This window comes from Pseudoalteromonas fuliginea (assembly GCF_000690055.1).
Taxonomy (GTDB): domain Bacteria; phylum Pseudomonadota; class Gammaproteobacteria; order Enterobacterales; family Alteromonadaceae; genus Pseudoalteromonas; species Pseudoalteromonas fuliginea.
In genome coordinates this window covers 1-55706 of sequence record NZ_JJNZ01000061.1, presented here as the reverse complement: position 1 = coordinate 55706, position 55706 = coordinate 1, and the positions used below count along the sequence as shown (strand labels likewise).

53 protein-coding genes are annotated in these 55706 nt (G+C 39.3%); 29 read left to right on the top strand and 24 right to left on the bottom strand.

Annotated features, from left to right (window positions below):
• The first annotated feature begins 393 nt into the window (after positions 1 to 393).
• Positions 394 to 939 (top strand): gamma carbonic anhydrase family protein, encoded by a 546-nt coding sequence (locus DC53_RS04900; RefSeq protein WP_007377621.1) that lies wholly within the window; start codon positions 394 to 396, stop codon positions 937 to 939.
• Here DC53_RS04900 and DC53_RS04905 read toward each other — a convergent pair.
• Complete coding sequence (locus DC53_RS04905) at positions 931 to 1185, bottom strand: DUF1488 family protein (protein WP_007377622.1); 255 nt, start codon at positions 1183 to 1185, stop codon at positions 931 to 933. The genes DC53_RS04900 and DC53_RS04905 overlap by 9 nt on opposite strands.
• Positions 1182 to 2006 (bottom strand): shikimate dehydrogenase, encoded by an 825-nt coding sequence (gene aroE, locus DC53_RS04910; RefSeq protein WP_007377623.1) that lies wholly within the window; start codon positions 2004 to 2006, stop codon positions 1182 to 1184. The genes DC53_RS04905 and aroE overlap by 4 nt, the downstream gene beginning before the upstream one ends.
• Before the next feature lie 53 nt (positions 2007 to 2059).
• Here aroE and DC53_RS04915 point away from each other — a divergent pair, with 53 nt between their 5' ends.
• Entirely contained in the window at positions 2060 to 2497 is a 438-nt protein-coding gene (locus DC53_RS04915) for a group II truncated hemoglobin (RefSeq protein ID WP_004335148.1), read from the top strand.
• A 62-nt stretch (positions 2498 to 2559) separates the two neighbouring features.
• Here the strand turns inward: DC53_RS04915 and hemF are convergent, their stop codons facing one another.
• The 6 genes from hemF to DC53_RS04945 all read right to left on the bottom strand — a co-directional run bounded on the left by hemF (position 2560) and on the right by DC53_RS04945 (position 7510).
• Positions 2560 to 3510: an oxygen-dependent coproporphyrinogen oxidase gene (hemF, locus tag DC53_RS04920; RefSeq protein ID WP_007377624.1), complete on the bottom strand. Its 951-nt coding sequence runs from the start codon at positions 3508 to 3510 to the stop codon at positions 2560 to 2562.
• Between the two features lies 1 nt (position 3511).
• Positions 3512 to 4075 carry an L-threonylcarbamoyladenylate synthase type 1 TsaC gene (gene tsaC, locus DC53_RS04925; RefSeq protein ID WP_007377625.1) on the bottom strand — a complete coding sequence of 188 codons (564 nt, stop codon included), beginning with the start codon at positions 4073 to 4075 and terminating at the stop codon, positions 3512 to 3514.
• 25 nt (positions 4076 to 4100) lie between these two features.
• A complete protein-coding gene (locus DC53_RS04930) occupies positions 4101 to 4676 on the bottom strand; it encodes a DNA topoisomerase family protein (protein ID WP_007377626.1) in 576 nt (191 codons plus the stop codon).
• 114 nt (positions 4677 to 4790) lie between these two features.
• Positions 4791 to 5264 (bottom strand): DUF494 family protein, encoded by a 474-nt coding sequence (locus DC53_RS04935; protein WP_033031146.1) that lies wholly within the window; start codon positions 5262 to 5264, stop codon positions 4791 to 4793.
• A gap of 1 nt (position 5265) precedes the next feature.
• Positions 5266 to 6357 carry a DNA-processing protein DprA gene (gene dprA, locus DC53_RS04940; protein ID WP_007377628.1) on the bottom strand — a complete coding sequence of 364 codons (1092 nt, stop codon included), beginning with the start codon at positions 6355 to 6357 and terminating at the stop codon, positions 5266 to 5268.
• Between the two features lie 31 nt (positions 6358 to 6388).
• On the bottom strand, positions 6389 to 7510 hold the full coding sequence (locus DC53_RS04945) for a LysM peptidoglycan-binding domain-containing protein (RefSeq protein WP_033031144.1): 1122 nt from the start codon (positions 7508 to 7510) through the stop codon (positions 6389 to 6391).
• Positions 7511 to 7628: 118 nt separating this feature from the next.
• On the opposite strand from DC53_RS04945, the gene def reads away from it, so the two are divergent.
• The 4 genes from def (at position 7629) to trkA (ending at position 11851) form a co-directional block, all read left to right on the top strand.
• Entirely contained in the window at positions 7629 to 8135 is a 507-nt protein-coding gene (def, locus tag DC53_RS04950; RefSeq protein WP_007377631.1) for a peptide deformylase, read from the top strand.
• Positions 8136 to 8156: 21 nt separating this feature from the next.
• Entirely contained in the window at positions 8157 to 9110 is a 954-nt protein-coding gene (gene fmt / locus DC53_RS04955) for a methionyl-tRNA formyltransferase (protein ID WP_007377632.1), read from the top strand.
• Positions 9103 to 10398, top strand: coding sequence for a 16S rRNA (cytosine(967)-C(5))-methyltransferase RsmB (gene rsmB / locus DC53_RS04960; protein ID WP_007377633.1), 1296 nt, complete (start codon positions 9103 to 9105; stop codon positions 10396 to 10398). Before fmt ends, rsmB begins: the two co-directional genes overlap by 8 nt.
• Before the next feature lie 76 nt (positions 10399 to 10474).
• On the top strand, positions 10475 to 11851 hold the full coding sequence (gene trkA, locus DC53_RS04965) for a Trk system potassium transporter TrkA (RefSeq protein WP_007377634.1): 1377 nt from the start codon (positions 10475 to 10477) through the stop codon (positions 11849 to 11851).
• A 76-nt stretch (positions 11852 to 11927) separates the two neighbouring features.
• Here trkA and DC53_RS04970 read toward each other — a convergent pair whose 3' ends face one another.
• The 8 genes from DC53_RS04970 to DC53_RS05005 all read right to left on the bottom strand — a co-directional run bounded on the left by DC53_RS04970 (position 11928) and on the right by DC53_RS05005 (position 19705).
• Positions 11928 to 12143 (bottom strand): EF-hand domain-containing protein, encoded by a 216-nt coding sequence (locus DC53_RS04970; RefSeq protein WP_007377635.1) that lies wholly within the window; start codon positions 12141 to 12143, stop codon positions 11928 to 11930.
• A gap of 100 nt (positions 12144 to 12243) precedes the next feature.
• A complete protein-coding gene (locus DC53_RS04975; RefSeq protein ID WP_007377636.1) occupies positions 12244 to 12456 on the bottom strand; it encodes an EF-hand domain-containing protein in 213 nt (70 codons plus the stop codon).
• 138 nt (positions 12457 to 12594) lie between these two features.
• The gene (locus tag DC53_RS04980) at positions 12595 to 12807 is read right to left on the bottom strand and encodes an EF-hand domain-containing protein (protein WP_008138052.1); all 213 of its coding nucleotides are present in this window, start codon (positions 12805 to 12807) and stop codon (positions 12595 to 12597) included.
• A gap of 466 nt (positions 12808 to 13273) precedes the next feature.
• On the bottom strand, positions 13274 to 13927 hold the full coding sequence (locus DC53_RS04985) for a flagellar brake domain-containing protein (RefSeq protein ID WP_033031142.1): 654 nt from the start codon (positions 13925 to 13927) through the stop codon (positions 13274 to 13276).
• Between the two features lie 43 nt (positions 13928 to 13970).
• Complete coding sequence (locus DC53_RS04990) at positions 13971 to 15422, bottom strand: TrkH family potassium uptake protein (RefSeq protein WP_007377639.1); 1452 nt, start codon at positions 15420 to 15422, stop codon at positions 13971 to 13973.
• A 96-nt stretch (positions 15423 to 15518) separates the two neighbouring features.
• Complete coding sequence (locus DC53_RS04995; protein ID WP_007377640.1) at positions 15519 to 16133, bottom strand: YigZ family protein; 615 nt, start codon at positions 16131 to 16133, stop codon at positions 15519 to 15521.
• Between the two features lie 88 nt (positions 16134 to 16221).
• Complete coding sequence (pepQ, locus tag DC53_RS05000) at positions 16222 to 17544, bottom strand: Xaa-Pro dipeptidase (protein ID WP_033031139.1); 1323 nt, start codon at positions 17542 to 17544, stop codon at positions 16222 to 16224.
• A gap of 274 nt (positions 17545 to 17818) precedes the next feature.
• Positions 17819 to 19705 (bottom strand): transglycosylase SLT domain-containing protein, encoded by a 1887-nt coding sequence (locus tag DC53_RS05005; RefSeq protein WP_033031136.1) that lies wholly within the window; start codon positions 19703 to 19705, stop codon positions 17819 to 17821.
• A 193-nt stretch (positions 19706 to 19898) separates the two neighbouring features.
• Here DC53_RS05005 and fadB point away from each other — a divergent pair, with 193 nt between their 5' ends.
• From fadB to tusA, 3 genes are all read left to right on the top strand, one after another.
• Entirely contained in the window at positions 19899 to 22058 is a 2160-nt protein-coding gene (gene fadB, locus DC53_RS05010; protein ID WP_033031133.1) for a fatty acid oxidation complex subunit alpha FadB, read from the top strand.
• Between the two features lie 4 nt (positions 22059 to 22062).
• Entirely contained in the window at positions 22063 to 23232 is a 1170-nt protein-coding gene (fadA, locus tag DC53_RS05015; protein ID WP_024597185.1) for an acetyl-CoA C-acyltransferase FadA, read from the top strand.
• Positions 23233 to 23525: 293 nt separating this feature from the next.
• Entirely contained in the window at positions 23526 to 23765 is a 240-nt protein-coding gene (gene tusA, locus DC53_RS05020; RefSeq protein WP_004335190.1) for a sulfurtransferase TusA, read from the top strand.
• On the opposite strand, the gene DC53_RS05025 is transcribed toward tusA, so the two are convergent.
• From DC53_RS05025 to dnaA, 8 genes are all read right to left on the bottom strand, one after another.
• Positions 23766 to 25370, bottom strand: a complete 1605-nt coding sequence (locus DC53_RS05025; protein ID WP_007377645.1) for a KAP family P-loop NTPase fold protein — start codon at positions 25368 to 25370, stop codon at positions 23766 to 23768.
• Between the two features lie 67 nt (positions 25371 to 25437).
• On the bottom strand, positions 25438 to 25887 hold the full coding sequence (locus tag DC53_RS05030) for an early set domain-containing protein (RefSeq protein WP_007377646.1): 450 nt from the start codon (positions 25885 to 25887) through the stop codon (positions 25438 to 25440).
• A gap of 74 nt (positions 25888 to 25961) precedes the next feature.
• Positions 25962 to 28031, bottom strand: a complete 2070-nt coding sequence (gene glyS / locus DC53_RS05035; protein WP_033031131.1) for a glycine--tRNA ligase subunit beta — start codon at positions 28029 to 28031, stop codon at positions 25962 to 25964.
• Between the two features lie 2 nt (positions 28032 to 28033).
• A complete protein-coding gene (gene glyQ, locus DC53_RS05040; RefSeq protein WP_007377648.1) occupies positions 28034 to 28936 on the bottom strand; it encodes a glycine--tRNA ligase subunit alpha in 903 nt (300 codons plus the stop codon).
• Positions 28937 to 29077: 141 nt separating this feature from the next.
• Positions 29078 to 31504, bottom strand: a complete 2427-nt coding sequence (gene gyrB / locus DC53_RS05045) for a DNA topoisomerase (ATP-hydrolyzing) subunit B (RefSeq protein WP_033016208.1) — start codon at positions 31502 to 31504, stop codon at positions 29078 to 29080.
• A gap of 12 nt (positions 31505 to 31516) precedes the next feature.
• Complete coding sequence (gene recF, locus DC53_RS05050) at positions 31517 to 32611, bottom strand: DNA replication/repair protein RecF (RefSeq protein ID WP_033031129.1); 1095 nt, start codon at positions 32609 to 32611, stop codon at positions 31517 to 31519.
• Between the two features lie 15 nt (positions 32612 to 32626).
• Positions 32627 to 33730 (bottom strand): DNA polymerase III subunit beta, encoded by a 1104-nt coding sequence (dnaN, locus tag DC53_RS05055; RefSeq protein ID WP_033031126.1) that lies wholly within the window; start codon positions 33728 to 33730, stop codon positions 32627 to 32629.
• 13 nt (positions 33731 to 33743) lie between these two features.
• On the bottom strand, positions 33744 to 35132 hold the full coding sequence (gene dnaA / locus DC53_RS05060; protein WP_007377652.1) for a chromosomal replication initiator protein DnaA: 1389 nt from the start codon (positions 35130 to 35132) through the stop codon (positions 33744 to 33746).
• A 517-nt stretch (positions 35133 to 35649) separates the two neighbouring features.
• On the opposite strand from dnaA, the gene rpmH reads away from it, so the two are divergent.
• The 20 genes from rpmH (at position 35650) to DC53_RS05160 (ending at position 55651) form a co-directional block, all read left to right on the top strand.
• Positions 35650 to 35784, top strand: coding sequence for a 50S ribosomal protein L34 (gene rpmH / locus DC53_RS05065; protein WP_004335215.1), 135 nt, complete (start codon positions 35650 to 35652; stop codon positions 35782 to 35784).
• Positions 35785 to 35791: 7 nt separating this feature from the next.
• The gene (gene rnpA, locus DC53_RS05070; RefSeq protein WP_033031124.1) at positions 35792 to 36214 is read left to right on the top strand and encodes a ribonuclease P protein component; all 423 of its coding nucleotides are present in this window, start codon (positions 35792 to 35794) and stop codon (positions 36212 to 36214) included.
• A gap of 129 nt (positions 36215 to 36343) precedes the next feature.
• The gene (yidD, locus tag DC53_RS05075; RefSeq protein ID WP_008138026.1) at positions 36344 to 36619 is read left to right on the top strand and encodes a membrane protein insertion efficiency factor YidD; all 276 of its coding nucleotides are present in this window, start codon (positions 36344 to 36346) and stop codon (positions 36617 to 36619) included.
• Between the two features lie 8 nt (positions 36620 to 36627).
• On the top strand, positions 36628 to 38262 hold the full coding sequence (yidC, locus tag DC53_RS05080) for a membrane protein insertase YidC (RefSeq protein ID WP_033031122.1): 1635 nt from the start codon (positions 36628 to 36630) through the stop codon (positions 38260 to 38262).
• 394 nt (positions 38263 to 38656) lie between these two features.
• Positions 38657 to 40021 (top strand): tRNA uridine-5-carboxymethylaminomethyl(34) synthesis GTPase MnmE, encoded by a 1365-nt coding sequence (gene mnmE / locus DC53_RS05085; protein ID WP_033031120.1) that lies wholly within the window; start codon positions 38657 to 38659, stop codon positions 40019 to 40021.
• A gap of 1104 nt (positions 40022 to 41125) precedes the next feature.
• The gene (gene mioC / locus DC53_RS05090; RefSeq protein WP_007377656.1) at positions 41126 to 41575 is read left to right on the top strand and encodes an FMN-binding protein MioC; all 450 of its coding nucleotides are present in this window, start codon (positions 41126 to 41128) and stop codon (positions 41573 to 41575) included.
• Positions 41576 to 42003: 428 nt separating this feature from the next.
• Positions 42004 to 43893, top strand: a complete 1890-nt coding sequence (gene mnmG / locus DC53_RS05095; RefSeq protein WP_007377657.1) for a tRNA uridine-5-carboxymethylaminomethyl(34) synthesis enzyme MnmG — start codon at positions 42004 to 42006, stop codon at positions 43891 to 43893.
• Between the two features lie 15 nt (positions 43894 to 43908).
• Positions 43909 to 44529: a 16S rRNA (guanine(527)-N(7))-methyltransferase RsmG gene (gene rsmG, locus DC53_RS05100; RefSeq protein ID WP_007377658.1), complete on the top strand. Its 621-nt coding sequence runs from the start codon at positions 43909 to 43911 to the stop codon at positions 44527 to 44529.
• A gap of 14 nt (positions 44530 to 44543) precedes the next feature.
• On the top strand, positions 44544 to 45329 hold the full coding sequence (locus tag DC53_RS05105; protein WP_007377659.1) for a ParA family protein: 786 nt from the start codon (positions 44544 to 44546) through the stop codon (positions 45327 to 45329).
• A gap of 20 nt (positions 45330 to 45349) precedes the next feature.
• Positions 45350 to 46276: a ParB/RepB/Spo0J family partition protein gene (locus DC53_RS05110; protein WP_007377660.1), complete on the top strand. Its 927-nt coding sequence runs from the start codon at positions 45350 to 45352 to the stop codon at positions 46274 to 46276.
• 142 nt (positions 46277 to 46418) lie between these two features.
• A complete protein-coding gene (locus DC53_RS05115) occupies positions 46419 to 46799 on the top strand; it encodes an ATP synthase subunit I (RefSeq protein ID WP_007377661.1) in 381 nt (126 codons plus the stop codon).
• Positions 46800 to 46814: 15 nt separating this feature from the next.
• Complete coding sequence (gene atpB, locus DC53_RS05120; RefSeq protein ID WP_024597178.1) at positions 46815 to 47672, top strand: F0F1 ATP synthase subunit A; 858 nt, start codon at positions 46815 to 46817, stop codon at positions 47670 to 47672.
• Positions 47673 to 47728: 56 nt separating this feature from the next.
• A complete protein-coding gene (gene atpE / locus DC53_RS05125; protein WP_004335261.1) occupies positions 47729 to 47962 on the top strand; it encodes a F0F1 ATP synthase subunit C in 234 nt (77 codons plus the stop codon).
• A 41-nt stretch (positions 47963 to 48003) separates the two neighbouring features.
• On the top strand, positions 48004 to 48474 hold the full coding sequence (gene atpF / locus DC53_RS05130; protein ID WP_004335264.1) for a F0F1 ATP synthase subunit B: 471 nt from the start codon (positions 48004 to 48006) through the stop codon (positions 48472 to 48474).
• A 16-nt stretch (positions 48475 to 48490) separates the two neighbouring features.
• Positions 48491 to 49024 carry a F0F1 ATP synthase subunit delta gene (gene atpH / locus DC53_RS05135; RefSeq protein WP_007377663.1) on the top strand — a complete coding sequence of 178 codons (534 nt, stop codon included), beginning with the start codon at positions 48491 to 48493 and terminating at the stop codon, positions 49022 to 49024.
• A 14-nt stretch (positions 49025 to 49038) separates the two neighbouring features.
• The gene (atpA, locus tag DC53_RS05140; protein WP_004335270.1) at positions 49039 to 50580 is read left to right on the top strand and encodes a F0F1 ATP synthase subunit alpha; all 1542 of its coding nucleotides are present in this window, start codon (positions 49039 to 49041) and stop codon (positions 50578 to 50580) included.
• Between the two features lie 60 nt (positions 50581 to 50640).
• Complete coding sequence (atpG, locus tag DC53_RS05145) at positions 50641 to 51501, top strand: F0F1 ATP synthase subunit gamma (protein ID WP_033031118.1); 861 nt, start codon at positions 50641 to 50643, stop codon at positions 51499 to 51501.
• Between the two features lie 33 nt (positions 51502 to 51534).
• Positions 51535 to 52920, top strand: a complete 1386-nt coding sequence (atpD, locus tag DC53_RS05150) for a F0F1 ATP synthase subunit beta (RefSeq protein ID WP_007377665.1) — start codon at positions 51535 to 51537, stop codon at positions 52918 to 52920.
• 13 nt (positions 52921 to 52933) lie between these two features.
• Complete coding sequence (locus tag DC53_RS05155) at positions 52934 to 53356, top strand: F0F1 ATP synthase subunit epsilon (RefSeq protein WP_007377666.1); 423 nt, start codon at positions 52934 to 52936, stop codon at positions 53354 to 53356.
• A gap of 159 nt (positions 53357 to 53515) precedes the next feature.
• Entirely contained in the window at positions 53516 to 55651 is a 2136-nt protein-coding gene (locus DC53_RS05160) for a winged helix-turn-helix domain-containing protein (RefSeq protein ID WP_033031116.1), read from the top strand.
• Positions 55652 to 55706 lie beyond the last annotated feature (55 nt).

Here is a 55706-nt window from a genome sequence, read left to right as displayed (position 1 = left end):
CAGATGATTGCTTTATATTGTTAAAGAACGTTTTGAGTCGCTTTAGCGTCTCAAGGGATGCGAATAATACACCCTTTATTTTTCGAGTCAACACTTAGTTTTAAACTTTCTTTTTAGAAGATTTAAAACCAAAGTTTTATTTAACTCTCTGAGTAGTTTATGCCTTGCTATGCTTCGGCGTTTCCCGTCTCAGTGGGGTCGCATTATAGGGAGAACAGATTTTTACGCAAGCACTTTTTTAAAGAAAAAGTAAAAAAAGATGCTGTTCGGTCAGTATCTGAACTAAACACCCTGAAACTGATAGTTTTGTAACCAAACAGTGCACTGTATGGTACAAAAATCACCTTGCTGATACACTCAAAGCTAATAACTATTATCTAAAAGGTACTAAATATGGCAATCCGTTCTTATAAAGGTATAACACCTTCGTTTAATTCGTCTGTTTATATTGATGAGTCTTCAGTTTTGGTTGGTGATATTACTTTAGGTGATAATAGTAGTGTTTGGCCTTTAGTAGCTGCACGTGGTGATGTTAACTATATACGTATTGGTAAGCGCTCCAATATACAAGATGGCAGTGTATTGCATTTATCTCGTGCAACTAAAAGCAACCCTGATGGTTATCCACTTATTATAGGTGACGATGTAACTGTTGGTCATAAGGTAATGCTGCACGGATGTGTATTAGGAAACCGTATACTAGTAGGTATGGGCGCTATTATTATGGATAACGTGGTTGTTGAAGACGATGTAATTATAGGTGGCGGCTCTTTAGTACCACCAAACAAACGTTTAGAGTCTGGTTACTTATATGTAGGAAGTCCGGCTAAGCAAGCCCGCCCTCTTACAGAGCAAGAACTTGCCTTTTTAAAAATATCTGCCGATAACTATGTGTCACTTAAAGATGAATACTTAGCTGAAATAGCTAACTTAAGTTAATAAACTTACTTCAATTTGGCCTGCCGAGTTATAGCTTTCTTCTTCGATAAGCTCCTCGGCACGTTCTTCATAATCAAAACGATACTGTTCAAAATATTCTGTTGCGTGACTTTCGTCTGTTAATTTAAGTGTATTTACTTCTATTATGCATTCCACCAGCATGCCACTAACTTGTGCAAAAAAGACTAGCTGATGATCGGGCTCTCTAAATTCGAGCCTATCTATAAACTGTATTGCCTGATTCATTTAAGCGTTCCTTGTTTGAGCGCATCCACTACGGGAAGTATTTCTGGCATTTTATTACGCCATACATAATATGCTTGAGCAGCTTGACCAACTAACATACCGCTGCCATCTAAAAGCTTAGCGTTAATATTATGCTGTGCAATCCAATTCATAAAAATGGTATTTTGCAGTGAATAAAACATGTCATAAGCGACTTCACAGTTAGTTATGTGTTTTTCATCAAGAGCTGGAAGTTCGTTATTCATACTGCTAGAGGTAGAGTTTATAATTAGTGAGTAATCGCTTACTGGTAAATCATCAAAACCAAAACCAGATACAGCTCCATATTGAATAAACAGTTTTGCGAGTTCTTTGGCTTTTTGTGCTGTGCGATTAACGATTATTATTTCCTGAGGGTTATGCTCTAGCAAAGGTAAAATAACGCCTCGAGCTGCACCGCCCGCGCCAATAATTAAAATACGTTTATCAGTTATGGCTACTTTATTAGCAAGTAAATCATTTACAAAGCCCACACCATCGGTGTTATCTCCGAGTAATGTGCCATCATCTCGTTTTTTTAATGTATTAACAGCCCCTGCAATTTTAGCTAATGGCGTAAGCTCATCGGCCATTGCATAGGCTTGCTCTTTAAATGGCATTGTAACGTTAGCACCCACACCACCTTGCTCAAAAAAAGACAATACTGTTTTTTCAAAGTTATCGATAGGTGCTAATATTGCGCGATAGTCGATTTGCTCACCCAGTGATACAGCAAATTGTTTATGTATCGTGGGGGATTTTGAATGTTTAATTGGATTTCCAAAAACCGCATATTTGTCCATTTTAAAGCAACCTCTTTGCAGTTATATACTGCCTATTAACGATGATAAGTAATATGATTAAACGACTTTTTTCTAAATCTAAGCCAGCTCCTGAGCAACAGGCTCCTACTCCTGAAAAAACACCGTATGAAATAATAGGTGGAGAGAAAGGTGCGCGTGCTATTTCTAATCGATTCTACGACATAATGGAGTCAGATGAATACGCTAAACCGTTATATGATATGCATCCTCTGCCATTAGATCGAATTCGCCAAGTATTTTTTGAATTTTTATCTGGTTGGTTAGGCGGGCCAAACCTATTTACAGAAAAACATGGTCAGCCAATGCTACGTAAACGCCATATGCCTTTTACTGTAGACAAAGCATTGCGCGATCAGTGGATGTACTGCATGAATAAAACGTTGGATATAGAAATAGACAATCCGTTGTTACGTGAAGGATTAAAACAATCATTCTCTCAACTAGCAACGCACATGATCAATCAGCATTAAATTTATATTTAGCATAATGCAAAAAGGCGCTAATTAGCGCCTTTTTGATTACTGTGTAATTGTTATAATTGCCATTCTCTGGCGATTAATTCATTAGACTGGCTAGTTAACCACTCTTGCGGGCGTAAGTAATACTGATATAGGTTAGCTTCTGGGCTACTTGGTTCTGGTTTATAATTATATTCCCAGCGTGCAAGTGGTGGCATAGACATTAATATAGATTCTGTACGCCCGCCACTTTGTAGCCCAAACAACGTACCTCTATCCCATACTAAATTAAACTCTACATAACGTCCGCGACGATAAAGCTGAAAATCACGTTGTTGCTCTGTGTATTCGTCATTTTTACGACGTTCAATAATAGGTAAATAGGCATCTAAAAAGCCATTACCAACCGATTGCATAAACGCAAAACTCTTTTCAAAACCAAGTTCGTTTAAATCGTCAAAAAACAAACCGCCTACTCCGCGCGTCTCGTCTCTGTGCTTTAAATAAAAATACTCGTCGCACCATGTTTTATATTTTGGATAAACTTCACTACCAAATGGCGCACAAATGTCGTGAGCAACTTGATGCCAATGCTGTACGTCTTCTAATACTGGATAAAAAGGAGTGAGATCAAACCCGCCACCAAACCACCATATTGGCTCTTCGCCTTCTTTTTCGGCTATAAAAAAGCGCACATTGGCATGACTTGTTGGTACATGAGGGTTTTTAGGGTGAATAACTAACGACACACCACACGCATGAAAGCTACGCCCTGCAAGCTCTGGTCTGTGTGCTGTTGCTGAACCAGGCATTGAGGCGCCAAATACATGAGAGTAATTAACTCCACCTTGCTCTATTACAGTACCATTTGTGGTTACACGTGTGCGACCACCACCGCCTTCTGCTCGCTGCCAGTTATCTTCTATAAATTTAGCACTGCCATCTGCAGCCTCCAAACCTTTGCAAATAGTGTCTTGCAAAGCCATAAAGTATGCTTTTACTTGATCTAATAATTCGCTTTGCATATTAACCTCTAAATATTTTGCCCGTCATGGCGTCTTTTATTGTGCTTGGTTGAGTATTGCCACCTAACGCCTCGTCAACGTAAAAGCCAACTTGTTCTGTAAATTGCGCTTTGGCTTGATCAATACTAATTACCGTTTCTTGACCGGTTAAGTTTGCACTGGTTGATACTAGTGGCTTACCAAACTCTTGGCACAAGCGTTTTACTGTTGGATGGTTTGTTACTCTTACTGCAATGGTATCAAACTGCCCTGTGAGCCATTTAGGCGTATTTTTAGATGCAGGCATAACCCATGTAATTGCAGCAGGCCAACTCGAAAAAATATCAGCGCGTTTATCCATTGGTATTTTTGCATCATCTACGTATTTTAATAATTGTCCGTAGTTATCAGCGATTAAAATTAGCCCTTTTTCAACCGGGCGCTGCTTAATAGCTAATAGTGCTTCAACGGCTTGTTGATTATCTGGATCACAACCTAAACCATATACAGCTTCTGTTGGGTATAAAATAACTTCGCCTTGCGTTAAGCATGTTATTGCAGTGGGCGTATTTGAAAGGTCTGACAAAGTAGTCTCCAGATATAATTAAACGTTATTCAGTTGAGGTGAGCTTATGCATGCAGCTTTTTTGTGGGCATTGCAATAATATGCCGTTTGCCATATTTCTTTCTATGACGATAGGCCAATCACATTCAGGACACGGATGTTCAACCGGTTTATTATTAAGCGTGTATTTACAACTTGGGTAGCAATCACAAGAATAAAATACTTTACCAAACTTATTACTGCGCGCGACTAAATGACCTTTTTTGCATTTAGGGCAACTAGGCAAAGTATCTTCGCTTTGCTTTTCTTCATTTTCGTTAGCAATGTAATGACACTCTGGATAACCCGTACACCCAATAAACATACCATAGCGGCCATTTTTAACCACCAACGGTTTGCTACACTCAGGACATGCTGAATCTTCTAATATTTTTATTTCGTTGCTGTCGTGATGTGCCAATGGCCTAATAAAGTCGCATTTGGGATAACTTGCGCATCCTAAAAAAGGGCCTGATTTACTATTGCGGATCACTAACTCTGAACCACACTGTGGGCATATCTCGTATTCTTTTTCGAGGGCGTGCTTGTTCGCCGAGAAAAGCGAATGGTCGATTTTACTCATGGTGATCCTAATAGGTTGGTGAATTTTCGCCTAATATACCCAAACCACTTAAAGATACAAGCAATGCCGTGCTTATCCGTTTAAGTAATTTGAGTACAATCAAGATAATTATCTCTAATGAAGAAGTTCGCTGGGTTCATCAAAAATCAAATCTTCCATTTGCTCATATGCCTTTTCAGAGCCAGGAACATTAAATAAGATCATAAGTACAATCCATTTTAAATCCTCTAAGCTTATAGTTGCTTTATCGAGAGAGGCTAAACAGTCCATTACCATTTCACGAGTTACATTATTGATTACGCCTATTTGCTCAATAAACATTAAAAAGCCACGACATTCAGCACTGAGCCTTTGGCATTCACTATCGGTAAATATACGCACAGCATCTTTAGGGTTAGTAATAAGATAAGGAGACTCGTCGCTGTGTTGTAAATCGGCTAATTGCTCTAACCAATCGAGTGCTTTAAATATCTCGGGCTTATGAAAGCCCGCACGCAGTAGCTCATCGGTTAACTCATTTTGCTCGGCAAATATATCCGCTTCGCTATGAATGTAATTTTCAAAAAGATACAAAAGAATATCAAACATATTACCTTCCTGCGCTTAACTTAATATAACCATCTAGTACGCGCTCAATCTGATCGTCTAGCTCTAAATCGAGCAACCTACTAAGTACTTTATCTATTGGCCACTGCGCACGACGCACAATGTCATCTACACTGGTTACTTCAAAGCCAATACTATTTAAAACCTCACATTGAGAATTGGCTTGAATCGGCTGCTCTTTATTACATACATTATTGTCGTAAGTGAAACTCACCTCATCAAGAATGTCAGCCACGTTTTCTACCAGCTTAGCACCTTGCTTTATTAAAAAGTGACTTGCCTGCGCTAACGGGTTTTTAATAGACCCCGGTACTGCAAATACCTCTTTATTTTGTTCAAGCGCATAGCGTACTGTAATTAACGAACCACTTTTAATTTCAGCCTCAACAATAAGCACTCCTAACGATAACCCAGAAATAATACGATTACGACGCGGAAAGTTATGCGCATGAGCAGCTGTGCCTGGTAAAAACTCACTCACCAGCAAACCGCTTTCTAAAACTTGGTCTGTTAATAGTTTATGGCGTTTGGGATAGTAAATATCAACCCCAGTACCAAGCACCGCTATGGTTTTCCCCGTACCAGCAAGAGAGCCTTTATGTGCGGCACCATCTATTCCCCGCGCCATACCTGAAGTAACTGTAATACCCGCCAAAGTTAACTCGTATGCAAATTCTGAGGCTATTTCAAGCCCGGTAGGGGTAGCATTACGGCTGCCAACAATTGCAATTTGTGGCGTTGATAATAACGAGACATCTCCCCTGCAAAAGAGTAATAAAGGCGCACTGGCAATCTGCCGGAGATCTTCTGGGTAAAGCGCATCAAAAATACAGACAACAGTAATGTTGTTCAGCGCTATTAATTGCTCATAATGACTGACTTGTTGCCAATTGGTGTTGAGTAAATTACTCGCTTGATTAGCGCTTAGCCCAAGCTGTAAAAGCTTGTCATGAGATAAGTCAAATAACGACCCAAGGGAATAGTTTGTAGATAGTGCTAAAAGGGTTTTTATACCCAACCCTTTACACATATAAAAGGCAAGCCAGTGGGCTAGCTTGCCAGATGACTGATCCATGCTCTCTCCTAGAGCACCGACTCGCTACTTCTTAATGAATAACTGCAATATCTCCAATGCGAATTGGGTGCTGGTTTTTAGTTATTAATGCATAACTTACTTTGTCATACACTTTAAAGACAATTAGCTCACCAACTTTTTCTTTAGGCATAGTCCAAACGGTACTGTTTTCGTCTGCTTCTAAGCCTAAAAACTCACTGGTGTCTGATACCAGTTTTTCAAAGCTACTGGAGTCTTCAGGATAACGAGGCCCTCGCCGTCCATCAATTACACCTGGTGATTGACGTTCAATATCTAATATGTGACCTGGTTCTACTTGTTGTTCTGAACCTAAGTTTAGCACCACAATGTCCATCGTGCTGAATTCCCGACTGTGATTAGCAGAAGCAATGACCGCACCTTCAACAGGCTGTTTAGGTCGGTGCATATTAAAGTATGCTGGCAACATTTGTCCCTGCATTAGAGGTAATAAAAAATCGCCTTGTTTAATTTCACGCTTAACCGACTCAACCCTTACTGAAGCTGGCACACCGTTGGTGATATCCCCTCGCCTAAATACACGTACCACCCCAACAAAGCTTGCTTTATTAGCTAGTGCAGTATTTGTTTTAGGATCAACATAAGGTTCGCCTTTATGGTAAATGGCGTAAGCCTGATTTAATTTTAAATCACCATTTATATATAAAATATGACCCAGTGTCTGTGTTTTAGTATTTTGATTTGCGCCCAAAACATATGGCTTATTATCTATCTCGTCGCTATTAATTGCTTGCTCATACGTCAAGTAAGGTTTAATTAGTTCAAGTGGCAATGTTGTAACTGCATTTTTACCTTTAGGGGTAATACGCCCCTGCGGAGAAAGCTTTCTGTATGCTTTATTTATCACTAAACGAGGTTTTCCGTCTGCATCGTAAACTAATGTTAGCGCATCCCCTGGGTAAATAAGATTTGGGTTGTTTATTTGAGGATTCATTTGCCATAATTCTGGCCATAGCCAAGGTTTATTTAAATAAATACCAGAGATATCCCAGAGCGTGTCTCCTTTTTTTACAACATACTGTTTTGGCGCGTCTTTTTTTATTTCCAACACATCTGCAACTGCCGGAAAAGCAGCACTTAATGCAAGCATGATTGCAACTAACGGGGATCTCATTGAGCTTCCTTGTATTGTTTTTTCATTATTATTGCCCAAAACCTGTTAAAGGTGAACGTGAATGGCTAAAATAAGAGCATACAATACCCTAAATTAAGCACAAGTGAAAAAGGTAACTATGGCTAGGTTAGAAGTTTTAAGATTTCCAGATGAACGTTTACGTACAATAGCAAAAGAAGTTGCTCAAGTTGACGATACAGTACGCCAAATTGTTAAAGATATGCTGGAAACTATGTATGATGAAAATGGTATAGGGCTTGCTGCTACACAAGTAGATATTCATCAACGAATTGTTGTTATTGACGTATCAGAAGAGCGTGATGAACCACTGGTATTAATTAATCCACAAATCATCAAAAAAGATGGCTCAACTATTAGCGAAGAAGGCTGTTTATCAGTACCTAACTCGTATGCAAAAGTTGACCGCGCAGAAACAGTAACAGTCTCTGCACTTAACGAAAACGGTGAAGAGTTTGTACTAGATGCAGACGAACTGCTGGCCATTTGTATTCAACATGAACTAGATCACCTTCAAGGTAAGCTATTCATTGATTACTTATCTCCATTAAAGCGCCAACGTATTCGTAAAAAGCTTGAAAAAGAAGCCAAGTTTGCAGAACAGTAATAAGCACCTTAGGAAAACTCAGTGACTCAACCATTACGCATTATATTTGCCGGTACGCCGGATTTTGCCGCACGTCATTTACAAGCGCTAATACAAAGCGAACATCAAATAGTGGGTGTATATAGCCAGCCAGACCGCCCTGCCGGTCGTGGTAAAAAATTAAAAGCCAGTGAAGTAAAAGCGCTAGCGCTTGAGCACAACTTACCGGTTTTTCAGCCACAGTCATTAAAAAATGATGAAGCACTAGCAGAGCTAACAAGCTTAAATGCCGACATTATGATTGTTGTAGCGTATGGCTTAATTTTACCTAAAGCTATTTTAGAAGCTCCACGTTTAGGTTGTTTAAATGTGCATGGTTCTATATTACCGCGCTGGCGCGGTGCTGCACCTATTCAACGCGCAATTTGGGCAGGTGATGAACAAACCGGCGTAACAATAATGCAAATGGATGAAGGGCTAGATACCGGCGATATGCTACATATAAGCCGCTGCCCTATTAGCACGACAGAAACTAGCGCTAGTTTATATACCAAGCTTGCTGAGCTAGGTCCAGATGCGTTAATTGAAACCATTAATAAATTAGCTAATGGTGAGATCACGCCTGAACCTCAAAACGATGAACTTGCTAACTACGCTAAAAAGCTTTCTAAAGAGGAAGCTAATATAGACTGGTCCATGAGTGCGCTGCAAATTGAGCGAAACATTCGCTCTTTTAACCCATGGCCTGTGTGCTTTACTCAAATGAGTGGGCAAACAGTAAAGATTTATCAAGCGCAGGTTACCTCGCAATCAGGTAATCCTGGGCAAATTTTATCAAGCGACAAAAATGGCGTAATAGTGGCGTGTGGTGAACATGCTTTATGTATTACGCAATTACAACCGCAAGGTAAAAAACCAATGGCAATTAACGATTTTTTAAATGGTCGTAGTGACTGGGTTACCCCTGGCACAGTATTAGGCGAAAACAATGAGTAATGTTCAAAACGTACGAGCGCTTGCCGCTGAAACTTTATATAACGTAGTTGATAAAGGCGCTTCGCTTAATCAAGAACTGCCATTTGCTAGCCAAGGCTTACCACCAAAAGACAAAGCGCTACTACAACAAATTTGTTATGGCGTTTTACGCTACTTACCTAGCCTTGAAAACTACTGCCAACATTTAGTGGAAGATCCACTAAAAGGTAAACGCAGAATATTTCAATTTTTATTATATGTAGGTATTTATCAACTACAACACATGCGTGTACCGCCGCACGCAGCAATATCTGAAACTGTAAATGCACTTGCTCAATTACGTGCTTTAGGTTTAAAAGGGCTTATTAACGCTATATTACGTAGTTTTCAACGCCAGCAAATTGAGCTTGAAGAAAAAGCGAAGCTTATCCCTGTGTGTTTATACAACCACCCTAATTGGTTTATCAAACAAGTAAAAGAGGCCTACCCAGATAGCTGGGAAGACATACTTGCAGAAAACCAACAACAAGCACCTATGTGGTTACGTGTGAATCAAGCACAATATAGCACGCAAGAATACAGCGATATGCTAACGGCGAACGATATTGAACATACCTTAAATCCTGACTTTATAGACGGAATTAAGCTCGCTAAACCACGCGATGTATTTTCCTTACCAGAGTTTGATACAGGTGCATGTTCAGTACAAGATGCCGCAGCACAACTTGCAGCACGCTTTTTAGAACCTAAAGCAGATGACACTATTTTAGATGCCTGTGCAGCACCTGGCGGAAAAACCTGTCACATATTAGAACTTGCTGACGCAGACGTACTTGCACTCGATAGCGACTCAACTCGACTTGAACGTGTTAAGCAAAACCTTACCCGTATTGGCTTAGGTGCAGACCTACAATGTGGTGATGCCTCGCAACCACATACTTGGTGGGACGAAAAATTATTTGATCGTATTTTGCTTGATGTGCCTTGTTCGGCCACTGGTGTAATCCGTCGCCATCCAGATATAAAATGGCTTCGTCGCGCATCTGACATTGTTGACTTAGCCGCTCTTCAAGGCGATATACTCAATAGTATTTGGCCGCTTCTGAAACCAGGTGGTACATTGGTATACGCTACATGCTCGGTTCTTCCACAAGAAAATCAGCAACAAGTAGCTAAGTTTTTAGCTAATAATGACGATGCAGAGCATATTCCTCTGCATGATAAAGACACCGTTACAATGCCAGGATTACAGCTACTGCCAGGCGAAAGCGATGGATTTTATTACGCTAAGCTAGTTAAAAAAATCTAAAATTAATGAACTGTAAATTAGCCATTTTTATAATTTAAAAATGGCTCTTAATTGCTACTTATAACACGGGTAAATAATGAAAATAATCATACTCGGTGCTGGCCAAGTAGGCGCAACACTCGCTGAGAATTTAGTAGGCGAACAGAATGAAATTACAGTCGTTGATATAGATGGTAACCGATTACGTGAACTTCAAGATAAGTACGACTTACAAGGTGTAGTAGGACACAGTGCGCATCCTGATGTATTACGTCAAGCTGGAGCTGAAGACGCCGATATGGTTATTGCAGTAACCAGTTCAGATGAAGTAAACATGGTTGCATGCCAAGTGGCGTACAGTATTTTTAAAACGCCCACTAAAATTGCCCGTATTCGCTCAGAGCAATATTTAAAATACCGCGAGAAACTTTTTCAGAACGACGACTTGCCAATCGATCATTACATTGCCCCAGAAGCACTCGTGACCAAGTACATTCGTCGCTTAATCGACTACCCTGGCGCATTACAGGTATTGCAGTTTGCCGATGGCATGCTCTCGTTAGTTGCAGTGAAAGCCTATTATGGCGGTTTACTCGTCGGTTATGCATTGTCTGCACTTAAAGAACACATCCCTAATGTAGAAACCCGTGTTGCCGCTATTTACCGCCAAGGTAAAGCAATCAAACCACTAGGTACAACGGTCATTGAAGCCGATGACGAAGTATTTTTTATTGCCGCTACAAAACATATACGCGCAGTAATGAACGAACTACAAAAACTTGAACGTTCTTACAAAAAAATTATGATTGCGGGTGGCGGTAATATTGGCGCGGGCCTTGCCCGCTCACTTGAAAAAAACCACACAGTTAAATTAATTGAGCGTAGCAAAGAGCGTGCTGAGCAACTCTCAGAAATGCTAGATAACACAGTTGTATTTTGTGGTGACGCATCAGATCAAGAATTACTCTCAGAAGAGCATATTGATCAAGTTGATGTATTTATTGCCGTAACCAATGACGATGAAGCAAATATTATGTCAGCCATGCTTGCAAAACGTATGGGCGCACAAAAAACAATGGTACTTATTCAGCGTGGTGCTTACGTTGATTTAGTACAAGGGGGAGAAATAGACATTGCCATATCTCCTCAACAAGCCACCATTTCGGCATTACTAACACATGTACGTCGTGGCGACATTGTTAACGTCTACTCATTACGCAAAGGTGCAGCAGAGGCGATTGAAGCGGTAGCCCATGGTGATGAGAATACATCAAAGGTGGTTGGCCGTGCTATTGCAGATATAAAACTTCCTGCAGGTACAACGATTGGGGCAATTGTACGAAATGACGACGTACTCATTGCTCATGACGACACCATTATTATGTCAGGCGATCACGTTATTATGTTTTTAATCGATAAAAAACACATTAATGTGGTAGAAAAACTATTTCAGGTAAGTGCTATATTTTTGTAGTCTTATGACGTATAAAAAGCCGCTGGCGAAGGCGGCTTTAATCGCTGATAATCGCGTGTTAATTATCATTTTAGAGTTACTGTACTTTTGCAAACTCTTCTTTAGAAAGCTCACCATTCCCGTCAGTGTCTAAGTCATCAAATAATTTCACTAACTGCGCGTTAACTTGCGCTTCTTGCTTGGTGATAACCCCGTCACTATCGATATCAAAAGAGGCAAAATCAACGGCGGCATACGCAGCTGACGACGATGCTAAAATGATGACGGCCAGTGTTGTGTTTAATGTTTTCATAATAATTTCCTAAATAATAAAGAGGAAGTCCTTTTCAAAGATCCCTGACTGTGAAAAATGTTTAATCTGAAAAAAGATTAATTAACCTGAACTCTGGTAACTAGTAATTAGCGAACTCTTCTTTAGAAAGCTCACCGCTACCGTCGGTATCTAGCTCGATAAATTCAGCCATTAAATCGGTGTCGACAGCCGCTTCACTTGGGCTAATTGTGCCGCTACCATCTATATCAAGGCTATTAAAGTCTGATGCTGCAAAGACAACTGAAGAAGACGCTATAGCTATAAGTGCCAGTGCTTTATTTAAATGTTTCATAGTTTAATCCTTCAATGTTCTATCAAAAAAGTTGCTTCGTTTAGCTTAAACGTAATTTTTCACTTCCTTGTTACCCTCTTTCGTAAGCTCCTTGCCTACTTAGGTTGTCTTTGGCAACTCAGGATAAATACTTGTTAATTAAGCTTCTGAAAATTCTTCTTTTGATAACTCACCATTTTGGTCAGTATCAAGTTCTGAGAACATGCTCATTAACTTTGCATCTACTGATGCTTCTGCTTGGCTAATTGTGCCACTGCCGTCTACATCAAGTGTATCAAAGTCTGTTGCAGCAAAAGCGGCTGAAGAAGATGCTAATGCAATAAGTGCTAGTGCTTTATTAATGCGTTTCATAATATGTATCCTTCAAATTTATGTGTGTGCGATTAAGGTGTCTTACTTTAAATCACGCTTAAGTTCAGTACACCATGACTATTACAACTTAGGTGCCAACTTTTAAAAGCTGTTATTTTTCATTTGGTTAACAGTATAAAATCGTGATATGGATAAATTTCAAGTGCTTTCCTGTTGCTTTTTAGCAACACAGCGATATGAAAAAACAAAATAGACCATAAAAACAAGAGGTTAATTTAGATTAAAAAACCACAAATTATGAATTTAGATATTTTAGATGAGGTTTAAAGCAAAAATTTAGCTTTATTTGGGTTGGGTTTATTACATGAAATTAGATTACGGTAATCTTTTATTATTTTAAGTTACTGTTTTATATTATTTATTTAATTATTAAAAATAACAACCAAATAATTTTCATCTATAAAGCAGGCAATCGCTATTTTGTTGCAAAATAGCGAAATCTCTTTTAACCGACTTCGAATTCGAGCATGGAGGGATCAATAAAGTGCTCTTTCATAAAGGTATTCATTTCATCTTCACTGGCTAATAGTTTAATACCACATCTGATCCCCGCATCATGCTCTTTAACACTACACACCTCGCCTTCAAAATTTTGCGCACTGCTATCTAGCATAATAGTACATTGCATATCTTTTATACTTTCAAGCTCTTTATTACTTCTAACATCAAACATAACTCCCGTTAATGAGATATCTTTAATAACACCTTCGAGTACTCTGTCGTCACTTAGTTTTAGCTTTGCAGGTAATAAAGTAGGGATACGCGTTTGCGAACGCAAACTAAATAACTGAACCTGTTCAGGAAAGTTTATAAAAATAAGCCGAGCCGGATGAGAAGAAATAGACATAATTTTCTGACGAAACGCAATTACTTTCCCACCGCTGCCTTCTATTAAAGCCCTCACGACAACGGTTATACCGTCACGTAAATAATCACTTGCCGCAGGTAAGCGTTTTGAGCTTGGATAATTTAAAATGATAAATTTATCATCAAGTAATCCCACCATCTCAGTCTTAATGCGTTTACTACTGGTAGGCGTTAAAATTTCTAGGTCGACCAAGCTGCCAATAATTATATTATTAAGATTGCTTATTGGCATATTCTCTCCCTTGTAATGTATTTTTTAAATAAAACAGTTAGCTTTATCCACGCCAAAACGTTGGCGTAAATAACACAAGTAAAGTAAATATTTCTAACCGGCCAAACACCATCGCAATAGTAAGCAACCATTTAGCGCCATCAGTTATCGCGCCATAATGCGATGCTACATCACCCAAACCTGGACCTAAATTATTTAAACAAGCAGCAGTGGCAGAGAACGCCGTTATGTTATCCATACCCGTGCCCATAAGCGCTAACATAATAATAATAAACACCAGCGCATAAGCAGAGAAAAAGCCCCACACAGCTTCTACCACTTTATCTGGCAACGCCTTTCGACCCAACTTAATTGAATATATAGCACGAGGATGCACCAAACGATTAAGCTCACGCACGCCCTGCAAATAAAGTAAAAATACGCGAACGACCTTCATACCACCACCGGTAGAGCCTGCACAGCCACCAATAAAGCTCGAAAATATAAGTAAAATAGGTAAAAACAAAGGCCATGTTGAAAAGTTATCAGTAGCAAAGCCTGCCGTTGTACTCATTGATACTGCTTGGAATAAAGCCTGATCGAGGGTTTCGTCGCCATTAGCATATATTTCATTTGACGAAAGCACCGTAAAACAAATAACTACAAGTGCAAGCTGAATGCATAGGAAAACTTTAAATTCAGGGTCACGTAAATAAACTCTTACGTTTCGGCTCGATACAGCGGCATAATGTAGCGAAAAATTAATTGCAGCAATAATTAAAAAGAATACACAAATAAAGTTAATGACAGGGCTATCAAAGTGACCTATCGATGCGTCATAAGTAGAAAAGCCGCCTATCGCCACTGTAGAAAATGCATGGCAGATAGCATCAAACCAGCTCATTCCTGCCGCCCAATAAGCGAGCATACATGTCAGCGTAAGCGACACATAAATGTACCAAAGATGCTTAGCTGTATCAGCAATCCGTGGAGTCATTTTTGAATCTTTTACCGGGCCTGGAATTTCAGCGCGGTACAACTGCATACCACCCACGCCTAACATAGGCAGTATAGCGACGGCGAGTACGATTATACCCATACCGCCAAACCACTGGAGTTGCTGGCGATAAAACAACACCGATTTGGGTAAATACTCAATACCGGTAAGCACTGTAGCGCCTGTGGTTGTTAAGCCAGAAAATGCTTCAAATACCGCATCAGCGAGCGATAAATTCGGTTCTTGTAAAAATATAAGCGGTAACGATGCAAATGCCCCAAGTACCAACCAAAACAAAACAACAATTAAAAAGCCTTCACGTGCTTTTAAGTCACCATTTTCATGACGGTTTGGGTAATAAGCCATCATGCCAATAACAACACTAAAGATAAATGCTAAAACAAAAGGAACACCACCACCGTCTTTATATATTAAAGACACCAGTGCTGGGGGCACCATGGTAATACTAAACAGCGCAACGAGTTGGCCAAGAATTTTTATGATGGTACGAAATTGCATTTAGCTTATCGCTTTTATTATTAGTAAATTCAGGTTGAGTAGTATCAACCAAATTAAATAGAGTGAATATGCATTACATGCAATTTGTGTAGGTTATTACTCTTTAATCGTTAACTCAACTGCGCCGTGACTTAAATCAAAAATATCTTTGATTGCTTGCTGCGCTTCGCGGCTATCTATTGTAATCACCCATTCAATATTAGCAGTAAATTGCTTATCAATATTAAGCACTTGATACTTTGTTTTTAATAACTGCTCAATCGCGCCTTGCATGCTGTACTCGCTACTCCCAGTAATTTCAACACTGGGAACTTTAAGCACTGTTTGCAACTTCACTAACGCATTGTTTAGTGAGCCACCATAAGCACGTACTAGTCCGCCAGTGCCTAATTTTATGCCGCCAAAGTAACGTGTGACGACAGCTGTGATTTCGCCAAGGCCTGAACCCACCAGCACATTTAACATAGGCTTTCCTGCAGTGCCATTTGGTTCACCATCGTCCGAAAAACCATAAACATGGCTGCCACCGGGGTTGCCTGCCACATGTGCCCAACAGTTATGACGCGCATCGCTATACTTTTCTTCAATGCTTTTAATAAATGCTTTAGCTGAATTTAAATCGGGGGTGTGTGCGATGTGGACTATAAACGTACTTTTTTTAATTTCTTCTTGATGAAAAACGTCAGCAGCAGGGTATTTATATTCAGACATATTTTAAACTTGTAAAAAGGGGGCCAAAAGGCCCCTTTAAATAATGTACGTATTTTAACGTGTATAAACTAATTGGTGTTAACTAGAATTAATCGAGCGCTAAATCTCGTGTCATATTTTCTAAGCTATCTTCGTGAACAATAATGTTATCTTCAATACGAATGCCGCCAAATGGTTTAAATGACTCTACCTTTTCCCAGTTAATAAACTGCTTATTATCGGTTTGCGCTAAATCACCAAGCAGTGAATCAATAAAGTATAAACCAGGCTCAATAGTAAACACTTGGTTTTTTTCGATCAGGCGAGTACAACGCAAGAACGGGTGCCCTTCAGGCGATGGTTGATGTGTGCCCTTTTCGTCACTCATAAAACCGCCCATATCATGCACTTGTAAACCAAGGTGATGCCCTAGTCCATGCGGGAAGAAAGTAGAGGTAATTTTACGCTCAACAATTTCTGTCGCGGGTAGGTTAACAATTTTAAAGTCACTGAGTATTTGTGCGATACGGTTATGGCATTCAACGTGTAAATCACCATAAAGCATACCCGGCTTTAAACCTTTACCTAACTCGATTTGTTGAACTGTCATCGCTTGTACAAGCTCAGCAAACTCACCTTGCTTTTTAAAATCATACGTACGAGTAATATCAGCGGCATAACCATTAAAGTTTGCACCGGCATCAATTAAAAATGAGTTATGAGTGTGTGGCGCTTTTGGATCAAAGTGCGTGTAATGCAAAATAGCGCAGTTTTCGTTAAGCGCAACAATGTTGCCGTACGGCATTTCATTTTCGCTTTGACGTGTCGCCATTAAATACGCTTGCTGAATATCGAACTCGCTACCACCATTAAAAAATGTATCGCGTGCAGCTTTATGCCCATCTACTGCAATGCGGTTAGCGTTGCGTAAACATTCAAGTTCGTACTGCGTTTTATAAGCGCGGTGGTAATGAAAATAGTTAAGTACAGGCTCAGGGTTCATAATACTAAAACCAAGGGCTTGCGCTACTTCAATGTATTCACCCATGTAAGCATATTTAGCTTTATCGTATGGTAATAACTTTTCTACTTGATCAGGCTGAAGTAGTAGCTCTATATCAAAGAACTCGGCCCAAAAGTCGCGTGGCTCATCAGGCACTTTATGCCAAAAATCTACTGGACGATAAAATATGAGTTTTGGCTTGTCGCTGCCATTTACCACAATCCAGCAATGAGGATTATCAATAACCGGTAACCATGCTTTAAACTGTGGATTAACTTTAAATGGATAATACATATCATCTAAAAACTGGCGCTTAGCTTGGCCTGAATGAATTACTAATCCTTCTAACCCTTCGCTATTACAAATTGTACGAGTACGCTGTTGCAGTGTTGCAATATGTTCGGCGTATAAAACGGCTAATTTATCCATTGTTAATCCATCTGTTAAATTTAACTTGCTCTGAGTCTACCACTTATACCAATTGCATTAAATTAATGATCTATTATAGCGATAAGAAAATAGCTTAATAACAAGGCTAAAATTATGATACATAGTTGTTCTATATAAATAATTTTTAACGTAGTTATTGAGTTATTTAATACGCTAGAATGATCATGTTTTAATAAAATTGGTATTATCCGCAAAGCGCTCAAAAAAGGGGGTATCTAGCATGTAAATACCCCCCACTTTAAACTTATATTTACTAACCGCCCATTTTCATTTGAAGCAATGGCGCGAGAACATTTCCTTCTCGGCCCATTCTAGTATGGTAAACCTGACGATACGCAAACACATTTTTTACATAATCACGGGTTTCACGATACGGAATAAGCTCCACCCATAATTCAGCCGGAATAGCTTCATCAGGTAGCCAGCGTTTAACACGGTGATACCCTGCATTATATGAAGCCGTTGCTAGTATTTCGTTGCCATGGTTCTTCTTTTTTAAATACTGTAGATAACTGGTACCTAACCTAATATTTGTTTTAGGCTGATATAATCGATTACTCGACACACTGCCTTTATTTACATATTTGGCCGTACTTGGCAATAATTGCATTAAACCACGTGCATTAGCGTGAGAGCGTGCATCAGGGGCAAAAGAACTTTCACGCCTTGCAATAGCAATACTCCAGGCCACATCTATTTTGCTGCGTTTACTGTAGCGTTCAAATACATCTTGAAACGCAAACGGAAAACGTTGCTCTACGTTATCCCACGCTTTAATTTTTGCTAAAGTAAAAATAGTACTGTCGTGCCAGCCCAAATCTGTAGATAGTTGTGATGCAGCTAGCTTTTCTTCATCACTAGAGGTATCAGTTAAGTAATTCCACTCACGGCGAGCCGACGTGAAGCGCTCAAGATCATAAAGCGCTTTTGCTCGTTTAAAGCCGGGGGCATTACTAACGTTATCTACCAGTTCCTTATCAACGATTAAAGGCTCATTATTTAAATCAACTGGCAACCCTAAGCGTGCGGCAGCTAAAAAGCCATAATAATCACGATTAGTCGCTACTTTTTTCCAAATATCGTCTGCTTTTTGCTGCTCGCCACGTTGTGCATAGCTATAAGCTAACCAATATTGCTGGCCGAGGCTTAAATTTTCTTTCCCTGTAAAAAATGCAGCAATCCCCTCCCAATCTTGGGTTTTGAGCATATTGCCCAATTGCCATTGAATAAGCTTGCTGTCTAGTCGCTCTTTTGGCACTTTATTTAGCCAAAAACTCGCTTGCTTATGCCCACTTGAAGCAAGTGACAACGCAAAGGTGTAATAGACATCCGCTTTTTCTTCGTCGCTGTACTTAAATATTTTTTCTATCTTTTCCCATGCTTTTAAAGCGAGTGCCTTATCGCGCCAAACCAAACGCTTAACACCATAAATTGCTATTTGCCCTTCTTTAGCTGATTTTTTTTTGTATCGATATAAACCAGCAGAAGCACTAGGGTCTCGACGCACCTTTAGATATAAATCAGCCAAGTAGCGCTCATTTTTAGGTAATAATGTTTTTAAGTAAGGTAATAAACTTTGCTTGCCACCTTCGGCTGCAAGCGTAATTCGCTGCCAAACAGTTTCTTTATCCATGTAACCTTTTTTACGCCACACTGAAAAAAGCTCGTCGCACTCTTGCGGTTGCGACTTTCCGACAGTCCATAGATCGGTTACTTGATTTAGTATTGCTTTTTCAGGTGCACCTAAATCAAGCTGAAAATCCAAATAAGTGCACGTAAGCTCTGTATTTGATGTTTCACGGTAATTATTAATATATGCCGCTTTTTTATTTTTCTTTTTTAAATACGCTAACCATGCTTTACGCACCGGCCATTCAAGGGGCGTATGCTGATAAATAGTTAAATAGTTTTCTATTTCTGACTGGTATTTAATATTAGGATGTCGTTGCCAATACGTTTTTTCAACATACGGCTTTAACGGATGGTTAAGGTTACTAACCGCTTGTTTAAAATCTTGATAACTTCCATGACGGACTTTTTTTTCAGCATCTAAAAATGCATCGTTATCAATACTTGCCTCGGCAGAATGAAGAGGGAAAATGAATGCAGCTGCCGCAATGCTTAATAAATATTTTTTCATAATGTCCTTTAATAAAAAATTAAAGTAGTGAATAAAAACTTTTCAACCACCTTAGCACCAAACCAGCTATATTTTAACCAGTCGATTGTAACCGAGTTAAATTTTTCGTTGCATTTTTAATTTAAAGCAAGCACACTGATTGAAATGCAAACTCATCGTACCAGTCTTAGTTCGTCAACTAGGGAGAATAATAATGTTATATAAAAGCGATTCCTTTGAAGTTAGCTTCCTAAAGGAAAACATCGCCGAGTTTAAGTTTTGTGTTGCAGGTTCTGTAAACACATTATCTCAAAAAACTCTTTCAGATTGCGCAGCAGCATTAAAAGAATTAGCCGCCAATACTGATATCAAAGGCATGATTTTTACCAGTGATAAAGAGCACTTTATTATTGGTGCCGATATCTTCGAATTTTTACCTACATTTACTAAACCTGAAGAAGAATTAGTAGTGTGGATCAAAAACGCAACCGACGTTTTTGATGCAATTGAAGATTTACCATTCCCAACTCTAAGCGCTATAAACGGTATGGCACTTGGCGGTGGTTGTGAGTGGGCACTTGCTACCGATTATCGTGTGGCAAGCGAAACAGCTAAAATGGGCCTACCTGAAGTTAAACTTGGCATAATGCCAGGGTTTGGTGGCACAGTGCGCTTACCACGTATCATTGGCGCCGATAACGCGATGATGTGGATTACCTCAGGCGCAGAAAACCGCGCAGCAGATGCCCTTAAAGTAGGTGCGTTTGACGCAGTAGTTAGTGCTGACAAACTTTTAGAGTCAAGTGTATCAACACTTGAACTGGCAATTGCTGGCAAGTTAGATTGGCAAGCAAAACGCAACGTAAAACTACAGCCACTTAAATTAAACCGTGTTGAGCAAGGCATGAGCTTCGCTATGGCAGAAGGTATGGTAATGGGTAAAACCAAAGGCCACTATCCTGCACCGGTTATGGCTGTACGTACTATTAAAGCAGCGGCAAACTGTACTCGCGATGAAGCAATGGCAATCGAAAATGCCAACTTTGCTAAATTAGCACGTACACCAGAAGCAGCTGCACAAACAGGTATATTCCTAGCTGACCAATACATTAAAGGCAAAGCACGTAAATTTGCTAAGCACAGCGATGTAGAAATTAAGCAAGCCGCAGTATTAGGTGCTGGTATTATGGGTGGCGGTATTGCATACCAGTCTGCTTATAAAGGTACACCTATTATAATGAAAGACATCCAACAAGATGCGCTTGATTTAGGTATGGGTGAAGCGTCTAAGTTATTAGGTGCAAAAGTTAAGCGTGGACACATGCCAATGGAAAAAATGTTGGCAACACTTAGCAAAATTAAGCCAACACTTAACGCGTCAGAGCTACAAAGTGCCAACATTATTGTTGAAGCCGTTGTAGAAAACCCTAAAGTTAAGCAAGCAGTACTCGCTGATCTTGAAAAAACCATGCCAGAAGGCACGGTACTTACTTCAAACACATCAACTATTTGTATTGATTTACTAGCACAAGCGCTAGATAAGCCAGAAAATTTCTGTGGTATGCACTTTTTCAATCCAGTGCCAAAAATGCCATTAGTAGAAATTATCCGTGGTGCAAAAACCTCAGATAAAACAATTAATGCAGTAGTTGATTACGCGCTTAAATTAGGTAAATCGCCAATTGTTGTTAACGATTGCCCAGGCTTTTTTGTAAACCGTGTTTTATTCCCTTACTTTGCAGGTTTTAGCAAATTAGTGGTTGAAGGCGCTAACTTTGCAAAAGTAGATAAAGTAATGGAAAACGTATTTGGCTGGCCTATGGGTCCGGCTTACCTACTTGATGTTGTAGGTATTGATACAGCGTTCCATTGTACTGGCGTAATGGCTGACGGTTTCCCTGAGCGTATGGCGCGTGCTGATAAAGACCCTGTGACTATTTTTGCCAACGAAAAACGTTTTGGTCAAAAGAACAAAGCCGGTTTTTACAAATACGAAACAGATCGTCGCGGTCGTCTTAAAAAGTCTCATGACGAGACAGCAATTGAGCTATTAAGCCCAATTACAGACGCACCAAAAGAATTTGATAAACAAGAAATCATCGACCGTTGTATGATTCCAATGATCAACGAAGTGCTACTGTGCTTGCAAGAAGGCATTGTTGCCTCGCCGCAAGAAGCAGATATGGCATTAGTTTACGGTGTTGGTTTCCCTCCATTTAGAGGCGGCGCGTTCCGTTACTTAGATCAAACTGGTTTAGCTAACTTTGTTGCAGCAGCAGACAAATACGCTCACCTAGGTGCGATTTACCAAGTATCTGAGCAAACTCGCAAGTGGGCCGAAGAAGGTCGTGTTTTCTATAAGGTGGAAGGTTAATATCATGAATAATCCAGTAATTGTAGATTGTATCCGCACACCAATGGGTCGCTCTAAAAGTGGTGTATTCAAACATAAACGTGCAGAAGACTTAAGCGCACATTTAATGAAAGGCTTACTAGATCGCAACCCAGCAGTTGATCCAGCATCAATTGACGATATTTATTGGGGTTGTGTACAGCAAACATTAGAGCAAGGCTTTAACGTAGCACGTAACGCATCATTGCTTGCCGGTATTCCGCACAGTGTTCCTGCTGTTACGGTTAACCGTTTATGTGGCTCTTCTATGCAAGCATTGCATGACGCAGCACGCGCAATAATGACAGGCGCTGGCGACACTTACCTAATTGGTGGTGTTGAGCACATGGGTCACGTACCTATGACTCACGGCAACGACTTTCACCCAGGCTTAGCAACATCAATTGCACAAGCGTCTGGCTCTATGGGCTTAACAGCAGAATACCTTGCAACGCTTCATGGCATTAGCCGTGAGCAACAAGATGAATTTGCTTACCGTTCACATCAACGTGCACAAGCTGCAACTGTTGAAGGCCGTTTCCGTCGCGAAATATTAGCAATGGAAGGTCACGATGCAGATGGTTCGCTTATCTTAGTTGAAGACGACGAAGTAATTCGCCCAGAAACAACGGTAGAAGGCCTATCAAAGCTTCGCCCTGTATTTAATCCTGCATCGGGTACAGTAACAGCCGGTACGTCTTCTGCACTTTCTGACGGCGCATCTGCAATGTTAGTAATGAGCGAAGAAAAAGCTAAAGAACTTGGTTTACCAATTCGTGCGCGCATTAAAGCAATGGCAGTCGCTGGTTGCGATCCATCAATTATGGGTTACGGCCCAGTACCAGCAAGTAAAAAAGCACTTGCACAAGCCGGTATTACAATTGATGACCTAGGCGTAGTAGAACTTAACGAAGCCTTTGCAGCACAATCATTACCTGTAATGAAAGATTTAGGGTTAATGGATGTTGTTGACGAAAAAGTGAATTTAAATGGCGGCGCAATCGCACTTGGTCACCCACTGGGTTGTTCGGGTTCGCGTATTAGCACATCGCTTATTCACTTAATGGAAGACAAAAATGTACGATACGGTTTAGCAACTATGTGTATTGGTTTAGGCCAAGGCATTGCCACTGTATTTGAACGTGTTCAAGACTAATTAGTTTAAACATGTAAAACCATCTTGGTGATTAAAAAGGCGAACTGATTTTATTCAGTTCGCCTTTTTTATTAGCTTCAATTTATGAAAACCACCCTTTATCAAACAAGCATGTAACAGCGTAATTATGTGATCGGGCGTATTATTAAATAAAGTCTTTTGAAACTGCTAAAAGCATTAAGTAAAATAGTTAAATTACGCTTAAAATTGCGTTAAACTGCCAAACTTATTAATTGCTATACCTAAGCACTCGCGTACACAGCAACCACTTTAATTAAACAGGCCAATTTATTATGAGCTTTGATAATCCCGATCACCAATTAGATGCCATAGGCCTTCGCTGCCCAGAGCCAGTAATGATGGTACGTGCTGCAATTCGTAAAATGAACGACGGTGAAACGTTATTAATAACCGCTGATGACCCATCAACAACTCGCGACATTCCGAGCTTTTGTACGTTCATGGATCATACGCTGGTGGCTAAAGATGCAGAAGAAGCACCGTATAGATATGTGGTGAAGAAAGGATTGTAATCAGCTATCAGCAAATTTACTCGTTAGGCCAATTAGGTTTAAGTAGTCATTTGCAGTAAAACTATTTACTCCAAAAAACGTCATATAGGCTTCTAAAAGTTGAGAACCACTAACAGAGCCACTTCCATTATAACCAAAAGTGTTCATATAATTAGTTTTCTTTATATTATCAGCTCTCTTTAATACACACTGAAAGCTCCTGAAGTAAGTTATAAGATTTATATCAGCAAAATTAGAGTTATGGTACATAAAAGTTTCCCGCTCGTATCCACCTAGAATTAACAACTGTTTAACTCCCTCATAATCTCTTGTAGAACTAACCATTTCCTTTAAGTAATGAGGTAGATTTAGCTGTTTACAGTACAAATCGAGCTTACTTTCGACTGTAAATAAGTTCTCTTTCAAAACAGAGTACATATTATCGTATTCAGGTTTATTAAACATATAAAGACAAACCAAAGTAGATAAAACTATCACATCTACTGTTTTTTCATCGCTAATCAATTCAATACAAGTAAGTAACCTATCAGTTAATTGTATAGCCGATCTAGGCGTTAGGTTTTGCCAATTTGAAATTTTGGCAATAAGCGAAGATAGTTGCCTTTTTATATCTTCAGGTGATAAAAGCGGAAACAGTAAAACACTTTTTTGTTCAAGATAGTGATTATTTAATACAGTAAAATCACAGTTTGCTACTAATAAATTAGCAGAAACCTCAACATCTAGATTAAATTTAGTGTCAAAAAAGCGCCGCAAATAATTATCAGCATTAAAGTTATTTCCGTACAAAGCCTTTATAGTGTGTTGTAACTCTTCTGTATGAGTTGATACTACAATTACCAACCCTTCAACATCAAATATGTGCTTTATAGCTTCTAGCATTTCTACTGCATAAGTTGGTCGGCACCGGTCTAGCTCATCAATAAATATAAACGCAGGATAAATGCGAGCTGTTGCCAGCGAGCCTTTTGGCTTTTCAATCGAGTATTTTATTAACTCTTTAATTGTACCCTTTAGCTCTTTTACTCCCTTCTTATAGTCACTATGCTCTTTAAACGCTTGTGTTGTCATTGCTTCCATAGCTGCTGACAAATCTAATGATTTATTGCTTTGTGTTGATGACGAAATATCTGTGTCGGAGTTTTCGTCTACAAATAGTTCTTCAATATCAAATCCACCATAACGTTTAACTAATGCCGCTAAAATTTTCGGTAAAACAGACATACCTAAATTTTTGAAACGTTTTTTCTTTTCTTTACTTAAGTAACTTTGATTAACTGTTTTTAGAAGCTGCTCTTGTATTTCAGCAAGGACGGTAATAATAGGTGAATCCATAAAATCATTTGACCAAGCATCTATATAGACAACAGGATGTTCATACTTTAAGTCTTTAGCCCAACGTTTTATGAAATAAGTCTTACCTGCACCCCATTCCGCATTAACGTTAATTACATATGAAGATTTATTTGGCTTTTCACTATTTGCGTTTGATCGCCGAACAAGAATTTTAGTTAGCAGTTCTGCATCTTGTTTTCTATTTAGTTGATCTGCAGGATAAGTAACGCCATTAATTTTTACTTCTTCTTTCCATTCTTTAGTTTTCATACAACGTCCTTGTCACAAATCTTTAAGCCCTTCGGGCATCTAAAAACTGATAGCTTTAAACTTATAGCTATTTCTTCGTTATCGTCACTTTCGGCTCATCGTAGTCACTGTAATCAATACTTACTATGTACGTGCCTTTTATTGCTGGTGTGTAACTAAAGTAGTTATAAATAGTATTACAGTCGGCAGGTGCTGGTTGCCCAAGTGTTAGTTTTTGCCCTGCTGGTTGTGAGTCGCTGTAACCACAGTTGTAACCTTCACTAAAATCGACATCGGCTATTTTAAATTCGTACACTTTACCAGGCGTACTAAATTTCACTTCTGCTTGATAAAGCGCAGGACCTACTGACATAAATTGATACTGAGGTTCTGCATCCCACAGTGTAAAGTCGCCACGCAAGTAAATTGTGCGGTCAAGCTCTTGCTGTGGTAAAACATCGTTAATAGAGATTTGGCTTGTACAGGCAGTGAGTAAACCAGCAATTGCTAAGGTTAAAATTCGTTTCATAGAAATCATCAAATGGTGTCCTTTGCATACAGTGAAAACTAAAAAGCCAGCAAAACGCTGGCTTTTAAAATTGTTAATCGGTGTTATTTTTGTAAAACAGAAATATCTGCAATACCTAAAAACAATCCGCTTAACTGGCTTAGCAGCGCAAGACGATTTTGCTTAACAGCTTCATCGTCGGCCATAACCATTACGTTGTCAAAAAAGTTATCAACACTTTCACGAATACCCGCCAATTGGCTTAATGCCTCTTGGTAGTTTCCATCTGCGTAAAGTGGTGCAAGGTCAGTGGCAAATTTTGCTACTTGTGATGCCAATACTTTTTCAGCGTCGTCGCTTAATAAGCTCTCATCAACACTACCTTGGCTGGTAATGTCGTTTTTAGCCAGAATATTACCTACACGCTTATTAGCTGCTGCAAGCGCTTCTGCTGCGTCTAATGTACGGAAGTGGCTTACGGCTTTAACACGGCGATCAAAATCAACAGGTTTAGTCGGACGACGTGCAAGCACTGCTTGAATTACGTCTACTTCAATACCTTCGTCTTGATACCAAGCACGGAAGCGCCCTAGCATAAATTCAAATACGTCAGTTGATACATTTAAGTTAGTTAACTTGTCGCCAAACAATGTTTGCGATTTAGCTACTAGGTCTAAAATATCAAGTGGTAGTTCTTTTTCTACCATGATGCGAAGTGCACCAATAGCAGCACGACGAAGAGCAAATGGGTCTTTGTCACCTTTAGGTGCTTGGCCTATACCAAAAATACCCACCAGCGTATCAAACTTATCAGCAATCGCTACTGCACAGCTAATTAAGTTTGTAGGTAAGTTATCCCCTGCAAAGCGTGGCATGTACTGCTCGTTTTGCGCTACGGCTACATCTTCGGCTTCACCATCGTGGCGAGCGTAATGCATTCCCATTACACCTTGCACATCGGTAAATTCCATTACCATTTCAGTCATTAGGTCAGTTTTACTTAATAAGCCTGCACGCTGTGCTAGGTCTTTGTCAGCACCTAATTGCTCAGCAATATAACCTGCAAGCTCACTAATGCGCTCAGACTTATCTTTAAGCGTACCAAGTTGCTTTTGGAACAATACGCTATCAAGCGATTCTAATCGGCTTTCTAGGGTTTTCTTTTTATCTGTTTCAAAGAAGAACTGTGCATCGGCTAAACGCGGGCGCACTACTTTTTCATTACCAGAAATAACCACACTTGGATCTTTACTTTCGATGTTAGATACAAACAAAAACTTATTTAAAAGTTTGCCGTTTTGATCTAATAACGGGAAGTATTTTTGATCGTCTTTCATGGTGTAAATTAACGCTTCGGCCGGTACATCTAAAAATGCTTCTTCAAATGTTGCCGTTAAAGTCACTGGCCACTCTACAAGTGATGTTACTTCTTCTAGTAAATCTTCATCCATTGCAACAACAGCGTTAACTGCGCTTGCAGCCTCTTCTATTTGTGCACGAATTTGCGCTTTACGTTGTTCGTAATCAGCAATAACGTAAGCAGATTTAAGTACGTCAAAAACGTCGTCCGCATGGTTTATGCTAATTTTTTCTGGGTGATGAAAACGATGACCCTGAAGCTGGTTAGTTATTTGCTTACCAAGAATTTCGCCTTCAAGTAGCTCATCACCAAACAAGATAGTTACCGTATGCACTGGTCGAATAAATTGTGTTTTATTCGCGCCCCAACGCATTGGTTTAGGAATCGGTAGTTTAGCCAATGCTTTAGTAATTGCACCTGTCATTAGCGTTTTAGTTTCTTGCCCTGCTACTTTAGCAATGTGCAATAACCATGCGCCTTTGTCAGTTTCGAGTGTTTGTGCGTCTTTTACTTCAATACCACAACCACGTGCCCAACCCATTGCTGCTTTTGTTGGGTTACCGTCACCGTCAAATGCAGCTTTAGTGGCTGGACCGCGCTTTTCAACTTCTTTGTCTTGTTGCTTAGCTTCAAGCACTTTTACTTGTAAACCTAAACGACGAGGCGATGCATACCAGCTTACGCCTTGGTGTGCTAATTCTAGTGTTTCTAGCTCTGCAGTTAAGTTTGCAGCAAAGGCTTCTGCTAATTTACGCAGTGCTTTTGGTGGCAACTCTTCTGTGCCAATTTCTACTAATAAATTTTGTGCTGACATACTTACTTATCCTTACACAGCGGGAAACCAAGCGCTTCGCGTTTGTCATAGTAACTTTGTGCACACGCTTTTGATAACGCACGAACGCGTAAAATATAACGTTGGCGTTCGGTTACCGAAATTGCGTGGCGTGCGTCTAGTAAGTTAAATGCATGCGATGCTTTCATTACTTGCTCGTAAGCAGGTAGTGGTAAGTTTGCTTCAATTAACTTTTGGCTCTCTGCTTCACATTTATCAAACTGTGCAAATAAGTCTTCTACGTTTGCATGTTCAAAGTTGTAAGTAGACTGCTCTACTTCATTTTGATGGAACACGTCGCCGTAGGTTACGCGCCCTAGTGGACCGTCTGCCCATACTAAGTCGTAAATACTATCTACGCCTTGAATGTACATTGCCAAACGCTCTAGGCCGTAAGTGATCTCACCCGTTACAGGTGAACACTCAATACCGCCAACTTGTTGAAAGTAGGTAAACTGCGTTACTTCCATGCCGTTTAACCAAATTTCCCAACCTAGGCCCCACGCACCTAACGTAGGTGATTCCCAGTTATCTTCTACAAAGCGAACTTCGTGAGTTAGCGTATCGATACCCATAGCCGCTAACGAGCCTAAGTAAAGCTCTTGGATGTTATCTGGTGATGGCTTTAAAACCACCTGAAATTGGTAATAGTGTTGCAAGCGATTTGGGTTTTCACCGTAGCGACCATCTGTAGGACGACGACACGGTTGAACGTAAGCACTCGACATTGGTTCTGGACCAATAGACTTTAAAAATGTTTGCGGGTGAAATGTCCCGGCGCCCACTTCCATATCAAGTGGTTGAATAATGACACAGCCTTGCTGCGCCCAATAATCCTGTAAAGCCAGGATCAAACCTTGAAAGGTTTTTACGTCATATTTTTGCATATTTGGCTTTTTACTATCTAAGAAGTAGCGTGAAAATTACCTTTAGTATACCGTGTGTACACTCAGGTTTTAAGCAGTTTGTGTAATTGAAGAAAATAAAAAAGGAGCCATCAGGCTCCTTTTTTGGTGTAAATATTCTTTTTATACGTCTAAGTTAACTACGCGCAGTGCGTTAGTTTCAATAAACTCACGACGAGGCTCTACTTGGTCACCCATTAAGGTAGCAAATAATTGATCCGCGCCTACGGCATCTTCGATCGTCACTTGTAACATACGACGAGCACTAGGATCCATTGTGGTTTCCCAAAGCTGGCTTGGGTTCATTTCGCCCAATCCTTTATAACGCTGAATATATAGACCACGTTTAGATTCTGCGATCAACCATTCTAAAGCATCCACAAAGTTATCAACAGGAAGTGTTTTCTCTCCACGTTGAATATAAGCGCCTTCTGTAATGATATTTGCGATGTTAACACCAGTCACAGCAATACGTTGGTAATCGCGTGAGGTAATAAAGTCATAGCTCAACACATGCGATTTATCAACACCATGCTGACGAATATTCACAACCGGATAATATAAATTACGCTCTGTATCATGCTCTGTTGCAGCATTAAAAATAGTCGCATCTTCATCTCGTGCTATTAGGTCGTCTACTAGCTCTTTAGTCCACTCAATTACTTTAGCTTCATCTGAAAGGTCTTCTTTTTTCAGTTCGCTTTGATAAATTAAACGCTCCATTACCGTACTTGGGTATTTACGTTTTAAGCGTTCGATTACTTTAACTGTGTTTTGGTAATCATGAACTATTGTCTCTAGTGCTTCACCTTCAAGCGCCGACGCATTTGCACTTGTATATAAAGCCGCATTATTAAGCGCAAGCGATGTTAAGTATTCAACTAATGCTGGATCATCTTTAATATAACGCTCTTGCTTACCCTTCTTCACTTTGTAAAGTGGTGGCTGAGCAATATAAATATAGCCGCGTTCTACAATTTCAGGCATTTGACGATAGAAGAATGTTAGTAGTAACGTACGAATGTGAGAACCATCCACGTCCGCATCGGTCATGATAATGATACGATGGTAACGTAATTTTTCAGGGTTATATTCGTCACGTCCAATACCACAACCTAATGCAGTAATTAGCGTTGCTACTTCTTGCGAAGATAACATCTTGTCAAAACGTGCTTTTTCTACGTTTAAGATTTTACCCTTAAGCGGAAGAATAGCTTGGTTTTTACGGTTACGTCCCTGCTTGGCTGATCCGCCAGCAGAGTCCCCTTCCACTATATATAGTTCAGATTGGGCTGGGTCTTTTTCTTGGCAATCAGCTAGCTTACCCGGCAAGCCTGCTAAGTCCATTGCACCTTTACGTCGTGTCATTTCACGGGCTTTACGCGCCGCTTCACGTGCACGAGATGCATCAATGATTTTACCAACAACAATTTTGGCATCTACTGGGTTTTCTAATAAAAACTCAGTGAACTTTTCAGCCATTGCTTGCTCAACCGCAGATTTAACTTCGCTTGAAACGAGCTTATCTTTTGTTTGCGATGAGAACTTAGGATCAGGAACTTTAACACTAACAACAGCCGTTAAACCTTCGCGGGCATCATCACCGGTCGCATTACTGGTTGTTTTAGCTTTTTTGTTAAAGCCTTCTTTTTCCATGTAGTTGTTAAGCGTACGTGTTAGCGCAGATCTAAAACCGGCTAAATGAGTACCACCATCACGTTGTGGAATATTATTTGTAAAACAGTAAATGTTTTCTTGGTATGCATCATTCCACTGCATTGATACTTCAACGCTAATACCATCTTCTTCACGTTCATGAGTAAAATGGAATACACCTTTATGTATAGGTGTTTTATTACGGTTTAAGTATTCTACGAAAGCTTGAATACCGCCTTCGTATTTAAAGTGGTCAGATTTATTTTCTTCACGTTCATCATTTAAAATGATGCTCACACCTGAATTTAGGAATGAAAGCTCGCGTAAACGCTTAGCTAAAATTTCGTAATGAAAATCTAAGTTTGTGAATGTTTCACCACTTGGCCAAAAACGCAGTTCTGTACCAGTCGTTTCTGAGTCACCAATAACAGCTAAAGGTGCATCTGGAACACCCATAGTGTAAAACTGCTCGTGTAGTTTACCTTCACGGCGAACGGTAAGTTTTAGTTTTTCTGAAAGTGCATTTACAACAGAAACACCAACACCGTGTAAGCCACCCGATACTTTATAAGAGTTATCATCAAACTTACCACCAGCATGAAGTACCGTCATAATAACTTCGGCTGCTGATACGCCTTCTTCTTCATGGATAGAAGTTGGGATACCACGGCCGTTATCTCGTACTGAGACAGAACCGTCTAAGTGAATAGTTACATAAATATCATCACAATGACCTGCTAGGGCTTCATCGATAGAGTTATCAACGACCTCAAACACCATGTGGTGTAAGCCTGTGCCATCATCGGTGTCCCCAATATACATTCCAGGACGCTTTCTTACTGCGTCTAATCCTTTAAGTACTTTAATACTCGACGAGTCATAATTCTCAGACATGGTTAATCCCACTTATCTTGTTATTAGGTTGCCATGTTTCACGTGGAACATTTGTAGTTCTCGTTGCATGGGTTCCACCACAGCAGAAATACTTTCAGATAAAATTGAAGAGATAAAAATTTGAGAACTGCAGTGAGCAAGTAATTGTCCCACTTTCTCTTTTGTATCTTCGCCTAACTCTGAAGGTAGATCATCTATTAGCAATATAGATTGCTTATCTGTCTCTGACTCAATTAAGCTATTTTGCGTAACTTTTAACGCATATAGTAATAACTTCAATTGACCGCGTGAGAATGTATTCTCCACACTGTTGCCAGCGACACTAAAACTAAAGTCGGCCTTATGAGGCCCTTTACTTGTAAACCCTTGGCGAGCATCTCGCTCAAAGTTTTGCTCTAACGCATCTGCAAGAGATTCAGTCTCTTTCCAACCTGCATTAAAGGTCATTTCTAAATCGCGTACAAGCGTTAATTCTGCACACATTTTATCAAAAAACTGCTGCTTAAACCTACTTATATACGCCAATCTTAATTTATTTATTTCTTCAGCCAGTCTAACAAATTCTTTGTCCCAAAACTTAATTTGGTCAAAATAATTCTTTGGCTTAGTTTTTAACAACGCATTACGCTGTTTAAGTACTTTATTAAACGATTGCCACAAAAAAAAGAACCCATGTTCCACGTGGAACAAACCTAAATCTAAAAACTTTCTGCGCTCTTTTGGCCCGCCAAAAAATAAAGAATAGCTCTCTGGTGTAATAATTTGTACCGGCATAAGTTGAGCAAGTTCTGATATTTTACGGCTCGCCTTACCTTGAATTTTTAAATTAGTTTCACCCGTTTGGGTTTTACTAATACCAATTGGAATAGATAAGTCGTGTATTGTTTTGCGCCCGTGAATTACAAACTGATCTTGCTGATGCGCGATAATACTTTTGTGTTTTGGAGTACGAAAAGATTTGCCGTGAGAAAGGTAATAAATAGCCTCTAAAAGGCTGGTTTTTCCGCTGCCATTTTCACCATATATTATATTAACGCCGTTAACTGGTTCTAGCGTCAGCGCCTCAATATTACGAAAATATTTGAGGCTCAAATGACTTAAGCTCATTGTGTATTTATAGTCTTATAAACGCATAGGCATAACAACGTACATTGCTTCTTCATCGCCTGCACCTTCAATTAATGCACTGCTGTTTGAGTCGGCTAATGTAAATAGTACGTCTTCTGTTTTTAATGTGTTTAGTACATCTAATACGTAAGACACGTTAAAGCCTATTTCTAGATCCGCGCCTTGGTAACTTACTTCAACAACCTCTTCCGCTTGTTCTTGCTCTGGATTATTAGCCGTAATTTTTAATAAACCGTTTGATAAGTTTAAGCGTACACCACGAAACTTTTCATTAGATAAAATAGACACACGCTGAAATGCACTACGTAGCCATTCACGGTTAGCTGTAATAACTTTGTCGCCACCACGCGGTAATACACGACGGTAATCTGGAAAACGTCCATCAACTAGCTTACTTGTAAATGTAAACTCTAAATCGATAATACGGATATGATTAGCGCCAAACTGAATTGTTACTAACTCGTCATCAGCGACCATAAGGCGCATTATTTCTTGCACACCTTTACGAGGTATAATTAATTGACGCTGAGTATTAAGCGATTGCGTTAGCTGTTTTTGCGCAATCGCTAAACGGTGGCCATCTGTTGCGACTGTTTTTATATCAGTATTGTCTACTTCAAACGACATACCATTTAAATAATAACGTACGTCTTGATTCGCCATCGAGAAATGCGTGCTTTCGAGTAACTTACGAAGCTCTAAACGAGTTAGTTGAAATTCAACCTCTCCGTCCCACTCTTCTAGATTAGGAAAATCATCAGCAGATAATGTCGTTAATGAAAAACGGCTTTTACCACTGGTTAAAAGTAATTGATGCTCTTGCAAGCTTAAAGTAATGTCTGAACCGTCTGGTAGACTTTTACAAATATCGAGTAACTTTTTAGCGGGTAACGTTAGTTTTGTATCGGCAATATCGTCACCTACAAATACGCCAGAAACTAATTCAATTTCAAGGTCTGTACCTGTCATTGAAAGTTGTCCGTTTTCTACCACTAACAAAACGTTAGATAAAATTGGTAGTGTGTGTTTGCGCTCTATTGCACCTGACACTTGCACCAATGGCTTTAAAAATTGTTGTCTTGATATTGTTATTTGCATAATAAAGTCAGCCCTAAGATGACAATGTTCTTATTAAGTTTTGATAATCTTCTTTAATTTCGTGGCTTTCGTCACGTAGTGATTTTATCTTACGACATGCGTGCAATACGGTCGTATGATCGCGTCCACCAAATGCGTCACCAATCTCAGGTAAGCTGTGATTAGTTAATTCTTTAGATAATGCCATAGCAACTTGGCGAGGCCTTGCTATAGAGCGACTGCGGCGCTTAGACAACAGATCTGATACACGAATTCGATAGTACTCTGCTACGGTGCGCTGAATATTATCAATCGTAACCAGTTTGTCTTGCAAAGCAAGTAAATCGCGCAGTGCTTCTTTTACAAAATCGATCGAAATTGGACGACCGGTAAAGTTAGCATTGGCGATTACACGGTTAAGTGCACCTTCTAATTCACGCACATTTGAGCGTAACTTTTTAGCAATAAAAAAAGCAACTTCGTGTGGTAAATTAATTTTACTTTGCTGTGCTTTTTTCATCAAAATAGCAACGCGAGTTTCAAGCTCTGGTGGCTCAATCGCGATTGTTAATCCCCAACCAAAGCGTGATTTAAGACGGTCTTCGACCCCTTCAATCTCTTTTGGATAACGGTCAGAGGTTAAAATAATTTGTTGGTTACCTTCAAGTAATGCATTAAAGGTATGAAAAAACTCTTCTTGGGAGCGCTCTTTGTTAGCAAAAAATTGAATGTCATCAATCATTAATGCATCAACACTGCGATAATAACGTTTGAACTCTTCAATTGCGTTATTTTGTAGTGCTTTTACCATGTCTTGAACAAAGCGTTCTGAATGCATATAAACAATTTTAGCGTCTGGCTTATTTGCCATAATGCCATTGCCTACTGCATGTAATAAGTGAGTTTTACCTAAACCAGTACCACCGTATATAAATACAGGGTTAAAAGCAGAACCAGGATTGTCGGCAACCTGTGTGGCCGCAGCTTTTGCTAATTGGTTTGATTTACCTTCAACAAAGCTATCAAAGGTATAGTTCTCTTTAATATTAGATTTGTAACCTGACTTAGGTGCAGGCTCAACCACCGGCTTTTGCTCACGAGGTTGCTGTTTTGTTGAAGCGTGTGCGCTTGGCGCAGATTGTGTTTCTGCAACCGGTGCAGCTTGAGCGTTCAATAAAGGTTTACTTCCTACATCAAAACGCAGCTCTGGTGCTTCAACACCACAAATTTCTACTAATAGTTCGTTAATTCTATTGAGGTACTTTTCTCTCACCCAATCAAGCACAAAGCGATTAGGTGCATAAATCGTCAAGGTATCTTCGGTACTTTCTGCTTGAAGTGGTCTTACCCACATACTGAACTGCTGCGAAGGCAATTCATCTTGCAATACATATAAACAACTTTGCCAAACCGACAGATACACAGTTAAACTCCCAGAGATATAATTTTTATTCCCGCACATCATTAATGATTAAAAATCATGCATTTATTGCGTCAAAATAGCCAAATAAGTGGCCCAAGGCCGCGTATTATGAAGACACTTTATCCACAAGTAAAAGATTGATTTTTATAAAATTGTTGATATCGCTGTATAAAAACATTAACAGACTGATTTAAATAAGCTTTTATTTCAAAGCCTGATGACAGATCATAACAAAATAACACTAAGATCGCGAACCAATTTTACGATCCATTTTACTTTTCCCCTGCTTTTATTCACTTTTTATACAGGGGCTGTGGAAAACTTCTTATTTATGATGATCCTAGTGGATCATAATTCTCGATCACCATGAATAGAGTAACTAACACTTAGTATAGGCTGTAATTATGATTGACTTTGAGTCACTTCATCTATAATATCTCGCGCTCGCAATGGCACCTATGCCAGGATCGCGACCTGTATAGGATGTTTTAACTTTAACCGATCGGATGAGATTGTTATGAAAAGAACTTTTCAACCTAGCGTTTTAAAACGCAAACGTGCACACGGCTTCCGTGCTCGCATGGCAACTGTAAATGGCCGTAAAGTATTAGCACGTCGCCGCGCTAAAGGCCGCAAAGTTCTTTCTGCTTAATTTATAAGTGGAAGACTTTAGCTTTGGCAGGGAGTTACGTCTGTTAACTCCCTCGCATTACTCTCGCATATTTAATGAACCCGCTCGGGCTGCAACTCCTTTCTTTACTCTATTAGCTAAACCAAATAACCAAGATAAACCTAGGTTAGGACTTACTGTTGCTAAAAAACGTGTAAAAAAGGCATGCCAACGAAACCGTATTAAACGTCTCGCTCGCGAAAGTTTTCGTTTAAATCAACACAGCATCGATAATATTGATATTGTGCTTATGGTTAAAAATGGTATTGATGAGCAGTCTAATGAAGAAATAACCAAACAACTTACTAAATTATGGCGAAAAATTAACGAACGCTGTAAACCAGGTGCACCTAAACCGCCACCTTTTAAGAAACGCCCAAACAAATCAGCTAAATCTAATAAACAAACCTAATTGCAATAGAATTGCAGGGTTAATTAATGTATCTTTAGCTCACCTTTTAATCATGCATTTAAAATTTCTAATTGAGTCTTTAAATACATGATATCTATCTCACTAAACTTAAGTAGGGGCATAAACATCATGAGGTTACTTAAACCACTTGTTGCTTTACCAACTTTTTGTTTAGTGTTATTTATCCGCGGTTATCAAAAGTGGATTAGCCCGCTGTTAGGTCCGCATTGTCGTTTTAATCCAACCTGTTCTAGTTATGCTATTCAAGCAATTAAATTGCATGGATCGGTAAAAGGTAGTTGGTTAGCTTTGAAACGCATATTAAAATGCCATCCTTTACATTCAGGCGGAGACGACCCCGTCCCTGAAAAATTAACCCATATTAACCACCAACACGAGAAATAAGAGCTGTTATGGAATCGCAACGCACGTTTTTATTAATTGGCCTAATGCTAGTGTCGTTTTTATTGTTCCAAGAATGGGACAATGATTACAACAAGCCTAAAGTCGATCCAAGTGCCACAACACAAACACTAAAAGCAAATTCACCAGAGTCGGATGATTATATTCCTTCATCGTCAGATTCAGAATTACCTACTTCAGCAACTTTAGCTAAACGTTCAGTTATTGAAATCACAACTGACGTTTTTAAAGTTAAAATTGACACCAAAGGCGGTGACATTGTTGAAACAGACCTTCTTCAATACGAAGACACCAAAGGAAGTAACACTCCTTTTATGTTGCTTGGTGAGTTTGATGGCAAACAATACTTTTCACAAAGTGGCTTAATTGGCTTAAATGGCCCTGACGCATCAGCTAACGGTCGCCCTACTTACAATACCGAACAAAAGTCATATACCTTAACGGGTGATGAGCTTCGCGTTCCACTTCAGTTTACAGATCGTAATGGTGTTAGTTTTACTAAAACATATGTATTCAAAAAAGGTCAGTATGACGTAGGCTTAGAGTACAAAATTAACAACACCACCAGCGCACCACTTCAAGTACAGCTATACACGCAGATTAAGCGTACCGTACAAGAAAAAGGCAGCATGGTTGATCAAAACTATTTAGGTGCTGCATACGGTACTGACGAAGAACCATACGAAAAGTATAGTTTTTCAGATATGGCTGATAAAAACCTAAACAAAAACACCCAAGGTGGTTATGTTGCCTTTATTCAACATTACTTTGTAAGTGCTTGGGTTCCAATGCAGGATCAATCAAATACAATTTATAGCTTAATTACAAAAAGTAATGCCGCTATTATTGGTGCTAAAGATGAAGCTGTTAATATTCAAGCTGGTAGTGAGCAAACACTAACTGCTATTTATTATATGGGCCCAAAAGAATCAGATATTCTTGAAGCGATTCACCCAGACCTAGACTTAACTGTAGATTACGGTTGGTTATGGTTTATTTCGCAACCTTTATTTGTATTGCTAAAATGGCTACATAGCATTTTAGGTAACTGGGGTGTAGCAATTATTGCCATCACTATTATCGTTAAATCGTTAATGTACCCACTTACTAAAGCGCAATACACTTCAATGGCAAAAATGCGTGCGCTACAGCCTAAAATGGCAGCTCTTAAAGAAAAGTTTGGTGACGACCGTCAAAAGTTCGGCCAAGCAACTATGGAAATGTACAAAAAAGAAAAAGTTAACCCAATGGGTGGCTGTTTCCCTATTTTGCTACAAATGCCAATTTTCTTAGCCTTGTTCTACGTATTCTTAGAGTCAACTGAACTTCGCCATGCTGAATTTATTTTTTGGTTAACAGACCTTTCTGCACAAGACCCGTACTACGTATTACCAATCTTATTTGGTGCGAGTATGTTTGTGACGCAAAAACTTCAGCCTATGACGGTAACTGATCCAATGCAGCAAAAAATGATGACCTTTATGCCGGTTATCTTCTCTGTATTCTTCTTATGGTTCCCATCGGGTTTAGTTCTTTACTGGTTAGTGTCTAACCTTATTTCTATTGTCCAGATGTTAATCATCTACCGTGGCATGGAAAAGAAAGGAATTAAAGTAAGAGGCTAGCGCCTATACCCAAGCCACATCAAGATGCAAAATTCAGCGTTTCACAGGGGCTTAAGATCAAGGCGTTACTTTGCAAGAATGGCAGTCCCTTTTAAAAAGTAACAACGATGAAATTAAGTACCTGTGAAACGCCCAAAGGGTTGGTTTAAAAGCGATTTATACTGCGTTATTGATTTAACAATAGAACCACTATTATTCTCAATCAATGCCTTGCCTAAATAGCTTTTAACTCCAACTGAAACTCGCATCTTGAGATGGCTTGGGTATATTACTTATATAAAGGCGACTTCGGTCGCCTTTTTTATTGCCTGTTTTTCACCAGAGTATTCGCGAGTGTTTATTTCATAGGTTACAATACCGCCATAAAGTTACTCATCGTTGGCAAATTAATAGCATGATCAATCAAGATACAATTGCAGCACAAGCAACCGCTCCCGGACGTGGTGGCGTTGGTATAATTCGCGTTTCAGGCAGCCTTGCTAAAAGCGTTGCCAAAAAAGTGGTAGGTAAAATTCCTAAAGTTCGCTACGCCGATTACGTGCCATTTAAAAGCCTAGCTGGCGAGCAACTTGATCAAGGTATTGCCATTTACTTTGCAGGTCCTAACTCATTTACAGGCGAAGATGTGCTTGAGCTACAAGGCCACGGCGGCCCTGTAGTACTGGATATGTTACTTAAAGAAATTAGTAAAATCGAGGGCGTTCGTTTAGCAAAACCAGGTGAGTTTTCTGAGCGTGCATTTATGAACGACAAGCTTGATTTAACACAAGCAGAAGCCATCGCCGACTTAATTAATGCCACCAGCGAACAAGCCGCTAAAAGCGCCCTACAGTCGCTGCAAGGTGAATTTTCTAAGCACATAGAAACACTCGTTGAAAAAGTAATTCACTTACGTATGTACGTAGAAGCGGCAATTGATTTTCCTGATGAAGAAATTGACTTTTTATCTGACGGTAAAGTATCTGGTGATTTAGATGCCATTATAAATCAGCTCAATACCGTAACTAATCAAGCCAAGCAAGGCAGCATAATGCGCGAAGGTATGCGTGTTGTTATTGCTGGTCGCCCAAATGCGGGTAAATCAAGCCTACTCAACGCTCTAGCTGGTCGTGAAGCCGCAATCGTAACAGAAATAGCCGGTACCACTCGCGACGTACTACGAGAGCATATACATATAGATGGTATGCCACTGCATATTATAGATACCGCAGGCCTACGCGAAAGCCCAGACAGAGTAGAACAAATAGGTATTGAACGTGCTTGGGATGAAATAAATCAAGCCGATCGGGTTTTATTTATGCTTGATGGCACCGATACTACAGATACTGACCCGCATAAAATTTGGCCTGAGTTTATGGCAAAATTACCAGAAGGTATGGGCGTGACAGTCATCAGAAACAAGGCCGATTTGTCGGGCGATATTGTCGGTATGGAGCAAGAGCAACAATACCCGGTCATCAGCTTAAGTGCCAAAAATGCTGACGGTATTGAACTTGTTCGCGAGCATTTAAAAGCCTGTATAGGCTTTCAAGGTGCAACAGAAGGTGGCTTTATGGCGCGCCGTCGTCATTTGGATGCACTGGAAAGTGCGGCCCATCATTTAGATACCGGTAAAACACAATTAGAAATGCACATTGCCGGTGAAATACTGGCTGAAGAATTACGTTTAACACAGCAATATTTGAATGAAATAACCGGTGAATTTACCTCTGACGATTTACTAGGAAAGATATTTAGCTCGTTTTGTATTGGTAAATAAACACCTTATTACAAGCATATTCTTATTATAAAGAGCACTCAGGTGCTCTTTTTCATATAAAAAATTAGGCTTTAAAATATGCTATTTATACGTCTAATACCTGAGAGTTACAGTCGATAAATCATATTCAAAGCTACCTTTGTTACGTGCTAAGAGAGGTCTGATTACGTAGATTAAACAATGTGGAATATACTCTTTAGAGGCATTAATAGCGTAAATTACCCCTATTATTAATACAAAACCGATACATTTTTCAAACAATAACACACTTTTAAAGCGTTATACTTCATGCAGAAGAAAGTTATAAATTGCCTTTTTATACTTACTTTAGTTAGCCAAAATCCTAACAACACATCTCACAGACATAAAAAATGATGCTTTTTGCTTAATTAAAGAGCTAAAAAACACTGGTTAATGCTCTAAAAAGCTTACTTTTTAAATATATGATTTGATGATCACTGTGATTATTTAAATAAAAAGCTCAACAGTTAAGTATTAAAAAGTTTTGATCTGCTAACTCAACCAGCAAAATATATAAAAATAACGACTCTAAACCTACATTAAATTTAAAAAACCTCGATCACTTATCCACAATGCCAGCTTTTTTGATCAAACAAATACCAAAAACAGGTAAATAAGCTGAAAAAACCTCACTATTTATTAATATTTATCCGTTTATGAGCTTATTTTTAATTAATTTCATTAGATCTGCTTTATTAGATCATTTTAAAAATATATTTTAGATCTAAATTTGAGGTTATCAACAGGCTTTATATCCACATTATGATCAACATTTACTTTTAATATATAAATTACTATTTCAACTTTTTACTGATTAAAAATATCAATAACTTAGCGGATATAAAACAACCTAATAAGCCTACTTAAGCAGAGCTTTCCCCACTGTTATCAACAACTTGATCAGAAGATTACATTTAAAGATAATTTGTTAAACCCTATATTATCAATAACTTAAAGAAACGCTTTTGAATGAGTGTAAAATTACTGCAAAAATAGTTATACAAAATGGCACTCTTAACTTTACTGTTACCCTCACTCAGTTATCATAGTCAGCAATTAAAACAAATGTGATCACTAATATTCATGAGTTCAGTAAATCTTATTGTTGGCAGCCAAATGGGATCAGCCGAGTATGTTGCAGAGCAACTAAGCGACGCGCTAAATAACCTTGGTATTACTACACAACTACATGATCAACCTGAATTTAGCGATATTGATCAGCAAAATACCATTTGGTTAATTTGCACATCTACTTATGGCGCAGGTGATTACCCTGAAAACTTTATTAGCTTTGTTGAAGATGTGACTCAAGCTAATGATTTATCTCAATTAAAATACTCAGTAATCGCTTTAGGTGATACCAGTTATGACACTTACAACCAGGCTGGACGTAATATAGATGCCTTATTAGCTCAAAAAGGCGCTATAAAAGTAGCAGAACGCTTAGAGCTTAATATTCTCGATGAAGCACTACCAGAGGACACCGCATTAGCATGGTTAGACTCTTGGATAACCAAAACAGGCTTAAAATAGAGAGATCAAGTAAAAAGTTACATATAAAGTTACCCACAATTTACTAATAATTTAATAGATTTTGTGGATAAAGATTGAATAAACTGCTTTTTAAAGCATGCTTATCCATGGGATAAGATCTAACTGATTCAGCCCTGTGCATAAAGCGCCTTTTTGATCAGAGCTTATTTGCGGGATGATCCGATCATATTAACACCTTTAGATCTGATCTAATTTGATGTTTTTAATGAAGATCTAAACCTTATCAACAGAAAAGTCGATCAGTAGTAGTAATAGTAATAAAAGATCTCTTTAAAAGATCCTTTATATTATTAGAGATCACATACTTAGATCTTGCCCACTGTTTAATCATTTATCTTCTGCCAATTTCTAGGTAGAATACGCTCCCTTTTGAAGTTTACCGGTTTGATTTAAGTAGGATCCCATTAATGATTTTTCACGAAAATTTTGACGTTATCGTAGTAGGTGGTGGACATGCTGGCACTGAAGCCGCATTAGCAGCTGCCCGTATGGGGATGAATACCCTGCTACTGACTCACAATATGGATACCCTTGGTCAAATGTCTTGTAACCCAGCGATTGGTGGGATAGGCAAAGGTCATTTGGTAAAAGAAATTGACGCGCTTGGTGGTGCAATGGCACAGGCCATTGATAAAGGCGGGATCCAATTTCGTACACTAAATTCTTCAAAAGGACCTGCTGTTCGTGCAACTCGAGCACAAGCAGATCGCGCCTTGTACAAAGCGGCTATTCAAACAACATTGCAAAATCAAGATAATCTTAAAATTTTTCAACAATCGTGTGATGATCTTATTGTTGAAAACGATCGTGTTACTGGCGTAGTAACTCAAATGGGTTTGCGTTTTAGTGCACCAAGTGTTGTTTTAACCGTGGGTACTTTTTTAGGTGGCTTAATCCATATAGGGTTAGAAAATTACAAAGGCGGCCGTGCAGGCGATCCTCCTTCAATTGCTTTAGCTGATCGCTTACGTGAACATCCATTTAGAGTTGATCGTTTAAAAACAGGTACACCGCCACGTATTGATGCACGTACTGTTGATTTTACAAAAATGGAAGCACAGCCTGGTGATACACCAACACCTGTATTTTCGTTTATGGGTAAACAATCAGATCACCCGCAACAGATACCGTGTTACATCACTTACACAAATGAAAAAACACATGATGTTATTCGTAAAAACCTACATCGCTCACCTATGTACTCAGGTGTTATTGAAGGTATTGGTCCTCGCTACTGCCCTTCAATTGAAGATAAAATTGTTCGTTTTGCAGATAAAGATAAACATCAAATATTTGTTGAGCCTGAAGGTTTAACATCATACGAATTATATCCAAATGGTATTTCGACTAGTTTACCGTTTGATGTACAACTTGAGATTGTGCAATCTATTTCTGGTTTTGAAAATGCACATATTTGTCGACCAGGTTATGCAATAGAATATGACTACTTTGATCCACGTGATTTAAAACAGTCTTTAGAAACTAAATTTATTGAAGGCTTATTTTTCGCGGGTCAAATTAACGGCACCACCGGCTATGAAGAAGCAGGTGCACAAGGCTTAATTGCAGGTATGAATGCTGCGCTAAAAGTGCAAGGCAAAGATTCTTGGACACCACGTCGTGATGAAGCTTATGTTGGTGTATTAATCGACGACTTAGCAACACTGGGTACAAAAGAACCCTACCGTATGTTTACCAGCCGTGCTGAATATCGTTTATTACTTCGTGAAGATAATGCTGATATTCGTTTAACTGAAAAAGGCCGTGAGCTTGGTTTGGTTAATGACGAACGCTGGCAGGCATTTAACGAAAAAATGGAAGTAATCGAAAAAGAGAAACAACGCATTAAAGATACATGGATCCACAAAGATCATGCCGTTGTAGATCAAGTAAACGCATTACTTAAAACCCCGCTTACGCGTGAAGCAAGCTTGGAAGAATTACTTCGCCGTCCGGAAATTCGTTACAACGATCTGATGGCTATTGACGGATTGGGATCTGAATTCACAAATAAAGCAGCACTCGAGCAAGTTGAGATCCATACTAAGTACGCAGGTTATATTGCGCGCCAACAAGATGAAATCAATAAGCAGCTTCGTCATGAGCAAACAATTTTACCAAAAGAGTTTGATTACAAAACCGTATCTGGTTTATCAAATGAGGTAGTTGCTAAGCTTATTGAGTCACGTCCTGACACGATTGGTCAAGCATCGCGTATTTCTGGTATCACCCCTGCGGCGATTTCGCTATTATTGGTGTATCTGAAGAAGCAAGGCTTATTACGCAAATCTGCGTAACGATAAGGGTACATAGTGTTACAGCAACAATTAACTACATTGTTAGCGCAAACTGATATTGCGCTAACAGAAAAACAACAGCAACAGCTAGTCCGTTACGTTGAGTTATTAAATAAGTGGAATAAAGCTTATAACTTAACTTCAGTACGTTTACCTGAAGAAATGATGATTAAGCATATTATGGACAGTTTAGTTGTTGCGCCTCATTTACCCGGACATCATTATATTGATGTAGGTACAGGGCCTGGCTTACCGGGTATCGTGTTGGCAATTGCATTACCAAATACACATTTTGTGCTATTAGATAGTTTAGGTAAACGTGTGCGATTTTTAATGCATGTTAAACATGAACTAGGTCTTGATAATGTAACCCCTGTGCAGTCTAGAGTTGAAGAATATCAACCAAGTGTTAAATTAGACGGCGTACTCAGTCGCGCATTTGCTTCATTACAAGATATGGTTGACTGGTGTTCGCACTTAATTGATCATTCGGGTAAATTTATAGCACTTAAAGGCGTGTTCCCTAGCGAAGAGCTAGAGTCATTACCTGCAGGCGTCAAGTTTGAGCAAAAAATTGCATTAGAAGTGCCTAAGTTAGATGCACAACGACATTTAATTATTCTTTCTAAAGACTAGGGATCAGAGACACTGTGGCAAAAGTCATCGCATTAGCAAATCAAAAAGGTGGAGTGGGTAAAACTACAACCGCTGTTAATCTCGCTGCATCTATGGCTGCAACGAAACGTAAAGTGCTGTTAATTGATCTCGATCCGCAAGGTAATGCGACTATGGGGAGTGGCGTAGATAAGTACGGCGATGTGCCAACTATTTACGACTTACTTATTGAAGATAAACCTATAGAAGACGTTATCATCAAAGAAACGTCTGGCGAATACCATATGATTGCTGCAAACGGTGATGTAACCGCTGCAGAAGTTAAACTCATGGAATTATTTGCCCGTGAGGTGCGTTTACGTAACGCGCTTGAAAAAATTCAGGACCAGTACGAATTTATTTTTATAGACTGTCCGCCTTCTTTAAATATGTTAACTGTTAATGCTATGGCTGCGGCTGATTCTATTTTGGTACCAATGCAGTGTGAGTATTATGCACTTGAAGGGTTAACCGCATTAATGGATACGATTACGCAGCTTGCTAGATTAGTGAATCCGAGCTTACAAATTGAAGGCATACTTCGTACTATGTATGACCCGCGTAACCGTTTGGCAAATGATGTATCAGAACAATTAAAACAACATTTTGGCGATAAAGTATACCGTACGGTGATCCCACGTAATGTTCGCTTAGCCGAAGCACCTAGTTTTGGTGCTCCAGCTATGTATTATGACCGGGCATCAAGTGGCGCTAAAGCGTATTTAGCACTCGCTGGTGAAATGTTACGCAGAAAAGAAAAAACAGCGTCCGTTGTCGCCTAACTTTGAGGTAAAAAAATAACATGTCTGCTAAAAAACGAGGTTTAGGCCGAGGACTCGATGCACTTTTAAGTTCGTCAAAGCCTGCACCGAGCGCAAGCAAGGAACAAGACACATCAAACGTGACTGAAGCTGTAAAAAATGCAGCTGGGCCAAATAACAGTGAATTACAAAAACTTCCAATAGAGTTTTTACACTCTGGTAAATACCAACCTCGTAAAGACATGTCTGAAGAGGCGCTAGAAGAGCTTGCTAGTTCTATTCGCTCACAAGGTATTATTCAACCTATTGTTGTGCGCCCTATTGCACATAATAGCTTTGAAATTATCGCCGGTGAGCGTCGTTGGCGCGCAGCGCAAATAGCTAAGCTTGAAACAGTACCTTGTATTATTAAAGATGTACCCGATGAAGCTGCCGTTGCGATTGCACTGATAGAAAATATTCAGCGTGAAGATTTAAATGCCATGGAAGAAGCGGTTGCACTTAATCGTTTACTAATAGAATTTGAATTAACACATCAACAAGTAGCTGATGCGGTAGGTAAATCACGTACGACTGTAACTAATTTACTGCGTTTAAATAACTTAAATAACGATGTGAAGATTTTGTTAGAGCATGGCGATATTGAAATGGGCCATGCTCGTTGCCTGTTAGCCCTTGAAGGCGAAGCGCAGTCAGATGCTGCTCGTTTAGCTGTCGCTAAAGCACTAACAGTTCGAGAAACCGAAAAATTAGTTCGCTCAATTTTAGAACCAGTGCCAGCTAAAGAAATAACCGAAAAAGATCCAGATGTTAAGCAATTAGAACAACAACTTGCTGAAAACCTAGGTGCCAAAGTTGAAATAAATTACAATAAAAAAGGCAAAGGTAAGCTTGTTATTTCTTATACTAATTTGGACGAACTTGACGGCATTTTAAATCGCATTAATCAAGACAATACCCACCATTAGTTTTCTACATGTCTAAAAAGAGACATTTGTAGCTATTTCGTGTTACAAACCGTCTACTCAAGTTGCAAAACTGGCAGGATTAAGTATAATTTCGCCAGTTTTCACACCCTAACAATTAGAACGCAATAAAGGTTAACTAAACGTGACTGATAAGTTAGCGAGTCCATATAGACTTGCCGTATTAAAGTTAATTTGCCTTCAGGGTGTTGTAGCATTAGTTGCTGCTGTAATTATTTTTTTTAGTTCGGGAGCCAATGCTTCGCTTTCATCACTCGCTGGTGGATTTGTCGCAGTACTTCCGCACTTTGTATTTGCACTTTATGCATTTAGGTATATGGGTGCAAGTCGAGCAAATCAAGCGTATGCCTCGTTGAAACGCGGCAACGGATTAAAATTTATGCTAACAATTGTATTGTTTGCGCTAGTACTGAAGCATTTTCCGGTAATTTTATTACCCTTTTTTAGTACTTATATACTGGCGCTCTTTACTGGATTGTTCGCACCCGTTTTTTTTAAACATTAACTTTTGGGATATAACATGGCAGCAGAAGAAGTTACTCTATCTGGCCATATCCAGCACCATTTGACCAATGCTAAGATGTGCTCGACCGATACAGGTCTCGCCTTCAATAAAGCATGTACGGACAGTGGATTCTGGACATGGCATATAGATACCCTCGCATGGTCTATCGGTTTAGGTCTTATATTTTTATGGATCTTTCGTAGTGCCGCTAAAAAATCAACACTAGGTGTACCTGGAAAATTTCAATGTTTCATTGAAATGGTAGTAGAGTTTGTTGGTGACAACGTACGTGATACTTTCCATGGTAAAAGCAAGCTTATTGCACCATTAGCATTAACAATATTCGTTTGGATATTTTTAATGAACTTAATGGATTTAATACCGGTTGACTTTTTACCTGCATTAGCTGGTTTTGTTGGTGAAACTGCGTTTGGTATGGATTCACACGATGTGTACATGAAAATTGTACCAACGACTGACATTAATATGACTGCGGCGCTAGCGCTTGGCGTATTTATTTTAATGATAGGCTACTCAATTAAAATAAAAGGCATCGGTGGTTTTATTAAAGAACTAACACTTCACCCGTTTAGTTCAAATAATACTGCACTACAAATCCTTTTAATCCCGTTTAACTTATTACTTGAACTGATTGCGCTGGTTTCTAAACCGTTTTCATTAGCGCTACGTTTGTTTGGTAACTTATATGCAGGTGAATTGATTTTCATCTTGATCGGCGCTATCGGATTTATGCAATTACCATTGCATTTTGTTTGGGCTGTATTCCACATCTTAGTAATTGTATTGCAAGCATTCGTATTTATGATGCTAACAATCGTATACCTAAGTATGGCAAGCTCAGATAATCACTAATTTTTATAACCTTTAATATTTAACTTTAATTTACAATTGAAACTTTGGAGAAAAAAATGGAACTAGTATTAGGTCTTAAGTATATCGCAGTAGCTTTACTAATCGGCTTTGGTGCAATCGGCACAGCAATCGGTTTTGGTAACATGGGCGGTAAATTCCTTGAAGCATGTGCGCGTCAACCTGAGCTTGCACCATCGCTACAAGTTAAGATGTTTATTCTTGCTGGTCTAATCGATGCTGTAGCAATGATTGGTGTTGGTATCGCTATGGTATTGTTGTTCGTACTTTAATTTTATTTTTTGAACAGCTTACTATTTAAGGAGGAGCGGTTGTGAATTTAAACGCCACTCTTATCGGTGAATTGATTGCGTTTACGGTGTTCGTATTATTTTGTATGAAATACGTATGGCCACCACTAAACGGTGCAATTGAAGCTCGCCAGAAAAAAATCGAAGATGGTTTAGCTGCCTCTGATAGAGCCGAAAAAGACTTAGAACTTGCGCAAAAGAAAGCTGCTGAACAGCTTAAAGATGCAAAAGCTCAAGCGGCTGATATCATTGATCAAGCTAAAAAGCGTGCAGTGCTAATTGTTGACGAAGAAACACTTCGTGGTCAGCAAGAGCGTGAAAGTATCATTGCTCAAGGGCACTCTGAAGTTGAGTCTGAACGTAATCGCATAACAGAAGAGCTACGTAAGCAAGTAGCAACTCTGGCAGTGATTGGTGCAGAACGTATTTTAGAGCGTGAAATTAATCAAGCCGCACATAGTGACATCGTTGAAAAACTTGTCGCTGAGCTGTAATTAGGAGGGTATGAGCATGTCTAATTTGACTACTATCGCTCGCCCATACGCTAAAGCGGCTTTTGAACTTGCCGTTGAGAAAGGCACTCTAGAAAGCTGGAATGATATGTTGTTCTTTGCAGGCCACGTAGCCAGCAATGAACAAGCATCATCCGCTTTAGCAGGTATGCCTACAGCTACTGCACAAGCTGAATTATTTATTCAACTTTGTGCTGAGCAGCTCAACGAACAAGGTCAGAACCTAGTTAAGGTGATGGCTGAAAATGGACGTTTGACAGCTCTACCTGAAGTTGCACAGTTATTTGCTGAATTTAAAGCACAATACGATAAAGAAATCGAAGTAGATGTGATTTCTGCAACTCCTCTTGTTGCTGCGCAACAAGAGTCATTGGTAGCGGCACTTGAAAAACGTTTCGCACGCAAAGTTAAGCTGAATTGTAGTGAAGACGCGTCAGTGGTTGGTGGACTTATTATTAGGTCTGGCGACACTGTAATCGACGGTACTATTCGCGGTAAATTAAGCCGCTTAGCTACAACACTACAATCGTAATTGGGAAAAAGAGCATGCAACTTAATTCCACTGAAATTTCAGATCTGATCAAACAACGTATTGAGAAGTTCGAAGTTGTAAGTGAAGCTCGTAACGAAGGTACTATTGTATCTGTTACTGACGGTATCATCCGCATCCACGGTCTTGCTGACTGTATGCAAGGTGAAATGATTGAGCTTCCTGGCAGCCGTTATGCTATCGCACTAAACCTTGAGCGCGACTCAATTGGTGCAGTAGTAATGGGTCCGTACGCTGACCTTACTGAAGGCGTAAAAGTATATACAACTGGTCGTATTTTAGAAGTTCCTGTTGGTCCTGGTCTACTTGGTCGTGTTGTAAACACACTAGGTGCTCCAATCGATGGTAAAGGCGCTTTAGATAACGACGGGTTTGAACCTGTAGAAAAAATTGCACCAGGTGTAATCGAGCGTAAATCAGTAGATGAGCCAGTTCAAACTGGTTATAAATCTATCGATGCGATGATTCCAGTTGGTCGTGGTCAACGTGAACTTATCATCGGTGACCGTCAAACAGGTAAAACTGCACTAGCAATCGATGCAATCATCAATCAAAAAGACACAGGCGTTAAGTGTGTGTACGTTGCGATTGGTCAAAAAGCATCTACTATTGCAAACGTAGTTCGTAAATTAGAAGAGCATGGTGCACTAGCAAATACTATCGTAGTTGTTGCATCTGCTTCTGAATCTGCGGCACTTCAGTACTTAGCACCGTTCGCGGGCTGTACTATGGGTGAATACTTCCGTGACCGTGGTGAAAACGCATTAATCGTATATGATGATTTGTCTAAGCAAGCAGTTGCTTACCGTCAAATTTCATTACTACTTAAGCGTCCACCAGGCCGTGAAGCATACCCAGGTGACGTATTCTACCTTCACTCTCGTCTTTTAGAGCGTGCATCGCGTGTAAACGCAGATTACGTTGAAAAGTTCACTAATGGTGAAGTGAAAGGTAAAACTGGTTCATTGACGGCATTGCCAATCATTGAAACTCAAGGCGGCGACGTTTCTGCGTTCGTACCGACTAACGTTATCTCTATCACCGATGGTCAGATCTTCTTAGAAACTGACTTATTCAACTCAGGTATCCGTCCGGCAGTAAATGCTGGTATCTCGGTATCGCGTGTTGGTGGTGCTGCACAAACTAAAATCGTTAAGAAACTAGGTGGCGGTATTCGTCTAGCCCTAGCTCAGTACCGTGAATTAGCTGCGTTCTCGCAGTTCGCGTCTGACCTTGATGATGCTACTCGTGCTCAACTTGAGCATGGTGAGCGTGTAACAGAGCTAATGAAGCAGAAACAGTACGCGCCAATGTCTGTTGCTGAAATGTCTTTGTCGTTATTTGCTGCTGAAAAAGGCTTCCTTCAAGACATCGAAATCGCGAAAATCGGTGACTTTGAAGCAGCTTTACTTTCTTATGCAACTAGCACATACGCAGAGCTTGTGGCTCAAATCAATGAAACTGGTAACTTGAATGCCGAGATCGAAGCGCAGCTTAAAGAACTTCTTACGAAGTTCAAGTCTACGCAAACTTGGTAATTTAGTTATTAATGGTGCGCTTTAGGAAACTAAAGCACACCTTGATTCGGAGAGAGAGTCATGGCCAGCGGAAAAGAGATTAAAAGCAAGATCGGGAGTATTAAAAACACTCAAAAGATCACTAGCGCAATGGAAATGGTTGCTGCGTCTAAAATGAAAAGGGCGCAAGAACGCGTTGCTTCAAGCCGTCCATACGCTAATAAATTACGTGAAGTAATTGGTCGTGTTGCTCAAGCAAATCTTGATTTTACTCACCCGTTCTTAAAAGATCGTGAAGTAAAACGAGTTGGTTATATTGTTATCTCTACAGACCGTGGTCTGTGTGGCGGTCTAAACTCAAACGAGTTTAAGAAAGTTGCACTTGATGTTAAAGCGTGGAAAGAGAAAGGTGTTGATGCTGAATTTGCTACTTTAGGTAGTAAGGCAGCTGGCTTCTTTCAACGTTTTGGTGGTCAACTACTCGCTAAAAAAGCGGGCCTAGGAGATAAACCTTCAGTACAAGACGTTATTGGTCCTGTAAAAGTTATGCTTGATGCATTTTCTGAAGGCAAAATAGACCGTTTATTCTTGGTATATAACAAATTCGTTAATACCATGAAGCAAGAGCCAATTATAGATCAGTTACTCCCTTTGCCAAAAGCTGAAGAAGAAGTATCTGCTCACACATGGGATTACTTATACGAGCCAAACCCAGAGGCTATTTTAGAGTCTTTGTTAGTACGCTTTATTGAGTCTCAAGCATACCAAGGTGTGGTAGAAAATGCTGCCTCAGAACAGGCTGCTCGTATGGTTGCAATGAAAGCTGCAACTGATAACGCAGGTGACCTTATGGACGAGCTACAGCTTGTTTATAACAAGGCTCGCCAAGCAGCAATCACACAAGAAATTAGTGAGATTTGTTCTGGCTCAGCAGCAGTTTAATGCTTCAGGTAAAGATTAACGAGAGGAATAGACATGAGTTTAGGTAAGGTCGTCCAAATTATCGGCGCCGTTGTGGATATTGAATTTCCACAAGATAGCGTGCCAGCGGTATACCACGCACTAAGAGTAACAGATGGCGATTTAGCTGGTTTGACTTTAGAAGTTCAACAACAGCTAGGTGGCGGTGTAGTGCGTACTATCGCTATGGGTACTACTGATGGTTTACGTCGTAGTGCTTTAGTTATGAATACAGGTGAATCGATTCAAGTTCCAGTTGGTAAAGCAACACTTGGTCGTATCATGAACGTACTTGGTGAGCCAATCGATGAAGCGGGTCCAATCGGCGAAGAAGACCGTATGTCTATTCACCGTGCAGCGCCTTCATACGAAGAGCAATCAAGTTCAGTTGAGCTTTTAGAAACTGGTATCAAGGTTATCGACCTTGTATGTCCGTTTGCTAAAGGTGGTAAAGTTGGTTTATTCGGTGGTGCCGGTGTTGGTAAAACTGTAAACATGATGGAACTTATCCGTAACATCGCAATCGAGCACAGCGGCTACTCAGTATTCGCAGGTGTTGGTGAGCGTACACGTGAGGGTAACGATTTCTACCATGAGATGAACGATTCAAACGTACTTGATAAAGTATCGCTTGTATACGGTCAGATGAACGAGCCTCCAGGTAACCGTTTACGCGTAGCGTTAACTGGTCTTACTATGGCTGAAAAGTTCCGTGATGAAGGTCGCGATGTACTTTTCTTCGTAGATAATATCTACCGTTATACACTTGCTGGTACAGAAGTATCTGCACTTCTTGGTCGTATGCCATCAGCGGTAGGTTACCAGCCTACACTTGCTGAAGAAATGGGTGTGCTTCAAGAACGTATCGCTTCAACTAAGACTGGTTCAATTACATCAATCCAAGCGGTATACGTACCTGCGGATGATTTAACAGATCCATCTCCAGCAACTACCTTTGCTCACTTAGACGCAACAGTAGTACTTTCACGTGATATCGCATCACTTGGTATCTACCCAGCGGTAGACCCACTTGATTCATCTTCACGTCAACTTGACCCACAAGTAATTGGTCAAGAGCACTACGATACAGCACGTGGCGTTCAAACAGTTCTTCAGCGTTATAAAGAACTTAAAGACATCATTGCAATCCTAGGTATGGACGAGCTTTCTGACGAAGATAAGCAACTTGTATCTCGTGCACGTAAAATCCAACGTTTCCTATCTCAGCCATTCTTCGTGGCAGAGGTGTTTACAGGCGCGTCTGGTAAATACGTATCACTAAAAGATACAATTGCTGGCTTTAAAGGCATCTTAAACGGTGAATTTGATGATATGCCAGAGCAAGCGTTCTACATGGTTGGCTCTATCGAAGAAGCTCAAGAAAAAGCCAAAGGCATGTAACTAGGAGGGTAGTATGACAGCTATGACTGTACATCTTGACGTAGTAAGCGCTGAGCAGAGTTTGTTCTCTGGTCTTGTTGAATCGATTCAAGTATCTGGTAGTGAAGGCGAGCTGGGTGTAAACCTAGGCCATGCTCCATTACTAACTGCCCTTAAACCTGGTATGGTACGTTTAGTTAAGCAATTTGGTCACGAAGATGTGATATATGTTGCTGGCGGTACATTAGAAGTTCAACCAAATCACATCACGATTCTTGCAGATACTGCGGTTCGTGGTGAAGATTTAGATGAAGATTCTGTACAAAAAGCTAAACGTGAAGCTGAAGAACATATGGCGAATTCGTCAGCTGTTGAGTTTGATTATCAACAAGCGGCTACGCGACTGGCAGAAGCAGTTGCTCAGTTACGCGTAATTCAGCAATTACGTCACAAGTAAGCCTATCCGGTTTTGAAAAGCCCACTTTAAGTGGGCTTTTTTGTACTCGTATAGATGACTCTATCAGGCCTTACTGATAATCTAAACAATATTAAGTAGTTAATTTTAATAATTAAATTTACATCGAATTATTAGCTATAAGGACGTAGTGACCTACCAATGAAACCGTCAACTTTCTCAGAATCAATAGCAGAAATTAAGTTTGGAGCCTGGCGTTTAAATCCCAGACGGCAAACTATTAATGATGGTGTAATTGAGAGGGAGTTAGAACCGTTGCTGTTCAAAATTCTTAGCTACCTTATTCTTAATAAAGAGTCGATTATCACACGTCAAGATTTAATTGATGACGTATGGTGTCAGCACTATGTCGACGATAACGCCATTAACCGAGCTATTTCAGAGCTTAGAAAAGTACTGAAATCAGATATGCAACGCGGCCTAGTGGTAAAAACACATTATAGAAAAGGGTATAGCTTCTTTTTAGAGCCAGAGATTATATATTATGAAGAAGGTAATTCGTCTTTCAGCCAAGTTAATGCATTAAAAGAAACACCTAATAAAAAACAAAAAATATCAATTGAGTTATTGGCTATATTCACTTTGGTCGTTTTTATTGGTTTTTACATTGTTTTAAACGTATTAGATCCAGGCAAAGTTGGCCAAAAAAATACGCCTCCCAAGGTTGAAACAAAAAACTTAAATGTTGTTAATAAAAAATTTAAAGAGGAAGTTCTATCTTGGCGACAAGGCGTATATAGCCGAATGGTACTTTCTCCAGACAGTTCAACTGTTACACTTACACTCCTTGAAAAAGAACAACTATACTCATCGCTTTTAATCAAAAATTTACATACCGGTCAAGAGAGAATAATCTCAGAAGTTAATGCTAATATATTCCCTGCAGGTTGGTCTATTGATAGTGAGCGTGCAATTTATAGTCTAGAAAGCGAAGGTAAATGTGAGCTGTGGGAAGTCGGTTTAACAAGTAATGCTGATAGTAAGTTTTTATTTGATTGTGAGCCATCAAACCTAATGAATGTTGTAAGTTTAGGTAACAACTCTTATATATATTCTAAATATGGTTACAGAAATCGCTCTGAATTATCGGTCCTTGTTAATAGAAACCTAAGTACAGGTGAGGAGTTTCAAATAAGTTCACCAAACTTAAATTCGTATGGTGATAAACTTTTATATTTTATAAAAAACCAAAACAAAATTATTTTTGAAAGACACCAATTTAATTCCAGTCAATTATACATGACGGATTTAGAAGGTGGTGCCCAAATAAAGCTTTATGAGACTAAGAATAGAATATGGTCAATTAACTACAACAATGAGACAGATTCACTGCTATGGTTTGACAATATTGAAGAGATTCTTTACCAATACTCATTAAAAAATAACCGTCTAGAAAGTAAAACAAAAGTGGATAGTGAAAGTGTTTACTCATCAACCTATCCAATTGATAATAAAAATATTTTAGGGCTTACTTACCCTTTTTATCATAATATTTACAGGTTCGATTTAACTTCTGAAAACTTTGAGCGTGTATCAAAGCTAGAAAGTGGCTTTGCAAATACAGTTGGAGAAAATGTTGTTTTTTTAAGTAGTGATGGGGAATCTGTTAAATTAAATACAGTATTCAAAGACGGTAAGCTCACGTCTAAAAAGGTAAATTTAAGATATAAGGACTTTAAAATATCTTCTGATTCCCAAGAAGCTTTTGGCGTTGATGAAAAGAAAATAGAAATACTCAAGTATGAAGAGTTATCCGTTAAGGATGTTATTGCCCCCAAAGGTGATTTGATCTCGGTTAATTATTTACTAGATAAAAATATTGGTTATATTGTGCAGGATGAACCTAGTGCAAACAGCAGCTCTTATATTTTTAATAGAAGTAATTCTAATAGTATATTGTTACCAGTAAAAAATGCAGTGTGGTTTGGTCAGTTACAAAATAACAAACTCGTTTTTTTGAATAGTTTAGATATGTTGATATTTTTCGACTTATCAACTGGGGAACAAACAAAAGGCTTTAAAGTAAAAAAATCAGCCTATAAACACTCTTTATCAACAAACCAAAATAAACTTTATCATTCAACAGGGAAAGCTGTATACGAATATGATTTTTCCAAAGGCGTTAATATCGCTCCTAATAAAGTATTCGAGATTAGTAAAGCAGAAGATGTTATTCGAGAAGTTAATTTTTCAAGTTCAGGAAACATTCTATCATTAGAAATAGTAGAGCTAGTAAATAACGAAGTTGTGAGGTTTTCATTAGAGGAAAGCGATTAGTTAGTGTTTTTTGTGAAGTGACCTAGTTACTAATCATAGCTTAGTTCTTAAGGAA

Excerpts from the sequence above, each read along its gene's own strand:
- DC53_RS04900 (WP_007377621.1), top strand. The coding sequence starts at position 394 with ATGGCAATCCGTTCTTATAAAGGTATAACACCTTCGTTTAATTCGTCT.
- DC53_RS04905 (WP_007377622.1), bottom strand. The coding sequence starts at position 1,185 with ATGAATCAGGCAATACAGTTTATAGATAGGCTCGAATTTAGAGAGCCC.
- aroE (WP_007377623.1), bottom strand. The coding sequence starts at position 2,006 with ATGGACAAATATGCGGTTTTTGGAAATCCAATTAAACATTCAAAATCC.
- DC53_RS04915 (WP_004335148.1), top strand. The coding sequence starts at position 2,060 with ATGATTAAACGACTTTTTTCTAAATCTAAGCCAGCTCCTGAGCAACAG.
- hemF (WP_007377624.1), bottom strand. The coding sequence starts at position 3,510 with ATGCAAAGCGAATTATTAGATCAAGTAAAAGCATACTTTATGGCTTTG.
- DC53_RS04930 (WP_007377626.1), bottom strand. The coding sequence starts at position 4,676 with ATGAGTAAAATCGACCATTCGCTTTTCTCGGCGAACAAGCACGCCCTC.
- DC53_RS04935 (WP_033031146.1), bottom strand. The coding sequence starts at position 5,264 with ATGTTTGATATTCTTTTGTATCTTTTTGAAAATTACATTCATAGCGAA.
- dprA (WP_007377628.1), bottom strand. The coding sequence starts at position 6,357 with ATGGATCAGTCATCTGGCAAGCTAGCCCACTGGCTTGCCTTTTATATG.
- DC53_RS04945 (WP_033031144.1), bottom strand. The coding sequence starts at position 7,510 with ATGAGATCCCCGTTAGTTGCAATCATGCTTGCATTAAGTGCTGCTTTT.
- def (WP_007377631.1), top strand. The coding sequence starts at position 7,629 with ATGGCTAGGTTAGAAGTTTTAAGATTTCCAGATGAACGTTTACGTACA.
- rsmB (WP_007377633.1), top strand. The coding sequence starts at position 9,103 with ATGAGTAATGTTCAAAACGTACGAGCGCTTGCCGCTGAAACTTTATAT.
- trkA (WP_007377634.1), top strand. The coding sequence starts at position 10,475 with ATGAAAATAATCATACTCGGTGCTGGCCAAGTAGGCGCAACACTCGCT.
- DC53_RS04970 (WP_007377635.1), bottom strand. The coding sequence starts at position 12,143 with ATGAAAACATTAAACACAACACTGGCCGTCATCATTTTAGCATCGTCG.
- DC53_RS04975 (WP_007377636.1), bottom strand. The coding sequence starts at position 12,456 with ATGAAACATTTAAATAAAGCACTGGCACTTATAGCTATAGCGTCTTCT.
- DC53_RS04980 (WP_008138052.1), bottom strand. The coding sequence starts at position 12,807 with ATGAAACGCATTAATAAAGCACTAGCACTTATTGCATTAGCATCTTCT.
- DC53_RS04985 (WP_033031142.1), bottom strand. The coding sequence starts at position 13,927 with ATGCCAATAAGCAATCTTAATAATATAATTATTGGCAGCTTGGTCGAC.
- DC53_RS04990 (WP_007377639.1), bottom strand. The coding sequence starts at position 15,422 with ATGCAATTTCGTACCATCATAAAAATTCTTGGCCAACTCGTTGCGCTG.
- DC53_RS04995 (WP_007377640.1), bottom strand. The coding sequence starts at position 16,133 with ATGTCTGAATATAAATACCCTGCTGCTGACGTTTTTCATCAAGAAGAA.
- pepQ (WP_033031139.1), bottom strand. The coding sequence starts at position 17,544 with ATGGATAAATTAGCCGTTTTATACGCCGAACATATTGCAACACTGCAA.
- DC53_RS05005 (WP_033031136.1), bottom strand. The coding sequence starts at position 19,705 with ATGAAAAAATATTTATTAAGCATTGCGGCAGCTGCATTCATTTTCCCT.
- fadB (WP_033031133.1), top strand. The coding sequence starts at position 19,899 with ATGTTATATAAAAGCGATTCCTTTGAAGTTAGCTTCCTAAAGGAAAAC.
- fadA (WP_024597185.1), top strand. The coding sequence starts at position 22,063 with ATGAATAATCCAGTAATTGTAGATTGTATCCGCACACCAATGGGTCGC.
- tusA (WP_004335190.1), top strand. The coding sequence starts at position 23,526 with ATGAGCTTTGATAATCCCGATCACCAATTAGATGCCATAGGCCTTCGC.
- DC53_RS05025 (WP_007377645.1), bottom strand. The coding sequence starts at position 25,370 with ATGAAAACTAAAGAATGGAAAGAAGAAGTAAAAATTAATGGCGTTACT.
- DC53_RS05030 (WP_007377646.1), bottom strand. The coding sequence starts at position 25,887 with ATGATTTCTATGAAACGAATTTTAACCTTAGCAATTGCTGGTTTACTC.
- glyS (WP_033031131.1), bottom strand. The coding sequence starts at position 28,031 with ATGTCAGCACAAAATTTATTAGTAGAAATTGGCACAGAAGAGTTGCCA.
- glyQ (WP_007377648.1), bottom strand. The coding sequence starts at position 28,936 with ATGCAAAAATATGACGTAAAAACCTTTCAAGGTTTGATCCTGGCTTTA.
- gyrB (WP_033016208.1), bottom strand. The coding sequence starts at position 31,504 with ATGTCTGAGAATTATGACTCGTCGAGTATTAAAGTACTTAAAGGATTA.
- recF (WP_033031129.1), bottom strand. The coding sequence starts at position 32,611 with ATGAGCTTAAGTCATTTGAGCCTCAAATATTTTCGTAATATTGAGGCG.
- dnaN (WP_033031126.1), bottom strand. The coding sequence starts at position 33,730 with ATGCAAATAACAATATCAAGACAACAATTTTTAAAGCCATTGGTGCAA.
- rpmH (WP_004335215.1), top strand. The coding sequence starts at position 35,650 with ATGAAAAGAACTTTTCAACCTAGCGTTTTAAAACGCAAACGTGCACAC.
- yidD (WP_008138026.1), top strand. The coding sequence starts at position 36,344 with ATGAGGTTACTTAAACCACTTGTTGCTTTACCAACTTTTTGTTTAGTG.
- yidC (WP_033031122.1), top strand. The coding sequence starts at position 36,628 with ATGGAATCGCAACGCACGTTTTTATTAATTGGCCTAATGCTAGTGTCG.
- mnmE (WP_033031120.1), top strand. The coding sequence starts at position 38,657 with ATGATCAATCAAGATACAATTGCAGCACAAGCAACCGCTCCCGGACGT.
- mioC (WP_007377656.1), top strand. The coding sequence starts at position 41,126 with ATGAGTTCAGTAAATCTTATTGTTGGCAGCCAAATGGGATCAGCCGAG.
- mnmG (WP_007377657.1), top strand. The coding sequence starts at position 42,004 with ATGATTTTTCACGAAAATTTTGACGTTATCGTAGTAGGTGGTGGACAT.
- DC53_RS05110 (WP_007377660.1), top strand. The coding sequence starts at position 45,350 with ATGTCTGCTAAAAAACGAGGTTTAGGCCGAGGACTCGATGCACTTTTA.
- atpB (WP_024597178.1), top strand. The coding sequence starts at position 46,815 with ATGGCAGCAGAAGAAGTTACTCTATCTGGCCATATCCAGCACCATTTG.
- atpE (WP_004335261.1), top strand. The coding sequence starts at position 47,729 with ATGGAACTAGTATTAGGTCTTAAGTATATCGCAGTAGCTTTACTAATC.
- atpH (WP_007377663.1), top strand. The coding sequence starts at position 48,491 with ATGTCTAATTTGACTACTATCGCTCGCCCATACGCTAAAGCGGCTTTT.
- atpA (WP_004335270.1), top strand. The coding sequence starts at position 49,039 with ATGCAACTTAATTCCACTGAAATTTCAGATCTGATCAAACAACGTATT.
- atpG (WP_033031118.1), top strand. The coding sequence starts at position 50,641 with ATGGCCAGCGGAAAAGAGATTAAAAGCAAGATCGGGAGTATTAAAAAC.
- atpD (WP_007377665.1), top strand. The coding sequence starts at position 51,535 with ATGAGTTTAGGTAAGGTCGTCCAAATTATCGGCGCCGTTGTGGATATT.
- DC53_RS05155 (WP_007377666.1), top strand. The coding sequence starts at position 52,934 with ATGACAGCTATGACTGTACATCTTGACGTAGTAAGCGCTGAGCAGAGT.
- DC53_RS05160 (WP_033031116.1), top strand. The coding sequence starts at position 53,516 with ATGAAACCGTCAACTTTCTCAGAATCAATAGCAGAAATTAAGTTTGGA.